Below are 56,627 nucleotides of genomic sequence, written 5' to 3'. Positions count from 1 at the left end.
GCCAACAGCGCCAGCGCATGGCGGTAATGGAAGGCGGCAAGCCTGCCGTCAGCCACTACCGCGTACTGGAGCGTTTCCGTTCGCACACCCACGTACGGGTGAAGCTGGAAACCGGTCGTACCCACCAGATCCGTGTGCACATGTCGCACATCAACTTCCCGTTGGTCGGCGACCCGGCTTATGGCGGTCGTTTCCGCATTCCGCCAGCGGCGAACCCGACGATGGTTGAATCGCTCAAGCATTTCCCGCGTCAGGCCCTGCACGCGCGCTTCCTTGAGCTGGATCATCCGACGACCGGTGAACGCATGAGCTGGGAATCGCCGCTGCCGGAAGATTTCGTCTGGCTGCTGACCCTGCTCAAGCAGGATCGCGAGGCATTCATCGGATGAACTGGCTGACGCCGGACTGGCCTGCGCCGGCCAGCGTCAAAGCCTGCGTCACCACCCGCGAGGGTGGCGTCAGCGAGGCGCCGTTCGACAGCCTCAATCTGGGCGATCATGTCGATGATCGTCCTGAGGCTGTGGCCGAGAACCGTCGGCGCCTGACCGATCACTTCTCTATACAACCTGCCTGGTTGCAGCAAGTGCACCGGATTGCCGTGGCGCATGCTGATCCGGGCATTGTCGCGACCGCCGATGCCAGCTGGACGGCAACGCCGGGCATTGCCTGCGCGGCGATGACGGCGGACTGCTTGCCGGCATTATTCTGCGATCGCGCCGGTACCCGCGTTGCTGCCGCTCACGCCGGTTGGCGTGGTCTGGCGGCGGGCGTGCTTGAGGCAACTCTCGACAGCCTCGATGTTTCGGCTGGAGACGTTTTGGTCTGGCTCGGCCCGGCGATTGGCCCGAAAGCCTTTGAAGTCGGCCCGGAAGTGCGCGAAGTCTTCATCAATCAATTGCCCCAAGCGGCAGAAGCCTTCGTACCGAGCGCCAATGCCGGCAAGTTCATGGCTGACATCTATCTGTTGGCACGTCTGCGTCTGGCTGAACGGGGTGTCACTGCTGTTTATGGTGGCGGTTTCTGCACCGTGACTGATCCGCGCTTCTTCTCTTATCGCCGTGCGCCTCGCACCGGTCGCTTCGCCTCCTTAGTCTGGCTCACCCGCTAAACTGTCTGATCTGCATCAACTGCCTGACGCTTGAATCTTGCAGAATCGACCGCATCTATAGCGGTATCTGGCAGGTTTCTTTATTCAGGATGGTTTTTAGGTCCGGCCTGCTCAAAAGGAAGGTGACTTATGCGAATAGACCGTTTAACCAGCAAATTACAGTTGGCCTTGTCCGATGCCCAGTCGTTGGCAGTCGGCCACGATCATCCGGCGATCGAGCCGGCGCACTTGATGCAAGCCATGCTTGAACAGCAGGGTGGTTCGATCAAACCTCTGCTGATGCAGGTGGGCTTCGACGTCAACAGCTTGCGTAAAGAGCTGACCAAAGAGCTCGACCAATTACCGAAAATCCAGAACCCCACCGGCGACGTCAACATGTCGCAGGATCTGGCGCGCCTGCTCAACCAGGCTGACCGTCTCGCTCAGCAGAAGGGCGACCAGTTCATCTCCAGCGAACTGGTGCTGCTCGCCGCGATGGACGAGAACAGCAAGCTCGGCAAGTTGCTGCTCGGCCAGGGCGTGAGCAAGAAAGCCCTGGAAAACGCGATCAACAACCTGCGTGGCGGCGAAGCGGTGAATGACGCCAACCACGAAGAGTCGCGGCAGGCGCTGGATAAATACACCGTCGACCTGACCAAGCGCGCCGAAGACGGCAAGCTCGATCCGGTGATCGGCCGTGACGACGAAATCCGTCGCACCATTCAGGTTCTGCAACGCCGCACCAAGAACAACCCGGTGCTGATCGGTGAGCCTGGTGTGGGTAAAACCGCCATCGCCGAAGGTCTGGCCCAGCGCATCATCAACGGCGAAGTGCCGGACGGCCTCAAGGGCAAACGTCTGCTCTCGCTGGACATGGGCGCGCTGATCGCCGGTGCCAAGTATCGCGGTGAGTTCGAAGAGCGCCTGAAATCGCTGCTCAACGAGCTGTCGAAACAGGAAGGACAGATCATTCTGTTCATCGACGAGCTGCACACCATGGTCGGCGCCGGTAAGGGCGAAGGCTCGATGGATGCCGGTAACATGCTCAAGCCAGCACTGGCGCGCGGTGAGTTGCACTGCGTTGGCGCGACCACGCTCAACGAGTACCGCCAATATATAGAGAAGGACGCGGCGCTCGAACGACGCTTCCAGAAAGTATTGGTGGATGAGCCGAGTGAAGAAGACACCATCGCCATCCTGCGTGGCCTTAAAGAACGTTACGAGGTTCACCACAAGGTGGCGATCACCGACGGCGCGATCATCGCGGCGGCGAAGCTGAGCCATCGCTACATCACTGACCGGCAGTTGCCGGACAAGGCCATCGACCTGATCGACGAGGCCGCCAGCCGCATCCGCATGGAAATCGATTCCAAGCCGGAAGTGCTCGATCGTCTGGAGCGTCGCCTGATTCAGTTGAAGGTGGAATCCCAGGCGCTGAAGAAAGAAAGCGATGAAGCGGCGATGAAACGTCTGGAGAAACTCCAGGAAGAAATTGTCCGTCTCGAACGTGAGTACTCCGATCTGGAAGAAATCTGGAACTCGGAAAAAGCCGAAGTGCAGGGTTCTGCGCAGATTCAGCAGAAGATCGAGCAGTCGCGTCAGGAACTGGAAGCGGCACGCCGCAAAGGCGACCTGAACCGCATGGCCGAGTTGCAGTACGGGGTGATCCCGGATCTGGAACGCAGCCTGCAAATGGTCGATCAGCACGGAAAGAGCGAAAACCAGTTGCTGCGCAGCAAGGTGACTGAGGAAGAGATCGCTGAGGTCGTGTCGAAGTGGACCGGCATCCCCGTGTCGAAAATGCTCGAAGGCGAGCGCGACAAACTGATGAAGATGGAAAGCCTGTTGCACAAACGGGTCATCGGTCAGGAAGAAGCGGTGGTCGCCGTCGCTAACGCAGTGCGGCGTTCGCGTGCAGGGTTATCCGACCCGAATCGTCCTAGCGGCTCGTTCATGTTCCTCGGCCCGACCGGTGTTGGTAAAACCGAGCTGTGCAAGGCGCTGGCCGAATTCCTCTTTGATACTGAAGAGGCGATGGTGCGGATCGACATGTCCGAGTTCATGGAGAAACACTCCGTGGCGCGTCTTATCGGTGCGCCACCTGGATACGTCGGCTACGAAGAGGGCGGTTACCTGACCGAGGCAGTGCGTCGCAAGCCGTATTCGGTGATCCTGCTGGACGAGGTCGAGAAGGCGCACCCGGATGTGTTCAACATCTTGCTGCAAGTGCTTGAGGATGGTCGCCTGACTGACAGCCATGGCCGTACGGTGGACTTCCGCAATACCGTGATCGTTATGACCTCGAACCTCGGCTCTGTGCAGATTCAGGAGCTGGTTGGTGATCGTGAGGCACAGCGCGCAGCGGTGATGGATGCGCTGACGTCGCACTTCCGTCCGGAGTTCATCAACCGGGTCGACGAAGTAGTGATCTTCGAGCCTTTGGCACGGGATCAGATCGCGGGCATTACCGAGATCCAGTTGGGGCGTCTGCGTACTCGTCTGGCTGAGCGCGAGCTGAAGCTGGAACTCAGCCCCGAAGCGATGGACAAGTTGATCGCCGTTGGTTACGACCCGGTGTATGGCGCACGTCCTTTGAAACGGGCGATTCAGCGCTGGATCGAAAACCCGCTGGCGCAGTTGATCCTTTCGGGGCACTTCATGCCTGGCGACACGGCGACCGGGGTTGTCGAGAACGACGAAATCGTTTTCAACTGAGTCCAGGCGCCAATGAAAATTGGGAGGCCCTACATCGTAGGGCCTTTTTTTTCGTTAGGCTGTTGAACTCAAAGGAAAAGGCTTGTAAAGTGCGCCCCGCAGTCAGTCGCCAAGACGGTCTCAGCTCACTGAGTTGAAATCTGAAATAAGTTGCAAATCATTAACTTGAAAGCAATTTAGGGGGTTGACAGAGGTGTTCTAGGTTGTAGAATAGCGCGCCTCAGACACACGAACGCAGCGATGCGAACGAGTGACTGGAAGCAACAAGTTTCACCGTTGTAAATTGAAATATGTAGTTCCGTGATAGCTCAGTCGGTAGAGCAAATGACTGTTAATCATTGGGTCCCAGGTTCGAGTCCTGGTCACGGAGCCAATTTCAAGCCGGGGTATAGCGCAGTCCGGTAGCGCGCCTGCTTTGGGAGCAGGATGTCAGGAGTTCGAATCCCCTTACCCCGACCATTTTTGGGTCGTTAGCTCAGTTGGTAGAGCAGTTGGCTTTTAACCAATTGGTCGTAGGTTCGAATCCCACACGACCCACCATTTTTGAAACCAGTTAACGCTGGGATCGAATCTTAAGATCAGAGGCCAAAAGCGCTGATCGAAGAAGGCGATCTTTGAAAGGTCGCCTTTTTTTTACCGGGGTATAGCGCAGTCCGGTAGCGCGCCTGCTTTGGGAGCAGGATGTCAGGAGTTCGAATCCCCTTACCCCGACCATATTAAAAATCCTCGTATCGAAAGATACGGGGATTTTTTTTGTCCTTCGAAAAGACAATACCCTTCAAGTCATCGTACAACTGGCCGATAGCCCGCTAACACGAGGGGACTGCCATGGCTTCGCCCCTTGAATCTGGCCAATACAAGAATAAGGGCGTTCGTCATGTTACTTCGTCAGTTGAATATTGCTCCCCGGGCGGCCCTGGGGTTCGCCCTGATCGCGGTGTTGGTGGCCTTGCTCGGTGTGTTTGCGCTCGGGCAGATGTCGAGTATTCGCGACAGTGAAGTCGCGGTGGAAAACCAGTGGCTGCCGAGCATTCGTGGCGGCGACGAGATTCGCGAGATCATGCTGCGCATCCGCACCATCTCGCTGCGCATGGCGCTGGATCAGGATCCGGCCAACATTGCGACTTACCGCAGCCAGATGGACACCCGCGACAAAGAGCTGAGCGAGAAAATCGCCGCTTACGACAAACTGGTCAACACTCCAGAAGGCCAGCAGCTATACGACCAGTTCAAGAAAACCTTCGCTGCCTATCGCAGTGGCATCGCTCAATCCTTCGCCCTTGCTGAGCAAGGCAAGCGTGATGAGCTGACCAGGTTGTTGTTGGTCGATATGAAAACCGTGGTCGATGGTTCCGGCAAGCAACTCAATGATCTGGCGGACCTGTTCGCCAAACAGGTCGCCGCCGAAAGCCAGAAGTCCGCTGCGCACTACGAAAATTCGCGCACGATTGTCAGCTTGTTCATTGCCTTGGCTGCGCTGGCCACGGTGGCACTGGCGATGATGCTCACGCGCAGTATCGTTCGTCCGCTGAGCAGCGCTGTCAGCGCAGCAGAAAGTGTGGCGCAGGGTGATCTGACCCGGCCGATCGAAACCCATGGCAACGATGAAGTCAGTCGCTTGCTCAAAGCCTTGGCAACCATGCAACAGAACCTGCGTGAGACGCTGCAAGGCATCAGCGGCTCGGCCACGCAACTAGCGACGGCTGCCGATGAACTCAATGCGGTGACGCTCGACAGCACACAGGGGCTGCAACAACAGAACAACGAAATCGAACAAGCCGCGACGGCCGTCAACCAGATGACCGCAGCGGTGGAAGAGGTCGCACGCAATGCCGTGTCGACGTCTGACGCGACTCGCCAGTCCAGCGAGTCGGCGCATCTGGGCCAGATGCGCGTCAGTGAGACCGCCACGGCCATCAATGCCTTGGCCAGCGATGTGCAACAGACCGGTGAGTTGGTGCAATCACTGGCCAACCAGTCGCAGGACATTGGCAAAGTGCTGGACGTGATCCGGGCGATTGCCGAGCAGACCAATCTGCTGGCGCTCAACGCGGCGATCGAAGCAGCGCGGGCCGGTGAGAGCGGGCGAGGGTTTGCCGTGGTCGCTGATGAAGTACGGGCGCTGGCCTATCGCACGCAGCAATCGACGCAGGAGATCGAGCAGATGGTTCAGGGCATGCGCAGCGGTTCGAGCCTGGCGCTGGATTCGATGCAGGCCAGTACGGCGCGGGCGACGACCACGCTGGCGCTGGCCGAGCGCGCCGGCGAAGCGCTGGAAACCATTACCGCCTCGGTCCATCAGATCCATGAGCGCAATCTGGTGATCGCCAGTGCCGCCGAAGAGCAGGCGCAAGTAGCCCGCGAAGTGGACCGCAACCTGGTGAACATTCGTGATTTGTCGGTACGCTCGGCCGCCGGCGCCGACCAGACCAGTGCCTCCAGCCATGAGTTGTCGCAACTGGCCAACGCCCTGCAGGGCATGGTCCGGCGCTTCCAGTTATAAACGGACAGACGTGAAAAAGCCGCGTTTCTGCGAAGAGAAGCGCGGCTTGGTTTTTTCTGCTGATCAGGCGCCGTCTTGATCTTTCAGGTGTTCGAACAGGCCTTTTGGCATCTTCTTGCCGTTGGCTTCAAAGTTGGCCTTCACGTTGTTGTAGGCCTCTTGCTCGTCAATGAAACCGTCATGGTTGGTGTCGATCTTGTCGAAATCGGACTTCGGCGCGACTTTGAGGAATTCGGCGCGGGAGACCTTGCCGTCACCATCGCTGTCAGTCTTGGCCATCGAAGCATCGCCACATTTGCCTTCACCGCATTTGCCTTCCGGTGCTTTCACCGAGGTTTCCGCCGAAGCGACCATGTAGCCCTGCGCCAGTGGTTGAGCGGCAAACACCGAACCTGACAACATCAGGCCGCCCGCCAGCGCGGCGCCGATCAGGCCAATGGATTTTTTACCGAGGGTCGAAGTACCGGACATTTACATTCTCCTGGGCTGCGCTGTGCAACCACATGTTAAGGACGATTGCCTGAGCAGGTGTTGCTCGGGTGTGGCCATTAAGCGGTGACGGTGTATCGCGACTGTGTCGCGCAGCGGGGGAGTTTGTAAGCGAAGGGCGATAAGGAGGGCGCAGATACACTACGAGACAGAATCACAGATCAAATGTAGGAGTGAGCCTGCTCGCGATAGCGGTGTGTCATTCAACAATGATGTCGACTGACACACCGCTATCGCGAGCAGGCTCACTCCTACAGGTTTTTACATCAATGCAGCTTCAGGCGCGGCTCGGTGCCACGGCCAATCTTGCTGCCCAGCATCAACATCGCCGTGCGGAACGGCCCGTACAGCGCCATCTGGTGCATGCGGTACAGCGACACGTAAAACATCCGCGCCAGCCAGCCTTCGAGCATCACGCTGCCGGTCAGGTTGCCCATCAAGTTACCCACAGCCGAAAAGCGCGACAGCGAAATCAGCGAGCCATAGTCGGTGTACTTGTACTCCGGCAGAGTCTTGCCTTCGATGCGCAGCTTCAGCGACTTGGCCAGCAACGAAGCCTGCTGGTGCGCGGCTTGCGCCCGTGGCGGCACGTTGCGATCGGTGCCCGGTTGTGGGCAGGCCGCGCAATCGCCGAAGGCGAAAATGTTTTCATCGCGCGTGGTTTGCAGGGTCGGCAACACTTGCAGTTGATTGATGCGGTTGGTTTCCAGGCCGTCGATGTCCTTGAGGAAACCCGGTGCGCGAATGCCCGCTGCCCAGACTTTCAGGCTGGCCTTGATCTCGTTGCCGTCGGCAGTGATCAGGCTGTCGGCGGTCACTTCGCTGACCGAAGCGTTGGTCATCACATTGACCCCGAGTTTTTCCAGCGTCTTGTGTACCGGCCCGCTGATGCGTTCCGGCAGGGCTGGCAATACTCGAGGCCCGGCTTCGATAAGGGTGATGTGCATGTTTTCCGGTTTGATCCGGTCCAGGCCATAAGCCGCCAACTCATGGGCAGCGTTGTGCAGTTCAGCCGCCAGTTCAACGCCCGTCGCACCGGCACCGACGATCGCCACGCTGATCTGCTCGACCACATCGGTTTGCCCGGCGTGAGCACGTAGATAGTGGTTGAGCAGTTGCTGGTGGAAGCGCTCGGCCTGTTTGCGGGTGTCGAGGAACAGGCAGTGTTGCGCCGCGCCCTGAGTACCGAAATCATTGGTGGTGCTGCCGACGCTGATGACCAGCGAGTCGTATTGCACTTCCCGTGCTGGTACCAGCTCGACGCCGTTTTCGTCGTAAGTCGCGGCCAGCTGGATTTTCTTCTGCGCGCGATCAAGCCCGCTCATGCGCCCCAGCTGGAACTCGAAGTGGTTCCATTTCGCTTGGGCAACATAATTGAGTTCGTCTTCGGAGGAGTTCAGCGATCCGGCGGCCACTTCGTGCAGCAGTGGTTTCCAGATGTGCGTCAGATTGGCGTCGACCAGCATCACACTGGCCGTGCCACGCTTGCCCAGAGTCTTACCCAGACGGGTAGCCAACTCCAGACCGCCGGCGCCGCCGCCGACAATAACAATACGATGGGACATGGGGATAACTCGCAAGGTTTTTAAAGGAAATCTTTGTCGTCATTACCCAAGCGAGCGCCAGGCTGCTCATAGCGTCAGGTAACTGATAAATCGGCTCAACAAGCCCAGACCAATGGTCACTGCCAGCACCAGCACGAGGAGCATCCACGGCCGGAATGGCCGGCGCTCGACTCGGTGTTGGGACAGTTGCAGGTACTCTTCGACATGTTTCTGGTCTTCGGGGTTCAGGCGGCTGGTCATATTTGCCTCGTCAGGTAGACGTTGCTGAATGGGCAGAAGCTACAGCGGTTTTTATCCGGGGTTGAACGCAGCATAGCCGCTGTCCGGAACCGGTTCGACGCTCACGCTATCTTCGAGGCGGATGATCCCGCTTTGTAACACCCGCGCGGTAATTCCGCCATGCCCGCGCACGGCTTGAAACGTGCCAGGGCCGAGGTTGTTCTGCAGGCGTGCGCAGGGTTGGCACCAGCCCGTGGTTTCGAATATTGCCTGACCGATGCGAAAGCGCCGACCCTTGAGGCTAAACAAATTGATACCGCTGATAACGAGATTGCGCCTCAGGTCTTCAGGCCTGATGGGTTGATCGTCGGGGCGGCCCATCAATGCGCTGATCACCGCCAGATGCTCCCATTGAATCAGCGTTACCTGCCGCGCGTTGCGTACACCGGGGCGGGCGTGGTCGCCGGTCAGGCCTGCTTCCAGGCGCGCTTCCACCGCATCGAGTTCGATCATCGGCCCGCGGGATTCGGGGCGCACGCCGATCCAGCGTACACGGCCGGTTTGCGGTACATCGGCGATCAATTGCTGCAGTGGCGTCACAGGCTGATCCCGACATCGAAGACGATGCTGCGGCCGAGGTTGCTGCGCAGAAAATCCGGCGCATCCGGGTGGGCGAACAGCACACGGGCGAAAGTCGGGCCGACCAGCGACAGCGAGCGCCAGCCTTGGCGCAGGTATTCAGTAGGCGGAGGGAAATGGCTGTTCAGGTCCAACACCTCACGTTTAAGACTGGCGAAGGCAATGATGTCCAGTTCGCCGAGATCCATGCCGCGTTCCTTGTAGTTGTGCGCTTTTTTGCGCAGGGTCGGTGCCAGTCGCATCAGGAATTCGTTGGCCGGGATTCGTTTGGGCTTGGCCTCGCGGCGGACCAGTTGGCTGAGGGAAAAGGCACTGCGCCGCCGCTGCAACTCATCGCGCCATTCGTCGTTGAGCCGGCGGCCCTCGTCGAGCACGAAGAACACCTCGAAATTGGCATCACGAAACAAAACGTCCGGCGGTTCGCCAGCGGGCGCGAATTCGTCGGCGCGGTAGGGAATGTTCAGGCCTTGCAGCAGGCGCTGACAGACCCAACGCTCACGCTCCCATTTGCGGGCATTGGACAGAAAGGCGTTGGCCTGCTCGGCCGCGATGGTCAGCAGGCGTAAATAATCTGAGTCATCCATAGGCCCAAGCTTAGCGTTCAAATGCGACAAACAGATAGCTTTGCATCAGCTGATGCGTTGCGGGCGGCGGTGTAGACTGCCGCAAAGGACGTAAAGCCATGGATAAAGTGAGGGAATGATGATCGGTGCCGAACTGTTGTCCTCGACGAGCCTGACGCTCGGCTGGCTGATTTATGTGCCGGTGCTGCTCTGGGCGATTGCGCGCGCGCCGTGGGTCGAGTTGTTCAGCGACAGCCGACGTCAGCATCTGTTGTTCGGCACGGTGTTCGCGTTGTTTCTGTTGTGGCTGGTGCGCAGGGATTTCGACACGGGTGTGTCTTATCACTTCATCGGCATGACGGCGGTAACGTTGCTGCTGGACTGGCCGCTGGCAATTGTCGGAGGCCTGGTCGCACAGATCGGCCTTGTGCTCTTGGGTCGTCAGGATCTGTTGGCGGTCGGGGTCAATGGCTCGCTGCTGATCCTGTTACCGGTGTTGATCACTGAATGCGTGGCGATCCTCGTCGAGCGCGCACAGCCACGTAATCCGTTCGTGTACATCTTCTGCTCCGGATTCTTCGCTGCGGCGTTGTCCGCGCTGTTATGTCTGATCCTGAGCCTGACGCTGCTGTGGTACGACGGTCTCTTCGCCATGCCGGAGTGGCTGGAAGACTTCATCGGTTATCTGTGGCTGCTGCTGTTTCCCGAGGCGTTCATCAACGGCATGGTCGTCAGTGCGCTGGTGGTGTTCTGCCCGGAATGGCTGGAGACGTTCAACCGCACGCGCTACCTTGCGGCGCCGTGGAAGGACGACGATCCCAAATCTTGATCCATATCAAATCCGCCATGCGCGGGAAATTTCATGCTCGCGCAAATCCCTTCAGGAGCGGCGACATGAGTGTGTACGAGTGGGCAAGGCAGGAGACCCGGCAGAGTCTGGACATGGCGCAGGAAGTGGGCTTCGACCCGGGCTTGAGTTTGCGCGCCTTGCTCAGTGCAGTGGTGCAGCAGAGCAAGGCTGTGCGCAACGCCGAAGACCTGGCCGACGAGTTGCGTTTTCTCGCGGAAAATCTCGACGACGAACAGGACTACGGCTTTATGCGGCCCTGATCAGGATCAGTGGCGCGGATCGAAATCACCGGAAAACAGTTCGTCCTCGGCATCCGGTGCGACCGGAATTTTGTGTTCTTCCGACGCCCAGGCGCCGAGGTCGATCAGTTTGCAGCGATCGGAACAGAACGGACGAAATTTGTTCTCGGGGGTAAATTCCACGGGGGCGCCGCAGGTTGGGCATTCTACGGTTGGGATCTGGCTCATGCTTGGCCTCCGGATAAAGTCAGGTAAAAGTGATGCAGACGCTCGACCTCGCTGTGCAACCAGGCGAGGTCGCGGTCGTTGACCACCACGTCGTCGGCACGGCTCACACGGTCTTCGCGGCTCGACTGCGCCTTGAGGATCGCCTGAACCTGGTGCTCGCTGGTCTGGTCACGCTGCAAGGTACGTTCGATCTGCAATTGTTGCGGGGCGTCGATCACCAGGATGCGCTGGGTCATCGCGTATTGCCCGGATTCGATCAACAGCGGCGAAACCAGTATCGCGTAAGGCGATTTTGCCAGCGCCAGGTGATGAGCGATTTCCTCGGCGATCAACGGATGCAGCAGGGCTTCGAGCCAGCGGCGTTCTTCTGGAATCTCGAAGATCAGTTTGCGCAGGGCTGCACGATCCAGTGTGCCGTCAGCTTGTAACACGCCGGGGCCGAAATGCTCGGCAATCTTTGCCAGCGCCGGCCGGCCCGGCTCGACCACCCAACGCGCCGCGTGATCGGCATCCACGACATGAATGCCGAGGTCGATGAAGTGCTGGGCCGCCGCGCTTTTGCCGCTGCCGATGCCGCCGGTGAGGCCGAGAATCCAGGGTTTTTCCACAGGGGTATTCATTTCAAACCGACAAACTGCCAATAGAAGTCGGTTATTTGACCACCCCAGAGCAAGGCAATCCAGCCGGCAATTGCCAGATAGGGGCCGAAGGGAATGGGAGTCGATGTTTTCTCATTACGCAAGCGGAGCAAAATCACCCCGACTATGGCGCCCACCAGCGATGACAGCAGGATGGTCAGCGGCAAAATCTGCCAGCCACCCCACGCGCCAAGCAGCGCCAACAGTTTGAAATCACCGTGGCCGATGCCGTCCTTGCCGGTCAGCAATTTGAACAGCCAGAACACTGACCACAGCGCCAGGTAACCGGCTACCGCGCCCCACAGCGCATCGTGCAACGATACGAACAGGCCGAAACTGTTGACGATCAACCCCAGCCACAGCAGCGGCAGCACCAGCACATCAGGGAGCAATTGATGTTCGGTGTCGATCAGGCTCATCGCCAGCAACCCCCAGGTGAGGACAATCAGCAGGCACGCCGGCCAGCCAGACCCGAGATGCCAGGCGATGAATGCCGAGAGCAAGCCACAGGCCAGCTCGGTCAGCGGATAACGTTTGCTGATGGGGGCAGCACATGCAGAACAACGCCCGCGCAGGCACAGATAGCTGAGCAGCGGAATGTTTTCCCACGGGCGGATCCGATGGGCGCAATGTGGGCATTCGGAGTGCGGCAACATCAGGTTGTAGGTCGGTTGCGGCGCATCGCCGGGCAAGCCGAGCACATCGTGGGCCTGCTGGCGCCAGTCGCGCTCAAGCATTTTCGGCAGACGCCAGATCAGGACGTTGAGGAAGCTGCCGACCACCAGGCCGAGCAACAGGGCAGTGAAGACAAAGGCCAGCGGGTACAGGGCAAACAGTTCGTCGATAGGCATGTCAGATCGCTGAGCCGAGTTGGAAGATCGGCAGGTACATGGCCACCACCAGCCCGCCGACGATCACCCCCAGCACGACCATGATGAACGGCTCCATGAGGCTGGTGAGATTGTCGACCATGTTATCCACTTCCTCCTCATAAAACCCCGCGACCTTGTCGAGCATTTCGTCCAGCGCGCCGGACTCTTCGCCAATCGCCGTCATCTGCACGGCCATATTGGGAAAGACCCCGGTGCTGCGCATCGAGAAATTCAGCTGCATGCCGGTCGAGACGTCCTGGCGAATCCGCAGCACTGCGCGTTTGAACACCACGTTGCCCGTGGCGCCTGCCACCGAGTCCAGCGCTTCCACCAGCGGCACACCGGCGGCGAAAGTAGTGGAAAGGGTTCGGGCAAATCGCGCCACGGCGGACTTGTACATCAGCGTGCCCACCAATGGCAGTTTCAACAGCCAGGTGTCTTTGCGATCGCGCAATGCCTGAGACGTTTTCAGTGCATGGCGAGTGCCGAAAATCGCCGCGATCAGTGCACCAAGAATCGCCCACCACCATTGCTGCATGAATTCCGAAAGGCTGATCACCATCAGGGTGAAGGCCGGTAACTCGGCGCCGAACCCCGAGAATACCGACTGGAATTGCGGCACTACTTTAACCAGCAGAATCCCGGTCACCACCGCTGCGACCAGCACGACGGCGGTGGGGTAGGTCATGGCTTTTTTGATCTTGGCCTTGAGGCGCTCGCTTTTTTCCTTATAGGTTGCCACGCGTTCGAGCAACGTATCGAGGGCGCCGGACTGCTCGCCGGCATCGACCAGGTTGCAGTACAACTCGTCGAAATACTGCGGCTTCTTGCGCAGGGCCGCGGCGAAACTGTTACCCGCCGCGACCTCCTGTTTGACCTCGTCTACCAGCTTGCGCATGGCCGGGTTTTCAAAGCCTTCGCCGATGATGTCGAACGACTGCAACAAAGGCACGCCGGCCTTCATCATGGTCGCCATTTGCCGGGTGAACAGGGCAATGTCCTGGGCCTTGATGCGTTTGCCCAAGCTCAACAACGATGTGGATTTTTTGCGCACCTTGCCGGGATTGATCCCCTGCTTGCGCAGTTGTGCCTTGATCAGCGCCGGGTTCTGTCCGCTCAGCTCGCCGGTGACTTTGCTGCCTTTCCTGTCCGTACCTTCCCAGGCGTAGATACTGATTTTCGCTGCCTTGACCGCCATGTTCAGTCCTTGGTGACCCGATTGATTTCTTCAAGGCTGGTGATGCCTTGCATGGCCTTGTGCAGCCCTGAGGTGCGCAGGTCGTCGAAGCCATCGCGACGCATCTGCAGGTCGATTTCCAGCGAGTTGCCTTCGGCCATGATCAAACGTTGCAGCTCTGGTGTGTTCTTCACCACTTCATATATCCCCACGCGTCCTTTGTAGCCGCCGTTGCAGTGATCGCAACCGACCGGCTCGTAGATCGTGAAATGGCCGATGCGTTCCTCGGGGAAACCTTCCTTGATCAAGGTTTCGCGGGGGATCTCGATGGGTTTCTTGCAATGGCCGCAGAGCTTGCGCGCCAGACGCTGAGCGATAATCAGGCTGACCGATGTGGCGATGTTGAAACCGGGAATGCCCATGTTGTGCAGGCGGGTCAGGGTTTCCGCCGCGCTGTTGGTGTGCAGGGTCGAGAGCACGAGGTGGCCGGTCTGCGCCGCCTTGATCGCAATCTCGGCGGTTTCCAGGTCGCGGATCTCGCCGACCATGATCACGTCCGGGTCCTGACGCAGAAACGAGCGCAGTGCCTGAGCAAAGTCGAGACCTTGTCTGGGATTGACGTTGACCTGGTTGATGCCTTCCATGTTGATCTCCACCGGGTCTTCGGCGGTGGAGATATTGATGTCGACGGTGTTAAGGATATTCAGGCCGGTGTACAGCGACACGGTTTTCCCCGAGCCCGTGGGCCCGGTGACCAGAATCATGCCCTGTGGCTGCTTGAGAGCGGCCATGTACAGATCCTTTTGCTCGGGCTCATAGCCGAGGGCGTCGATGCCGATCTGTGCGCTGGACGGGTCGAGAATCCGGATCACCACTTTTTCGCCCCACAGGGTCGGCAGCGTGTTGACCCGAAAATCGATCGACTTGCTCTTCGACAGGCGCATTTTGATCCGCCCGTCCTGCGGCTTGCGCCGTTCGGAGATATCGAGGCTGGCCATGACTTTCAGGCGTGCGGCGATGCGCCCGGCCAGTTGAATCGGTGGCTTGGCCACTTCGCGCAGAATGCCGTCGGTGCGCACCCGTACCCGGTAGTTCTTCTCGTAGGGTTCGAAGTGCAAGTCGGAAGAGCCACTCTTGATCGCATCCAGCAACATCTTGTGAACGAAACGCACCACCGGCGCATCGTCGGCGTCGAGTCCGCCGATAGCGTCTTGCTTGTTGTCGTCGATGGACTCGACATCGACCCCGTCGAGATCGACATCGGCCATGTCCTCCAGGCCACTGGTGTGGGTGTCGAAGAACTTCTCGATGGCATCGGTGAGCTTGTCGTCCTCGACCAGGATGGCTTCGGTGCTCAGTCCGGTGCTGAACTGAATGTCGTTGATCGCTTGATGATTGCTCGGATCGGAAATCCCCACGAACAGCTTGTTGCCTCGCCGCCACAAGGGCAGGGCGTGATGCTGGCGGACCAGTTTTTCGCTGACCAGGCCTTTGGGCTGGGTTTCCTTGTCGAGGCAATTGAGATCAAGCAAGGCCATGCCGAAATGCTCGGAGGCGATTTCGGCGACCTGTGAGCTCTTGACCAGTTTGTTCTGCACCAGATAGCTGACCAGCGACAAGCGATTACGCTGGGCCTGTTGCGAGGCTTGCTGGGCGCTTTTTTCCGTGAGCAGTTCGGCCTGCACCAATTGCTTGGCCAGACCGCTCAAAGCGATGTCATTCATGGGGATTCCGCGTGCTTGCAGTTCATGACTTATAGCCTAGTCAAGTGACAGCGCCAAACACGGCCGTTGCAGGTGACAAAAAGTGTCAGATAGTGCGGCTGCGGGTTGTAGGAAATGGCGTTGTAGAGGGCGCGCGCCCAACGGGCGGGGCTTGGAGGCGTTGGCATGGCCTATGCTGCGTCTCTTGCAGATCATGAGATTTCGACTCATGCATGGAGCGTGTCTATGAAAAAACAACAAGGTTTTACTCTGATCGAGCTGTTGATCGTGGTGGCGATCATCGGGATTCTGGCGACCATCGCCCTGCCGCAGTATTCCAAGTATCAGGCTCGGTCGAAGGTGACGGCTGGGCTGGCGGAAATCAGCGCGATGAAGGTGCCGTTCGAGGACACCATCAACCAAGGGACCGCTCCGGATATAACCACTGTAAATGGCGGTACAACCACCACCTCCAACTGTACGGTGGCGGTTACAGGCACAGCGGCGACGGGTGCGGGCAGCATCAGTTGCACGTTGCTCAACGCTCCGGGACCGGTACTGGGCAAAACCATCACGCTCACTCGTTCGGGCGCTGCTACCGGCAATACCTCTGGCTTGTGGACCTGTGGCACTACTGTTAACGCGGATTATTCGCCAAAAGGCTGTACCGCCAGCGGTACGTGATTGCTAGCGTGTGACAACCGAATGCCCTGCCACGCAGGGCATTTTTCGTTACTCGGTGAAAATAAAAGTATCAATAATTTCAGCAGCTTATGAACTTTTCAAAAAGCCGCAACTTGCATGTGAAAATTGCACAAGTCATGCATTTTGCATGAAACCGAAAATCGGCGATTTAAATAAGTCATTGTTTTTTAAGGAAATTAATAAGTCTGAAAAGTTGGCACAGCGTTCGCAACTACCTTGGTAACCCTGCTGACAAGACAACCAGCAGACTTTCCAGAAAAACAGGAGTTACTCGTATGAAGAAGTTCGCTATCACTGCCGCTGCTGCTACCGCGCTGACCCTGACCATGACCGGCGCTTTTGCACAAACCACCCAGGCTACCCAGGCTCCAATGACTCTGGCTGCCGGTGAAGTCACCAAGGCGAAAGAAGCTACTTCCGACACCTGGATCACCACTAAAGTAAAAAGTGATCTGGTCACCGAAAAAGGCATTCCAGGTACCGACATCAAAGTAGAAACCAACAAAGGTGTGGTTTCCCTGTCCTCCACTGTTGCGGTGACAGACGCTCAGAAAGCGACTGCTGTCGCAATCACCAAGAAAATCAAAGGCGTCAAAGCGGTCTCCGCTGACGGCCTGAAAGCCGAGTAAGGCATGACTTCTCGCCTGGACCGGGAGAAGGCGCGACAGACGGGCCGAGCAATACGTCTGCCGCAACTTTAGAGTTCATGCGAACGGTCACACGGATGTGACCATTGCAGGCCCCGCCACTTGTGTCGGGGCCTGTTCTATTTCAGGAGCACTACAAAACAATTGTGGGAGCGAGCCTGCTCGCGAATGCGGTCTGTCAGCCGACGAAGATTTTGACTGACACGACGCATTCGCGAGCAGGCTCGCTCCCACAGGGCTTTGGTGTTGGTTTAGTTACCGCGCTTGCTGGTGATCTGGCGCAGGCGATTGCCTTCGAAGCGCAGGTATTGGTACATGCCGTTACTCGGGCCGTAGGTCCATTCCTCGACCTGAAACTCTTCGCGACGATTGGCGCTGCGCTTGTAGCCGAGCACATCACGGCTGACCGGTTCCCCGCATTTTTGCAGGACTTCGCTGGAGCGGTCGCCAAGGCTGATCAGCTGGCTGCCGCAGCGCAGGGTATCGGACGCCGAGGCGTGACTGGCCGCGAACGTCATTGCGAGCAAGGCCAGCCACTGCAGTTTCATTACTCGGCATCCAGATGCATTTGCGTGACCACACGGCCATCGCTCTCGGCTTCACCGAGATTGGCGTCGATGAAGTACACGCGGTCGTCCGCCAGTTGGCCTTTATCGACCAGATAATCCTTGATGCTGCTGGCACGGTCCTGACCCAACTGACGCAGCAACACATCGCTGCCACTCCAGAACTGGATTACGCCCTCGCGCATCTTCGTCGTACGTTCTTCCTTGCCCAGATCTTTCCATTCTGCAGGTGGCTGGGTTTTCAAACGGGTACGGTAGATGCCTTCGAGCAGTGGACCTTTTTCGCTGTCCGGCACTTGAATCAGGGACGCCTGAGCCGGCACCTTGTCGCCGCGTCGCTGCAGCATCTTGTAGTAGTTGTACTGGTATTCACGTTCCAGACGTTGCTCGGCGAGTAACGGACCGTCACTGCTTTTGGCGGCGGTGCCTTCGATTTCCAGGCGCAGTGCCGGACGTTCTTTCAATGCCTGAGACAGTTTGACCAGCGCGGCCTCGGCATCCTTGCTCAACTCGCTGGAACCCGGTGCAAACGACACGGTGCCGAGGTCTTCCGAGCCGCCGCCACTGATCAGCCCGCCAATCATTTTGAACGGCGCGGCAGCGGCTTTGACGATCAGGTTGCGCAGGGTCTGCCAGACAATCGGCATCACGCTGAATTGCGGGTTGTTCAAATCGCCGGTCACCGGCAATTCGATGGAGATCTTGCCGTCGACATCCTTGAGCAGGGCTATCGCCAGTTTCAGCGGCAGGCTCACGGCATCCGGGCTGTCGACCTTTTCACCGAGCTGCAATTGCTCAACGACCACTTTGTTCTCGGCTTTGAGCTGGCCCTTGGTGATCAGGTAATGCAGGTCGAGATTGAGCCGGCCCTTGCGGATACGGTAACCGGCGAATTTTCCGGAGTACGGCGTCAGTGTGGTCAGCTCGACGCGTTTGAAACTGGTGGCGATGTCGAGGCTGGCCATCGGGTCGAACGGATTGACCGCGCCCTTGATGGTCACTGGCGCATAGCGGTCGACCTTGCCTTTGATGTCGACGCTGGCCGGTTTTGCCTGCCGGCTGTCGATGGTGCCGATCTGGCCGTTGAGTTGCTGCACGGCAGTGGCGAAGTTCGGCGTCAGGCTGAAGTCGGCGAAGTTGGCCGAGCCGTCATTGATGGCAATGCCGCCGATGTGAATGCCCAATGGTTTCTCGTTGCTCGCCGGTTTCGCAGCAGTGCTTTTCGCGCCACTGTCGGCGGGCTGCGGAATCAGCAAATCATCGATGTTGGTGGTGCGGTCATCGTTGATCATGAACCGCGCGTACGGCTGGAACAGGTTGATCTTGTCGATCGACAGGCTGTCGCCGTGCTGATAGTTCAGGCCCTCGACCACCACTTGCTGCCACTTGAGGAAGTCGCGGGTCTTCAGGGTGTCGAGGGTGTGCAGTTGATCGATCTGCGCGCGGCCGGTCACGCTGAGTGCCAGCGGTTCGGTGCTCTTGAGGTTGACCTTCAGGTCACTGCCGAGCATGCCGCTACGCAGTTCCAGGCGAATGAAAGGATTGATGTAGGACTGCGCGACACGCAGGTCGATGTCCTGGGTTTTCACGTTGAGCTGCGCGTTGACCGGGGCGAGATTGACCGTGCCGTCTGCCATGATCTTGCCTTGCTTGCCCACGCCGCTGTCGAGCTTGAGCTTGAAGGGCGAGCCGTTGAGGCTGTCGAAATCCTGCAGATCGATGTTCAGCGGGGTGACATCCAGTGCCACTGCCGGTTTGGCTGAGCGGTCGGCGAGATGCACGGTGTAGTCGCGCAATTGCACGTCTTTGAGCAGCACTTGCCATGGCTTGCTCGGTGTGGCTGGTTCAGGCTTCGGCGAATCGGCAGCGGCCGGCGTGCTCGCGGGTTCAGCCGCGGCTTTGGCGGCGGGTTTCGACGGTTGGCTGGCGAACAGTTTCTGCCAGTCCAGTTGGCCGTCGGCCTCGAGGGCGGCCCAGGTTTCCAGTTTCTGGCTGCGGATCTTGCCGACCACCACTTGTTGTTTGGCCAGATCCACCGAAGTCTCGCTGACGTCGAGGCGCTCGAGTTTCGCCAGTGGCCGCCCATCCGGAGCCTTGATGGCGAACGGCGCGATGCTCACCGCGACGTTGTTCAACTGCAGCTCGGTTTCTTTCGACAGGTTGAGTTTGTAATCGCTGCTGAGGCTGATCACGCCGTCTTCGAGCACCAAGGGCACCGAGTCACGCACGTAAGGCCAGAAGGCTTTCATCTTGCCGTCGGTGACTTTCAGGGTGCCTTCGGAGCTGAACGGGATCAGGCTGAAATTACCACTCCAGTCGATCCGGCCACCGGCCGGGCCGATGGCGACCAGGGTCATGTCGGCGCTGTCTTCGGGCAGGGTGCTGAGGTTTTTCAGTTCGAAGCTGAGGTCGTCGTAGAGGAACTCGATCGGCTCGCTCGGGCGCACGTCTTGAAAGTGCACGACGCCGCCAGCCAGTTTGATGTTGTCGATGCGCAGCGGGAAGGGCTTGGCGTTCGGATCGGCCGGTGTCGGCTCGCTGGCCGGGACATTGAACAGGCCGAGCAGGTTGAGCTCGCCGTCTTTGGCGAAGAGGATTTCGGTTTTCGGCTTGTCCAGCTCGATGTTGGCCAGATGCAGGGCTTTGGTCCACAGACTGTCGATTTGCAGGTCGGCGTAAAGACGGTCAAAACCGATCTGTTCCTTGCCCGGTTCGCCGATGACCAGCCCCCACAGGGTGACTTCAAGGCTGAACGGGTTGAGCTCGATACGCTGGATATGCGCAGGTACTGTCGCGTAATGGGCCAGTTGCTGATTGGCCACGCGCAGGGCAATGCCTGGCAAAATCAGAAACCCCAGCAAGCTGTAGAGGGCCAGAGCAGTCAACAAGGCGCCAATCGCGCGAATCAATCCTTTGGGCATGTGCGGCTTCATCTGTCTGAATCGGAGTGCCTTGGAGTATGGCACGCGATTCTGGTTCCGAAGTAATAGCCGTGCTGCAGGATTGTTCAGATTTCTCTGTATTCACAAAACACTGTGGGAGCGAGCTTGCTCGCGAAAGCGGTCATTCAGTTGATAAATATGCCGACTGACACACCGCCTTCGCGAGCAAGCTCGCTCCCACAGGGGGATAGTTGTCAGCCGCGCGGTCGGATCAGAGCTGCAGGATCAGGGTTTTCAGCGGCGGTTGCTGGTCCATGGACGGGAAGTCGGCACCCGGGGTCATCACGCTCCACTCGCGCACCGGGCGGCCGGCCTTCTCGGCGCAGCGCAGCACTTGCTCGCGCCAGTCGTCCATGCTGACTTTCGCCAGGTTGTTGCAGCAGATCAGCACGCCGTTGTCGGCGGTGGTCAGCAGGGCGGGTTTGAGCAGGCTTTGATAATCGCGCAGCAGGTCTACGGTGCCGAAGGCGCTCTTGGCCCAGGCCGGTGGATCAAGCAGGACCAGATCGTATTGGCGCTGATCGAGGCGCTGGTAGCTCGGCAGTTTCTGCCCACGGCGCTGGCTGATTGGCAGGCCGGTCAACTGGCGGATCGCCGGGAAGTAGTCGGACTGGATGAATTGCATCTCGGGCAACTGCGGATTGAGCAGTCCGTTTTCGCGACCGACCGCCAGATTGCCTTCGGCGAAATCCAGGTTGCACACTTCGCTGGCGCCACCGGCTGCGGCACTGAGGCCGACGCCGCAGGTGTAGGCGAACAGGTTGAGCACGGATTTGCCCTTGGCGTGATCCTTGACCCAACCGCGGGTGTTGCGCAGATCGAGGAACAGCAGCGGGTCTTGTCCGGCATGACGCCCGCGCACACGGTAGTTCAGACCCCATTCGTGACCGACCAGATCGGCCAGCGCCGCCTCGTCAGCCTTATAGACGCTGTCTTCACGGTCAATACGCGAATTGCCGCGCGAGCGATCGTTGTAGACCAGCAGGGTTTCCAGGCCCAACGTTTGATTGACCATGGCATGCAGTTGCAGCAGGTCGTCACGTTCCAGCGTCTGGTGAAAACTCTGCACCAGCAGTTGCGGGCCGTAGCGGTCGATGGTCAGACCGCCAGCGCCTTCCTGGCTGCCGTGGAACAGCCGATAGCAATCGGTGCCCTGGCGGTGCAGCTCGGCCAGCAAATCCTGGCGTTGATCGAGGGCGGCGCGCAGCGCCTGATTCAAGGAAGACATGCGGGCGCCTTGCTGGAGAGAATTGGGGCGCGGGAGTTTAGCAGCTTGGCGGCAATCGAGTTGCGCCCTTCGCGAGCAGGCTCGCTCCCACATGGGAATGCATTCCAAATGTGGGAGCGAGCCTGCTCGCGAAGCTTTTAGGTCAGCAAACCCATCCGGCGTTTGGCCCGTTGCACCGAGCCGTTGCGCATTGCCCAGCGCAGCATCGGTGCGCTGCGCCTCACGCTGGCGCGAATCAACTGGCGTTGCAGCGAACTCTGGCGGACATCGAGCATATCGCTGGCCCAGTCCGGCAGCAGGTCGATGCCGGCCTTCATCATCAGATCGCCGAACGGCCGCGCCAGAACACTCGGCGCCGGCGCGTCGAGCAGCAGACGCAAGACTTCGCGGCTGCGTTCATCGCACAGCAACTGCGGGCGCATGCGTTGCAGATAATCCGCCACTGCCTGGCGCGATTTCGGCACCTCGCGAGCACCGAGTCGCTCGGCAATCACAGCGATCTCGGCGTAATAACGATCCTGATCCGCCCCCGACAACTGCGGATTGCGATAACGCAAATGCGCGGCGAGAAAGTTACTGACTTCCGCCACATGCACCCACGTCAGCAAATCCGGGTCGCTCGCCGCGTAGGGCCGACCATCCGGTGCAGTCCCAACCACCTGCAAGTGAATGGTGCGCACTTTCTCGATCAACCACTCGGCGTCCCGTCGCGAACCGAACGTCGTGCCGGAGACAAACTGGCTGGTGCGCCGCAAGCGCCCGAGCATGTCCTGACGAAAGTTCGAATGATCCCAAACTCCGGCCAGCGCCAGCGGATGCAAGGCTTGCAGCAACAGCGCACTGATGCCGCCGATCAGCATGCTGCTGAAGTCGCCGTGCACTTGCCAACTGACCGAATCCGGGCCGAACAGGCCGGGATCGCCCTTGGGGTTTTCCAGATCGAGTTGGCCGAGCGACAGCCCGGTCAGGCTCATGAGTTGGTTTTCAATGCGACTGCGGATGAATTCCATGACCACTCAATGACGAAGGGCAGGCGCGGCCCGTTGACCGCGCCCGTAGTGTTACTGATTGAGGCGCTTGTCGATCAGACCTTGCACCACGCTCGGATCGGCCAGGGTCGAGGTGTCGCCGAGGCTGTCGAGTTCGTTGCAGGCTATCTTGCGCAGGATGCGCCGCATGATCTTGCCTGAACGGGTTTTCGGCAAGGCCGGTGCCCACTGGATCAGGTCCGGCTTAGCGAAACTGCCGATTTCCTTGCTGACGTGCGCCAGCAGTTCTTTCTTCAACTCGTCGTTGGGTTGGGCACCGTTCATGGGCGTGACGAAGGCGTAAATGCCCTGACCTTTGACGTCATGTGGATAACCGACCACGGCGGCCTCGGCGATGCTGTCGTGCAGCACCAAAGCACTTTCCACTTCGGCGGTGCCGATGCGATGGCCGGAGACGTTGATCACATCGTCGATGCGCCCGGTGATCCAGTAATCGCCGTCCTCGTCGCGGCGTGCGCCGTCACCGGTGAAGTAATAGCCGGGGTAGGGTTTGAAATAGGTGTCGACCATGCGCTGCGGGTCGCCATAGACGCTGCGGATCTGCGCTGGCCAGCTGGATTTGATCGCCAGCACGCCGCTGCCGGCGCCTCTGATTTCCTTGCCGTGTTCATCGAGCAGCACCGGTTGCACACCGAACATTGGCTGGGTGGCGCAGCCCGGTTTGATCCGCTGCGCGCTGACCAACGGGCTGAGCATGATGCCGCCGGTCTCGGTCTGCCACCAAGTGTCGACGATAGGGCAGCGCTGTTCTCCTACGACATTGAAATACCATTCCCACGCTTCCGGGTTGATTGGTTCACCGACACTGCCGAGTAATCTGAGGCTGGCGCGCGACGTTTCCTTCAACGGTTCGGCGCCTTCACGCATCAACGCGCGCAGAGCCGTCGGAGCGGTATAGAAAATGTTGACCTTGTGTTTATCGATCACCTGCCAGAATCGTGAGCTGCTCGGGTAGCTCGGCACGCCTTCGAACATCAACGTGGTCGCGCCGTTTGCCAGCGGGCCATAGACGATGTAGCTGTGGCCGGTGACCCAACCGACGTCGGCGGTGCACCAGAACACTTCGCCGTCGCGGTAATCGAGCACGTACTTGAAGGTCATCGCCGCTTGCAGCAGGTAACCGCCGGTGGTGTGCAGCACGCCTTTGGGTTTGCCAGTGCTGCCGGAGGTGTAGAGGATGAACAACGGGTCTTCAGCGTCCATTGGTTCCGGCGGGCAATCGTCGCTGACATCGCGTACAGCCTGGTGATACCAGAGGTCGCGGCCCTCGACCCAATCGACTTTGTTTTGGGTGCGCTCGACCACCACGACGGTGCTGACGTCCGGGCAACTTTGCAGGGCTTTGTCGACATTCTGTTTCAGCGGCACGAACTTGCCACCGCGTACACCTTCGTCGGCGGTGATCACTGTGCGGCAATCGGCATCGAGAATACGGTCGCGCAGGGAGTCGGGGGAGAATCCGCCGAACACCACCGAATGAATTGCGCCGATCCGCGAACACGCGAGCATGGCGTAAGCGGCTTCGGGGATCATTGGCATGTAGATGCACACCCGGTCGCCTTTCTTCACGCCACGGCTTTTCAGCACGTTGGCCAGGCGGCAGACATGGTGATGGAGTTTTTTGTAGGTGATTTGCGCCGATTCGGCGGGGTCGTCGCCTTCCCAGAGCAGGGCGGTCTGCTCGCCGCGTTGTTCGAGGTGGCGGTCGATGCAGTTGTAGCTGACGTTCAGTTTGCCCCCAGTGAACCAGGCGGCTTCACCCGTTTTCAGGTCATAGCGCTGAACGGTCTGCCACGGTGTGCTCCAGTCGAGGAACTGCGTGGCCTGTTCAGCCCAGAAGGTGCTGGGGTGTTCAATGGATTCGCGGTACAGGCGCCGATAGTCTTCCTGACTCAATTGCGCAGCCCGGCGGACGGCATCGGCTTTGGGGAACGTGCTGATATCGAACATGACGGTTCCTTATTCTTGTGGTGCGACAGGAATAAAGATGCGCCGATAGGCGCAAGGGTTCAAGGCCGCCCCTCACCCTAACCCTCTCCCAAAGGGAGAGGGGACTGACCGAGGTGTTTGGGCTTGATACATCGACTTGAAATTCCTGAGTCGAACTCAAGTAATGAAAAGCGCGAAAATCGGCTCCCTTTCCCCCTCGCCCCTTGGGGAGAGGGCTGGGGTGAGGGGGAAACGATTTGGCTGTCACCGCGAAATTCACGCCAAACGCCAGACGAAAAAAAGCCCCTGAACTCCAGGGGCTCTCTATCAAGCGAGTGATCAACCGCGGTGACGACCGCGGAAGTAGTTGATCAGGCCCTGGGTAGACGGATCATCAGCAGTGCTTTCATCGCTGCCGACCAGACGGTTGTAAACGCCTTTGCCCAATTCCTTGCCCAATTCCACGCCCCACTGGTCGAAGGCGTTGATGCCCCAGACCACGCTCTGTACGAACACTTTGTGCTCATACATCGCCACCAGTGCGCCGAGACGACGCGGGCTGATGCGTTCGACCACGATAGTGTTGCTCGGACGGTTACCCGGGATCACCTTGTGCGGCGCGAGTTTGTGCACTTCTGCTTCGCTCATGCCTTTGTCGCGCAACTCTTGCTCGGCTTCCGGCAGGGTCTTGCCGAGCATCAGCGCCTGGCTCTGCGACAGGCAGTTGGCGTACAGCCACTGATGGTGGTCGGAAACCGGGTTGAAGCTGACGATCGGCACAATGAAGTCGGCCGGGATCAGCTGCGAACCTTGATGCAGCAACTGGTGGTAGGCGTGCTGACCGTTGCAGCCGACGCCGCCCCAGATCACCGGACCGGTATCGGTTGACACCGGCGTGCCGTCCTGACGCACGCTCTTGCCGTTGGATTCCATGTCCAGTTGTTGCAAGTGCTTGGTGATGTTGCGCAGGTAGTGGTCGTACGGCAGGATCGCGTGACTTTGCGCGCCCCAGAAGTTGCCGTACCACACGCCGAGCAGGGCCAGCAGCACCGGCATGTTCTGTTCGAACGGCGCGGTCTGGAAATGCTGGTCCATGGTGTAGGCACCGGACAGCAATTCCTTGAAGTTGGACATGCCAATGGCCAGGGCAATCGGCAAACCGATGGCCGACCACAGCGAATAACGTCCGCCGACCCAGTCCCACATCGGGAAGATGTTTTCTTCGCGGATACCAAACGCCACGGCCGCTGCATTGTTGCTCGATACGGCGATGAAGTGACGATACAGCTCGGCTTCCGAACCGCCCTGCGCCAGGTACCAGGCACGTGCGGCCTGAGCGTTCTTCAGGGTTTCGAGGGTGTTGAACGACTTCGACGAAACAATGAACAGTGTGGTCTCGGCGCGCAGTTTCTGCGTCAGCTCGTGGAATTCGCTGCCATCGATGTTCGCCAGGTAGTGGCAACGCACGCCTTTCTGCGCGTACGACAGCAGTGCTTCGGAGACCAGCTCAGGGCCGAGGAACGAGCCACCGATACCAATGTTGACCACGTCGGTGATCGGCTTCTCGGTATAACCACGCCACAGACCGTCGTGAATGCGGCCAACCAGATCGGTGATCTGGTTCAAAACCTTGTGGACTTCCGGCATCACGTTGACGCCATTGACCGACAGCTTGTCGCCCACCGGGCGACGCAGGGCGGTGTGCAGCGCCGGGCGGCCTTCGGAAGTGTTGACGATTTCGCCTTCAAACAGCGCTTTGATGGCGCCTTTGAGATCGACTTCATTGGCCAGACCGACCAGCAGGTTGCGGGTCTGGGCGTTGATCAAATTCTTCGAATAATCGAGAAACAGTCCACAGCTGCTGAGGGTGAACTGATTGAAGCGCTGCGGATCGGCGTTGAAGGCTTCGCGCATGCTGAAATCCTGCATGGCTTGGCGGTGTTCTTTCAACGCTTGCCAGGCGGGCAGAGCGGTAACGTCTTGAGGAGTGAGGTAATACGCCATCGCTGCGGTTTTCCTTTTTACTTGAACGGCCTTTTGAACACTGAACAGACCCGGCACGCCATGTTTGGGCATGGGATCAACTGCGTCGACACGATTTCCGGACACAGGGCGAATACAGTAAACCTCGCGCTGCGTTCTGTCTTGACTTTGTCTGACCAGATCCCTGTACTTTTTTAACATCGAGACCGGGAACTGGCCGACAAACGGAGGAGGCGGGGCGAAATCGGGATCAGGCGAGCTGAACCGGGATGGCGTTGCTGGTGTGGCTCAGTTCATTGCCCGGCGCCATGTAGAGCATGCGCGGCTTGAAATTGACCAGCTCCGCTTCGCTGTAATGGGCGTAGGCACAAATGATTACGCGGTCGCCGACCTTGGCCTTGTGCGCAGCGGCGCCATTGACCGAGATCATCCGCGAGCCTTCTTCGCCACGGATCGCGTAGGTGGTGAAACGCTCGCCGTTGTCGACGTTATAAATCTGGATCTGCTCGTATTCACGAATACCGGACAAGTCCAGCCACTCGCCATCGATGGCGCACGAACCTTCGTAATCGAGCACCGCATGGGTGACTTCGGCGCGGTGCATTTTGGCCTTGAGCATGATCGCGTGCATGAGGGTTTTCCCGGGTTGGAATCGAACGGCGGGCAGTGTGCCCGAAGGCTTTGGGGGCGGCAATACAGCTGGAATGCAATCTTCATGACGCTGAAAAACACTGTAGGAGTGAGCCTGCTCGCGATAGCGGTGTGTCATTCAACACTAATGCTGACTGACACACCGCTATCGCGAGCAGGCTCACTCCTACAGGGGGTATTGCGGTGTCTTTAAACCGGGGTATCGAGATTCAGGTGCAGGTTATCGATCAACCGCGTGGTGCCGAGGAACGCGGCCACCAGAATCACCAGATCACGGTCTTCAGCCGTTGCCGGACGCAAGGTCAAGGCGTGGCGGATTTCCAGGTAGTCCGGGCGCAGGCCTGCCGCTTCCAGTTGCTGCACCTGGGCACTGATCAGCGCCGGGAAATCCCGTTCGCCTTGCTTGATCGACTCGGCAATATTGCTGAGGCTGCGATAAACCACCGGTGCCACCGCACGTTGTTCTTCGCTGAGGAAACCATTGCGCGATGACAGCGCCAGGCCGTCGGCGGCGCGAACAGTCGGCTCGCCGATGATCTGGATCGGCATGTTCAGGTCGTGCACCAGCGCGCGGATCACCGCCAGTTGCTGGTAATCCTTCTGGCCGAAAATCGCCAGGTCCGGCTGGACCATGTTGAACAGCTTGCTGACCACGGTGGCGACACCTTCGAAGTGCCCCGGACGGCTGGCGCCACACAGGCCTTCAGACAGTTGCGGCACGCTGACCCGGGTCTGCCCGGCCATGCCATCGGGGTACATTTCCTCGACAGTCGGCGCGAAGAGCAGGGAGCAGCCGGCTTCAAGGAGTTTCTCCTGATCCGCCGCCAAGGTGCGCGGGTACTTGTCGAGGTCTTCGCCGGCGCCGAACTGCAGCGGATTGACGAAAATACTCGCGACCACGAAATCCACGCGTTGGGTGGCTTTGGTGATCAGTGCAACGTGACCGCTGTGCAGGTTGCCCATGGTCGGCACAAAGCCGATGCGCTTGCCTTCACTGCGGGCGCGGGCGATAGCGGCGCGCAGTTCGCGTACGGTTTTAACGGTGTTCATGCAGAGAATCCGTGTTCGATGCCAGGGAACGTGGTGGCTTTGACTTCGTTGACGTAAGCCTTCAGCGCGGACTGAATGCTGTCCTGACCGTGCATGAAGTTCTTGACGAATTTCGGCACGCGGCCAGTGATCGACAGGCCGAGCATATCGTGCAGTACCAGAACCTGGCCGTCGGTTGCGTTACCGGCGCCGATGCCAATGACCGGGATCTTCACTGCCTGACTGATTTCGGCGGCCAGCTCGCTCGGCACACATTCGAGCAGCAGCATTGCCGCACCGGCCTGTTCCAGCGAGATCGCATCGGCGCGCATCTGCCGCGCCTGGTTCTCGTTACGGCCCTGCACTTTATAGCCACCGAGAATGTTCACCGCTTGCGGGGTCAGGCCCATGTGCGCGCAAACCGGTACGCCGCGCTCGGCGAGCAGACGGATCGACTCGGCAAGCCACAACTGACCTTCGACTTTGATCATGTGCGCGCCGGCCTGCATCAGCATCGCGCTGTTGCTCATGGTTTGTTCGAGGGTGGCGTTGGCCATGAATGGCAGGTCGGCGAGGATCAGGGCATCCGTATTGCCGCGTTTGACGCAAGCAGTGTGGTAGGCCATTTCTGCGGTGGTCACCGGCAAGGTGCTGTCGTGACCTTGCAGGACCATGCCGAGGGAGTCGCCCACCAGCAGCACTTCGACACCGGCCTCGTTGCAGGCGTGGGCGAAGGTCGCGTCATAGCAGGTCAGCATGGTGATCTTTTCACCTTTCTGCTTGAGGCTCTGGAGCGTGGTCAGGGTGATGGCTGGCATGTAAAAAATCCTCGTTCAGGCGCTCTGGAAACTACTGCGAGTAACGCGCGTGATTCGTCATCTACTCAGGCGCACGCTCTTTTGTCGTGCTTATAAGGCCTGGATTGCGCCCGTATGTGCCGGGTTGGCGGCAGCGGGACGCCTATAGTCGTGATGAGCCAACAGGAAGTCAATTGCGTGTGTTACCGCATTGTTACGAGGGGAGTGTTACCGGCGTTACTGATGCGATTCAGCGGCGCGGTGGGGCTGATTCGGCGGTTTTTTGTCCGACAATAAATCTGGATATGGAAAGCTATTCCTGTAGGAGCTGCGGAACGCTGCGATCTTTTGATCTTGATTTTGAAGATCAAAAGATCGCAGCGTTCCGCAGCTCCTACAAGGGATTTATGTCAGGCGTGGGGGAGGCGTTCCAGGCCGACGAACGGGCAGGCTGCCAGCAGATCGGAGAGGTTGCGGCCATCGGCCAGACACAGGTCTTGCGGGGCCAGTTCGGCAAGGGGATAGAGCACGAACGCACGTTCCTGAATCTGGTAATGCGGGACTTTCAGGCGTGGCTCGTCGATCAGTCGATCGCCGACCAGCAGAATATCCAGATCCAGCGTACGAGGCCCCCAACGCTCAAGGCGCTCGCGGCCCTGATCATTCTCGATCGCCTGCAACGCATCAAGCAATTCAAGCGGTGCGAGCGAGCTGTCGAGCGCAGCCACCGCATTGGTGTAGCGCGGCTGGCCAGGCAACAGAGAATCGCTCTGGTAGAAGGCCGAAACGCCAACCAGCGTGGTCTGCGGCAATTGCCCCAGCGCCTCGACGGCGCTGCGCAATTGTTCGGCGGGGTCTGCGAGGTTGCTGCCCATGCCGATGTAGATGCGTTCCATGCCTTTACTCGCCTGTCGAAGCGCTCGGTGCGCCGGCGCGTTTGCGCTTGGAACCGCTGCTGCGGCGACGTTTGCGCGGAGCACCGCTGGCGTCATCACCTTTACCGCTGAGGTCGCGAATCATGTCGCGGCGTTCGCTGTCGTTGGCATCCTGATAGTCCGTCCACCATTCGCCGAGGCCATCGGTCTCTTCGCCAGCGCTTTCACGCAGCAACAGGAAGTCGTAGCCAGCGCGGAAACGCGGGTTGTCCAGCAACAGGTCGGCGCGTTTGCCGCTGCGGCGTGGCAGGCGTTCCTGCATGTCCCAGATCTCGCGGATCGGCATGGTGAAACGTTTTGGAATCGCAATGCGCTGGCACTGTTCGGCGATCAGCTCGTGGGCGCCTTCCTGCATCGCCGGGATCGGCGGCATGCCGCGCTCTTGCAGGCGCAATACGCGGGCCGGCAGAGCAGGCCACAGCAGCGCGGCAAACAGGAACGCCGGGGTCACCGGTTTGTTCTGCTTGATGCGCAGGTCAGTGTTGGTCAGCGCTTCGCTGATCAGCGTGTGGGTGTATTCCGGGTTGTGTTCCAGCGCATCGGCACTGGCCGGGAACAGCGGGGCGAACAGTTGCAGGTCGACCAGCATTTCGAAAGTGATCGCGCCGTGGCCCGAGAGGAATAGCTTGAGCACTTCTTCGAACAGTCGTGCCGACGGGATTTCGCGCAGCATCGGCGCCAGTTCGCGGATCGGTTGCACGGTGTGCTTTTCGATGCCGAAGTTGAGCTTGGCGGCGAAACGCACGGCGCGCAGCATGCGCACAGGGTCTTCCTGGTAGCGCTGCTTCGGGTCGCCGATCAGACGGATCAGGTGGTTGCGGATGTCGTGTACGCCGTTGGCGTAATCGAGAATGCGCTCGCTGACCGGATCGTAATACAGGGCGTTGATGGTGAAGTCGCGGCGTTGCGCGTCTTCTTCCAGCGTGCCGTAAACGTTGTCGCGCAGAATCCGCCCGCTTTCGTTACGCGAAGACTGGTTGCTGTCCTCGTCGTCTTCGTTTTGCGGGTGGTTGGCGCGGAAGGTCGCGACTTCAATGATTTCGCGACCGAAATGGATGTGCACCAGTTTGAAGCGACGGCCGATGATCCGCGCATTGCGGAATTCGGCACGGACTTGCTCGGGGGTGGCGCTGGTGGCGACGTCGAAATCCTTGGGCGTGATGCCCAGCAGCATGTCACGCACGCAACCGCCGACCAGATAAGCCTGGTAACCGGCCCCTTGCAGGCGTTCGACGATATTCACCGCATAGCGGCTGAATTGCGTTTTCTGCAGCGAATGTTGGCCGCTGTTGAGCACTTCAGGGGTGCTGCGGATGTGTTGCGTACGACGCACGGGAGCTCGGAATGACTGGAACAACTTCTTCAGCATGGGATGCACTGTTTGAAGGAATGTTCGGCCATACCAAAGAATGACCGCATGATGGGCGCAGATTCTAGCATTTAGTCGGGGGATGGTGTAGGAGACAGCAGTTTCGAGCTGAAAGCCGCAAGCTACAAGGGTGAAGCGGGGTAAAGCAGGGAGTTTTTTACAGAAGGGAGAAACTACAAGGGGAGCCGAAGCTCCCCAAGAAGTAGTTGCGTGCTCTTTTTATTATTGATTCGGGCTTCTTGTTTTTGTTGAGTGCCCTCGCCACGAAGTGTTTCCTTCGTGACCCTCCCAATCGGGAGCCAAGAGCAAACGGATTGCTTTGGTCGCTGAATTGCAGTGATCTTACGATCCAACCAGTACAGGCTCTGTCTTAGGACAGTTTTTGTTGTTCTCGGCCTGGTCGTGGGGCAAGCCCCAAATACAACGCCTCTCCAAAAGAATCAGTTAGCTGCGCCTCTCGCCGTCTTGTTTTTATTGTGCGTGAGTCGATTCGTCTTATTTTTATTGTCTTGTGCATTGCTTGTTATTGTTCTTGTACCAAACATATAGCAGGGGACGTGCCAACTTTTGCGAAACCCAGTAAAACAAAGGGTTAGGTCGATATAACCGTTTTCTCGGGACGAAAAAAAGCCGGGGTTTCGTTACCGATAACCCCGGCTTCTGTTACGTGAAAGGACTGAGGTAACAGTTTTTTCACATCTTCAAGCGTTACCCGCGCACTCGACAGGTAACGTTCAGCTCTCGCTGGCGACCCCGGTCTTGCGTCGCGGGATGCCCAGACGCTGACGGCGCTCCCACAGGCATTTACGGCTGACGCCCAGTTTGCGCGCCAGTTCGGTCTCGGTCATGTGGTCCTGATGCTCGAGGACGAAGTGCTGGAAGTAGTCTTCCAGCGACAGGTCTTCGGTCGGCTCATGGCTGCTGTTGCTGGCGTTACCCGCCGTTTGTGGCGGCAGGCCGATGAACTCGTCGTCTTCCAGATCGCTCAGCTCAATGTCGATGCCCAGCAGGTCGGCCGAGATTTCCGGGCTTTCGCTTAGAATCACCGCGCGCTCGACTGCGTTCTCCAGTTCACGCACGTTACCCGGCCAGGAATAATGCCGGATCGCCTGTTCGGCATCCGCGGCAAACTTCAGGTCGGTACGGTTGATGCGCGCACTCTGGCGAGCAAGGAAGGCGTTGGCGATTTCGTTGACGTCGGCGCCGCGCTCACGCAGGGCCGGCAATTTCAGCGCGATCACGTGCAGACGGTAATAAAGGTCTTCGCGGAACTGGCCGATTTTCGCCAGACTCTTGAGATCCCGGTGAGTGGCCGCGATCAGGCGTACATCGACCTTCTGCGACTGCACCGAGCCAACACGGCGAATTTCACCTTCCTGCAACACACGCAGCAGGCGAGCCTGAGCTTCCAGCGGCAGTTCGCCGATTTCGTCGAGGAACAACGTGCCGCCGTCCGCCGCTTCGACCAGACCGGCACGCCCGGCGCTGGCGCCGGTGAATGCACCTTTCTCGTGGCCGAACAGCTCGGACTCGATCAGGCTTTCCGGAATGGCCGCGCAGTTCACCGAAATCATCGGTGCCTTGGCACGTTTCGACAGGTTGTGCAGGGCGCGGGCCACCAGTTCTTTACCGGTGCCGGATTCGCCCTGGATCAACACATTGGAATCGGTCGGCGCGACCTTGCGGATCTTGCTGTACAGATCCTGCATCGGCGGGCAGGAGCCGATGATGCCGATCTCGCCATTACTGTTGTCGACGGCGGATTTGCCGCTGCCATTGGCCGGTTTGCTGGCAACCGCTTCGCCGGCAGTCGGGGCCGATTGGCGATCACGCAGGATCCGCGCGACAGCCTGAAGCATTTCATCGTGGTCGAAAGGCTTGGCGATGTAGTCCACCGCGCCCATCTTCATCGAGTCGACCGCCGAACGCAGGCTGGCGTAACTGGTCATGATCAGCACCGGTGTGCCCTGGCCGAGCTTGATCAGCTCGGTGCCCGGAGCGCCCGGCAAACGCAGATCGCTGACGATCAGATCGAACGTAGGAATGGTGAAGCGTTCTTGTGCTTCCTGCACTGAACCGGCTTCGCTGACCTGGTACTGATTGCGTTCCAGCAGGCGGCGCAAGGCGGAGCGGATAATTGTTTCGTCTTCGACGATCAAAATGTGCGGCATTGATTCGATACTCTCGACGGTCTCAGTTCACAGCGGACGTCGCTTCGACATGACGCGGTAAGGTCACCCGGATACGGGTGCCGCGTTGGCTTTGTACATCAGCCGGGCTGTCGATGGTGATTTGTCCATAATGCTCTTCAACGATGGAATAGACCAGTGCAAGGCCCAGACCGGTGCCTTCGCCAGGATCCTTGGTGGTGAAGAAGGGTTCGAACAATCGGTCCATGATGTTCTTCGGAATACCGCTGCCTTCGTCCTCGACGATCAGATCGACCGTGTGTTCGCCGGCTTCGCTCTTGACCCGTACCGCACTGTGCGGCGGCGAGGCGTCGCGGGCGTTGGAGAGCAGATTGATCAAGACCTGAGCGAGCCGCTGCGGGTCGCCTTCGACCCAGTGATCCGGATCGCACAGGTTGTAGAACTGCACTTCGAAATTGCGCCGGTTCAGCGCCAGCAGGCCAATCGCATCCTGCGCCACTTCCGCCAGGCAAACGGGCTCGTCACTGTGCTGATGGCTGCCGGCGTGGGCGAAACTCATCAGCGACTGGACGATGCGCGATATGCGTTTGGTCTGTTCGAGAATCTGCCCGCTGATTTCCGTCAGTTCGTCGTCTTCTTCGCGCTCCTCGCGCAGGTTTTGCGCCAGACAGGCGATGCCGGTGACCGGGTTGCCGATTTCGTGGGCAACTCCCGCCGCGAGACGACCAATGCTCGCCAGCCGTTCGGAGTGCACCAGTTTGTCTTCGAGCATCTGCGTTTCGGTCAAATCCTCTACCAGTAACACCAGACCGCTGTTACCCGGAGCGAGCGGTTCATCAATCGCCGCTTTGTGCAGGTTCAGCCAGCGGGTCTGGCCGTCGAGGGCCAGATGCTGTTTGTGCAAATGCTCGTCGGGCAGATTGATGAAACCTTGCAACAATTCTTTCCACGGCTCGCCGATGGTGCTCAGGCGCGAACCGACCACACGCTGCGCGGCGATCCCGGTGAGTTCTTCCATGGCCTTGTTCCACATCAGGATCTCTTGATCCTTGGCCAGCGAGCAAACGCCCATCGGCAGTTCCTGCAGGGTCTGGCGGTGGTAACGGCGCAAGGCATCGAGTTCGGCGGCTAAACCTGTAAGGCGCGAGTGGTAATCCTCGAGGCGGCTTTCGATGAAATGGATGTCTTCGGTAACATAGTTTTCGCCGCCCGCCTTATAAGGCAGGAAGGTTTCGACCATGTCCTGGGCCACGCTCGGGCCCATCAGGCCAGAGAGGTTGGCTTCGATTCGGTCACGCAAACGGCGCAGAGCATAAGGGCGGCGCTCGTCGAATGGCAGATAGAGATCACGCAACGCTTGTTCGACTTCTTTCTGCGCAGCCTTGGCGCCCAACGGTTTCGCCAGTTGTGTGGCGAACTCCTGTGGCGAGGCCGCGTGCAGCTCACGCCGCTGCGGGCGACGAACGTTATCCACAGCGCAGGCTTCGGCGGCGCTGGCTTCTTCGGGGCTGGCGTTGGTGAACAGCGAGATCAGAGTGAACATCAAGACGTTTGCAGCCAGCGAGGCGATTGCAGCCATGTGCCAACTGGTGTCGTCGAGCACGTAAATCATGTTCAGCAGCGGGATGTAGAAACCCTGCAGATTGCCGACCAGCGGCAGCAGCATGGTCACTACCCAGACCATAATGCCCGCCAGCAGACCGGCGATAAAGCCGCGACGGTTGGCGGTCGGCCAGTACAGTACCGACAACACACCGGGCAGGAATTGCAGGGTCGCGACAAACGCGACGATGCCGAGGTTGGCCAGATCCTGCTCGGCGCCGAGCATCAGGTAGAAGCCGAAACCGGCCATGATGATCGCGACGATCAGCGCCCGGCGGGTCCATTTCAGCCAGCGGTAGATATTGCCTTCGGCCGGCGGCTGATAGAGCGGTAACACCAAGTGGTTCAGCGCCATGCCCGACAGCGCGAGCGTGGTCACAATGATCAATCCGCTGGCCGCCGATAAGCCACCGACGTAAGCCAGCAACGCCAGCGGTTTGCTGTTGGCGGCGATGCCGATGCCGAGGGTGAAATATTCCGGGTTGGTCGTGGCGCCGAGTTTCAGGCCAGCCCACAAGATCAGCGGTACTGCCAGACTCATCAGCAGCAGGAACAGCGGCAAACCCCAACTGGCGCTGACCAGTGAGCGCGGGTTGAGGTTTTCGGTAAAGGTCATGTGGTACATGTGCGGCATCACGATCGCCGAGGCGAAAAACACCAACAGCAGTGTGCGCCAAGGGCCTTCCTGCAACGGCGTGTGCAAAGCGGCGAGGGCGGTCTGGTTCTGCAGCAGCCACAATTCAAGCTGTTGCGGGCCGTCGAATACGCCGTACAACGCGTACAGACCGACGCCGCCAAGGGCGACCAGTTTGATCACCGATTCAAAGGCAATCGCGAAGACCAGCCCTTCGTGTTTTTCACGCGTAGCGATATGCCGAGAGCCAAAGAAGATCGTGAACAGAATGATCAGCGCACAGAACGCCAAAGCCACGCGGCTCTGGATGGGTTCTCCCGTGAGGATGCCGATGGAGTCGGCCACTGCCTGAATCTGCAACGCCAACAGCGGCAGTACGCCGATCAGCATGAAAATCGTAGTCAGTGCGCCGGCCCAGGTGCTGCGAAAGCGGAACGCGAACAGATCGGCCAATGACGACAGTTGATAGGTGCGGGTGATTTTCAGGATCGGATAAAGCAGCACCGGCGCCAGCAGAAACGCGCCGGACACACCGAGATAACTGGAAAGAAAGCCGTAGCCGTACTGATAGGCAAGCCCCACCGTGCCGTAGAACGCCCACGCACTGGCGTAAACCCCCAGCGACAAGGTGTAGGTCAACGGGTGGCGAATGATCGCGCGCGGGATCATGCCCCGTTCGCTGATCCAGGCAACGCCGAACAGCACCGCCAGGTACGCGGCGCTGACCAGGATCATCTGGGTCAGGCTAAAGCTCATCGGCATCTTTTTGGCTCTGCAGGATGAAGGTTACGACAATCAGGATCAGCCAGAGCAGATAGGGGCGATACCAGGCGCCCGTAGCGTCGATCCACCAATCCATGATGGCAGGGGAAAACAGGTAGATCCCCACGACTAAAAGCAGGACCAAGCGATAGATGTACATCCCGGCCTCTCTTTTTTATGCGCGTGCCCGAAAACGTGCGGCGATGGTAACGGATGGGCGCACGACTGCAAGTGTCGTCATAGCAGTTGCGCCTCGGGCAGGGTCAGTGTGCGCGGGATCTTGCTGGCATCCCAGTGCGCGCAGCCCCAGGCCAGCACTTCTTGTGGCGAGGCATAGGCCAGTTCGGCGCCGGGATTTTGCCCCAAGGCGCGCAGGGCTCGCAGTAACAATGGCGTGGCTTGATCCGCTTCAAGCGGCGGCGAGCGGTAGGACTTGCCGAGCTTGTTGCCGTCCGGTTGGGTAATCAGCGGCAGGTGCAAGTAACGCGGCTGGCGCATTCCCAGCAATTCCTGCAGATAGAGCTGGCGCGGTGTCGAGTCGAGCAGGTCGGCACCGCGGACGATGTCGGTGATGCCTTGCCAGGCATCGTCGAGCACCACGGCCAATTGGTAGGCGTAGAGGCCGTCGCGGCGACGGATCACGAAATCGCCGACGTCGCGCCCCAGATGCTGGCGGTACTCGCCCTGGACGCGGTCGATGAAGTGATATTCCAGTTCAGGCACACGCAGGCGGATGGCCGCATTCTGCTGGTCGTGGCCGGCATTGCGGCACAGGCCCGGATAGATGCCGTTGTAAGGTTCGAGCTGTTTACGCGAACAGGTGCAGGCGTACGCCAGACCGTGATTGAACAGGCTATTGAGCACTTCGGCGTAGGCATCGTGCCGATCGCTCTGGCGCACCATCTCGCCGTCCCATTCAAAGCCGTAACTTTCCAGCGCCTTGAGGATCGCCGTCTGCGCACCGGGTTCTTCGCGGGGCGGATCGAGATCTTCCATGCGCACCAGCCAGCGACCGCCGACCGAACGCGCGTCGAGGTAAGAGGCGAGGGCGGCGACCAGCGAACCGAAGTGCAAATGGCCACTGGGGGTTGGGGCGAAGCGGCCGATGTAGGCGGGGGAGGTCTTGGCAGTCATGGAAACGAAACTACTTTTCAGGCTATATGCAGGTCAACCTGTAGGAGTGAGCCTGCTCGCGATAGCGGTGTGACATTCAACACCGATATTGACTGACCCACCGCTATCGCGAGCAGGCTCACTCCTACAAAAGCATAGGCAAACGTCAGAAACAAAAACGGAGCGTTCGCACGCTCCGTTTTTCGTTCAGGTCGAGATTACTTGCCGACCTGCTTTTCCTTGATTTCCGCCAGGGTCTTGCAATCGATGCACAGATCCGCAGTCGGACGGGCTTCGAGGCGCTTGACGCCGATCTCGATGCCGCAGGACTCGCACCAGCCGTATTCTTCGTCCTGAATCAGCTCCAGCGTCTTGTCGATCTTCTTGATCAACTTGCGCTCGCGGTCGCGGGCGCGCAACTCGAGGGCGAATTCTTCTTCCTGGCTGGCACGGTCGGCCGGGTCAGGGAAGTTGGCCGCTTCGTCTTTCATGTGATCAACAGTACGGTCGACTTCCTGCATCAAGTCCTGTTTCCACTTGTTCAGGATCTTGGTGAAGTGCGCACGCATCGGGGCGCCCATGTACTCTTCACCGGCCTTCGGAACGTAAGGTTCGAAACCGCTGATCGTCGTTTGCTGCTGTTGCTTTGCTTGGGTGGGCATGAAATGGACCGCCTCTACTCTTGTAATCCATTGCGCAGGATTGCTCCATCACCGACACCTGCCGGCCCTGCGGCTGCAAGCGGGCGAACTTACCAGATCAATTCGGCCTGCGCTACTCCCGGATGTCGAGGCCCCGGCGGGTGGCGCTTGCAAATGTTTGGCAAGCCGTGTCTGGCGGTGTTGAAGACCTGTTCAATCACTGATTTTAGTCAATCCTGGAGCGTACGCTCATATCGTTACAGTCCAGCGTTCTTGAGGCTGTGACCGCTACGGGTTCTCGCTCGTTCCGGCAGATGGGTAGAATCGTCTCTTTTTCCCTGCCGAAGGAAAACCAATGGCTCAGTCCTACAGTGCGCGCAGTCGTGCGATCGAACCGTTCCATGTGATGGCGCTGCTGGCGCGGGCCAATGAATTGCAGGCTGAAGGCCACGACGTGATCCATCTGGAAATCGGCGAGCCGGACTTCACCACCGCCGAGCCGATCATTCGTGCAGGGCAAGCGGCGCTGACGGCAGGCAAGACCCGTTACACCGCCGCGCGCGGCATTCCCGAGCTGCGCGAAGCGATTTCCGGGTTTTATCAATCGCGTTATGGCTTGAACATCGATCCGCGACGGATTCTGATCACCCCGGGTGGCTCCGGTGCGCTGTTGCTGGCCAGTGCGTTGCTGGTCGATCCGGGTAAACACTGGTTGCTGGCGGATCCGGGTTACCCGTGCAACCGGCACTTCCTGCGGTTGGTCGAAGGCGCAGCGCAGTTGGTGCCAGTTGGCCCGGACGTGCGCTATCAACTGACCCCGGATCTGGTCGAGCGTCATTGGGATCACGACAGCGTCGGCGCACTGGTCGCCTCGCCGGCCAACCCGACCGGCACGATTCTGACTCGCGATGAACTGGCCGGTTTATCCTCAGCCATCAAAGCCAGACACGGCCATCTGGTGGTGGACGAGATCTATCACGGCCTGACGTACGGCACCGATGCCGCCAGCGTGCTGGAAGTCGATGACAGTGCGTTCGTGTTGAACAGCTTTTCCAAGTATTTCGGCATGACCGGTTGGCGCCTGGGCTGGCTGGTGGCACCGGAGGCAGCGGTCAGCGAGCTGGAGAAGCTGGCGCAGAATCTCTACATCAGCGCGCCGAGCATGGCCCAATACGCGGCGTTGGCGTGTTTCGAGCCGGACACTATCGCGATTCTGGAAGAGCGCCGTGCGGAGTTCGGCCGTCGTCGCGACTTTCTGCTGCCAGCGTTGCGCGAGTTGGGTTTCAACATCGCCGTGGAGCCTGAGGGTGCGTTCTATTTGTACGCCGATATCAGCCAGTTCGGCGGCGATGCCTTCGCGTTCTGCCGTCATTTCCTCGAAACAGAACATGTCGCGTTCACGCCCGGACTGGACTTCGGTCGCTATCAGGCCAGTCACCATGTGCGTTTTGCCTACACGCAAAACCTCCCGCGCTTACAGGAAGCGGTGGAGCGTATCGCGCGTGGCTTGAAGAGTTGGCAAGGCTGATGCGCTTTTATCCTCCTCTGGAAGAGGCGCGCCTGATCCGGCGTTACAAGCGTTTTCTCGCCGATATCGAAACCGTTAGCGGCGAGTTGCTGACCATCCACTGTCCGAACACCGGCTCGATGCTCAATTGTCAGGTCGAGGGCGGGCAGGTCTGGTTCAGTCGCTCCAATGACCCGAAACGCAAATTGCCGGGAACCTGGGAAATTGGCGAAACCCCGCAGGGCCGCTTGTTTTGCGTGAATACCGCACGGGCCAACGGTCTGGTTGAAGAAGCGTTGCAGGCTGGCGTTATCACTGAGTTGAACGGCTTTACCGCGTTGAAGCGCGAAGTGGCATACGGGCAGGAAAAAAGCCGTATCGATTTTCGCCTCGAATACCCAAGCGGCCCGGCGTACGTGGAAGTGAAAAGCGTCACTCTTGGCTTCGACGGAACGGCAGTAGCGGCGTTTCCCGATGCCGTGACCCAGCGTGGTGCCAAGCATCTGCGGGAATTGGCGCATCTGGCGCGGGACGGGATTCGCGCGGTGCAGTTGTATTGCGTCAATCTGACCGGGATTGAAGCGGTGCGGCCGGCCGAAGAAATCGATTCAGCCTACGCCGAGGCGTTAAGGGAGGCTGTGGCTTGTGGTGTTGAGGTTCTGGCTTACGGCGTCCGGCTGGACCATGAAGAGATGGTCATCGACCGGCGCCTCGACGTGCTGCTCAACGGTTAAACATCTATCCACAGGCCCCGAGCGTCTTCGCGGCAATTGATAGCGGTGAGTGATTGCCCCGCGCACGGCCCGGCCACGCATTCACCGTCCTCGATCAGAAACAGTGCGCCGTGGGTGGCGCACTGGATCAGGCTGTTGCTCGGGTCGAGAAACTGGTCGGGTTGCCATTCCAGCCCCACGCCCCGGTGCGGGCAGCGATTGAGGTAGACATAGGCCTGGCCGCTGCGGCGCACGGCGAACAGCTTGTTGCCGTCGATCTCGAACCCACGGCTTTTCGCTTCGCCCAGATCGGCGCCAGCGCAGAGAAACTTCATGGCTATCCTCTAGTGTCTGCTCGTGTCCGGATATGTCCGAGCTTGACGTTTAAATGCAAACAATTATCAAATGGCGGCCTTCGTCCGCAGGGCGGCTGGCAGATGTCGAGGATACTTGGCCCGTCCTGCCGATGCCCGGGAAAACTTCTTTCAAGGAAGCTGTGTATGCGCCTGAGTACCCGCGTTGTTGTGCTGTGTGCCGGACTGTTCGTCAGCCATCAGGCTGCAGCGGCCGATTTGCCGCAACGTTGGGTCAGCGCCGGCGGTGCACTGTCGGAATGGGTCAGTGCGTTGGGCGGTGAGTCGAAGCTGGTCGGCGTTGATACCACCAGTCAGCATCCGGAGTCGTTGAAGGCGCTGCCGAGCATCGGCTATCAGCGCAGCCTTTCCGCCGAGGGCATTCTTAGTCTGCGCCCGGATATCCTCATCGGCACCGAAGAAATGGGCCCGCCACCGGTACTGTTGCAAGTAAAAGCGGCCAAGGTGCAGGTGGAATTGTTCTCGGCTCAGCCGGATCTGCCGACGGTTGAGAGAAACGTTACCCGTCTCGGTCAATTGCTCGGCGCCGACGCCCAGGCCAGGCAACTGCTGGAAAGTTATCAACAGCAACTCGACGCGCAGAAAGTGCGGGCTGCTGACGCGCAGTCCAGGCAGAAAGCGCCGGGCGTGCTGCTATTGCTCGGCCATGCCGGTGGCAAACCGTTGATCGCCGGTAAAGACACTGCCGCCGACTGGCTGCTGCAACAGGCGGGCGGGCATAACCTGGCGACGCATACCGGTTACAAACCGTTTTCCGTGGAATCCCTCGCCAGCCTCGACCCTGAGGTGCTGGTATTCGCCGACCGTGCGTTGACCGGTGACGCGGCGAAAGCGGCGCTGTTCAAGGAGAACCCGATTCTCAATTCAAGCCGCGCGGCCAAAACCGGTCGCGTACTGGAACTGGATCCGACGCTGCTGGTCGGTGGGCTCGGACCGCGTCTGCCGGCAGCGCTGAAAAGCCTCTCTGACGCTTTCTACCCGGCCAAGAGCGGCCAATGACCACATTGGTCAAACCCCGTGGCTTGTTCATTGGCCTGACGCTTCTCTGTCTGCTGGCGATCTGGCTGTCGTTGGCGCTGGGGCCGGTGAGCCTGCCGCTGTTCGATACGTTGCGCGCAGCGTTGCGCATGCTTGGCGTGCCGCTGGCGCCGGAGGGGCTGGAGCAGGCTGAGCTGATTCTCGGGCAGATTCGTCTGCCGCGAACCTTGCTCGGGCTGGCGGTCGGCGGCGTGTTGGCCTTGTCTGGCGTGGCGATGCAGGGTTTGTTTCGTAATCCACTGGCGGACCCGGGGCTGGTCGGGGTTTCCAGTGGCGCAGCGCTGGGTGCGGCGATTGCGATTGTCGGTGGTTCGTTTTTGGGTGGTTTGCCGGAATGGTTCGGACCGTATCTGTTGTCGGTCTGCGCGTTTCTCGGCGGACTCGGGGTCACGGCGCTGGTCTATCGACTGGGTCGACGCAATGGCCAGACCAACGTCGCAACCATGTTGCTGGCGGGTATTGCCCTGACCGCGCTGGCGGGTTCGGCAGTCGGCCTGTTCACTTATCTGGCGGATGACGCGACCCTGCGCACGCTGACCTTCTGGAACCTCGGCAGCCTCAATGGCGCCAGTTACGCGCGGTTGTGGCCACTGCTGATCATCAGCGCCGGCGTGGCGTTGTGGTTGCCACGTCGCGCCAAAGCATTGAATGCCTTGCTGCTCGGGGAATCCGAGGCAGGGCATTTGGGCATCGATGTCGAGCGGCTCAAGCGTGAACTGGTGTTCTGCACGGCGCTGGGAGTTGGTGCGGCGGTGGCAGCGGCGGGGATGATCGGTTTTGTCGGGCTGGTGGTGCCGCATCTGATGCGCTTGCTGGCGGGCCCGGATCACAAAGTCTTGCTACCGGCGTCGGTGCTGGCGGGGGCAAGCCTGTTGCTGCTGGCTGATCTGGTCGCGCGGTTGGCACTGGCACCGGCGGAGCTGCCGATCGGTATCGTCACGGCATTTATCGGTGCGCCATTCTTCCTTTATCTGTTGCTGCGAGGACGTGCCTGATGTTGCGTGCGCAAAATCTGCACATCCAGCGTGGTCGCAAGGTAGTGCTCAGCGATGTCACGCTGCAACTGGAACCAGGTGAAGTGCTCGGAGTGCTTGGGCCGAACGGCGCTGGTAAAAGTACCTTGCTGGGCGCCTTGTGCGGTGAGTTGGCGGCGAGTGCGGGCGATGTTTCGCTCGACGGGCAGGCATTGAATCAATGGACTGGCCCACAGCGTGCGCAACGATTGGCGGTGTTACCGCAAGTGTCGACGCTGGATTTTGCCTTTCGCGTCGAGGAAGTGGTCGGTATGGGCCGCTTGCCCTATCAAAGCGGTCGGGTGCGTGATGACGAAATCATCGTGGCGGCTTTGGCGGCGGCGGATGCCGGACACTTGAGCGGGCGCAGTTATCTGGCGCTGTCCGGTGGCGAACGGCAGCGTGTGCATCTGGCGCGAGTACTGGCGCAATTGTGGCCGGGCCAGGCCGGGCAGACGTTGCTGCTGGATGAGCCAACGTCGATGCTTGATCCACTGCATCAACACACGACGCTGCAAGCGGTGCGCGAGTTCGCTGATCGTGGTGCAGCGGTCTTGGTCATCCTGCATGATCTGAATCTGGCGGCGCGTTATTGTGATCGCATTCTGCTGCTTGAAGGCGGGCGTCCGGTGGCTCTGGATACGCCGGAGCAGGTGCTACGACCGGATTCGCTGAAAGCCGTGTTCGGTCTCGAAGTCCTGGTGCAGCCGCATCCGGAGCGTGGGCATCCGCTGATCATCGCCCGCTGATCGAATCATCGAGGTGATTGCATGCGTGGCTTGTGGCTGTTGGCGGTGGTGTGGCTTGCGGGGTGTCAGCATGTGGTTGCGCCACCGCCGATCAATGGCGAGATTCGCGATTTGCGCAGCGGTGAGGTGCTGACGGCGCAGCAACTGTTGGTGCGTCTTGCTGCGCCGCAGCGGCTGATCATTGGCGAGCAGCATGACAATGCCGATCATCATGTCGCGCAGTTATGGTTGTTGCGCGCACTCGGCGAACAACGCCCGCAAGGCAGTCTCTTGCTGGAGATGTTGACGCCCGACCAGCAGCCAAAAGTTGATGCAGTTCGCCAGGCGGCATCGCCGCAGTCCGGTCTTCCTGAAACGCTGGCCTGGCAGGATGGCTGGGACTGGAATCTTTATGGTCCGATCATTCGTTTCGCCCTCACGCAAACTTATCCGCTGCTGGCGGCCAATCTTGAAAACAGCGAAATCCGCGCCTTTTACCGCAATCCTCCGGTTCTGAACGGTGCGCACAGTAACGCGCCGTCGGTGAAGGAAACGTTGCTGGAACAGATCGCTGAATCTCACTGCGGTTTACTGCCCGAATCACAGATGTCGGCGATGCTCGCCGTTCAGCAACAGCGTGATCGACGGATGGCCGAACGCTTGTTGGCTGCACCGAAACCGGCTCTGTTGTTGGCCGGCGCGTGGCATGCGCGCAAGGACATCGGCGTGCCGCTGCATGTTGTGGATTTGGGCGCCATTGAGTCACCGACAGTGCTGATGCTGGCAGAGCAGGGCGGCGAAGTGAACGCCGCGACGGCCAATTACGTTTGGTATACGCCTGCTAAGCCAAAGCAGGATTACTGCGAGCAGATGCGCAAACAGTTCGGCAAATGACTTTTCCACAGGCAAAAAAAGACCCGGTAAAAACCGGGTCAAATAACCGTGATTAGCCTGATGAGGAGATAATCTGAGAGTCCGAACCAAGGGCTTTTCAGAATATCGACTGATCTCGCGACCAGTTGTGATAATCATAGCGATTCTCATTAGCGCGTCAACAACTGTTTTCTCATTTCTTTGATTTAGTCTTGGAAATGGCCGTAATGGCCCGGAAACAACGGACGTGGCGTCAGCCTTTGGTTGCGCTCAATTGGGTGACCTGCTTGTTCAGTTGGCCGATCCGTCGCGCCATGCTCTCGATCAGGCTGTGTGCGATCTTCGGATTAGTGCGGGTCATGCTCAAGAATTGCTCACCGGGAATCAGCATCACAGTGCTTGGCTCCCGGGCAATGACCGTGGCATTGCGCGGCTCGCCGGTAAACACGGCCATGGCCCCGAAAATCTCGTCCTTGGCCACGTCTCCAACCTTGTGCCCATCCACAAAAGCTTCAGCATGGCCGTCGATGATCACGAACACGTGATCAGCCGCGTCACCTTGATTGATCAGGATTTCACCCACCTCGACCCGTTTGAAGCCATTGGTGCTGCGAAACTCGCGCGGTTTCAGTTCCGCGACAGCGTGGGCGAGGATCGCCACTTGCCCCAGCAGGTACTCGAGAAACTGCTCTGCCCGACGAGAGTCGGCAAACAAATGCTGCAAGAGCTCCGGGCGTCGATAGGGCGTCAGGCGCAACGTGCCCTCACTGCATAAGCGGCAATCCGCCCAGTCGTCACCCTGCTGAAGGCCGATCACATCGCCCTCCTGCCAATAAAACAGTGGGCGGCTTCCGATGTAGCCGTTGATCACGCCGTCATTGAGCAGAAACAACTGATCAGCGGGTAACTGCGTTATCAGATCGTCCGTCGCTTCAAGTTGTAGAACCGGTCCGCAAGGCAGCAGATCGCGTAGCCACAGCGCGGGCAAACTCTGCAAACGGTTGATCATGGCATCGGCGTACGCCGATTGTTCCCCCAATAAATACATGACGGTCAATGCCCGTTCAGTTTTTGTGGCGTGAGGAAATGGCTTCTAGTTGCTTGTTCAGGGCGTCCTTGCGCTCGGCGGGGATGTCGTTCCAGTGCACGTCCATCAGCGCGCCTTCGATCGCATACAACAACACCTTCGATGCGCGAAACCCGCGGGTACGCACAGCCCGGTAGGCGTCCACCGCGCCCAGGCGACGCAAGTCGGAGGCGCTATGGATGCCCACGGCATGCAGCCATTGCGCCGACGTCTTGCCAAGATTCTTCAGGTGTTGCAGTTCATCATTCATCAAGCCTCCTTGCGACGGCCGAATGGTGCGTGGGCGAGCTTCTCAGGAGTGTAGCCATCAGTAGGAAAAGCGTGGTTGTTTGGTCGGATTCGACGCAAATGCTTCTAAGAAAGGGGCTTGAACGGCCTGCGGATGCAGATATGGAGGGGGAGCAAAAATCAATGCAGGAGTGAGCCTGCTCGCGATAGCGGACTGGCAGGCACACATGTGTTGAAAGTTAAACCGATATCGCGAGCAGGCTCACTCCTACAGGGAAGGCGTTGTGCCAGGGAATAATGAGGCGATCAGCGAGTGCGATAACGCAACCGCGTACCGAAATTCATCGACATCAGAATCTCGTCAGCGCTCAGCTCCGGCGGGAAGTACGCCCCGGAAATCTGCGCGTGGGCCAGGCTTGCGCCTTCAAGTGAGGCGTTGCGGAAATCGATACCGCGAAGATCGGCGGATCGGAAGTACGCGTCCCGGAAATCCACGCCATCGGCATTCAGTTCACGCAGATCGAGGCCACGGAAGTCGCCGCCGACCATATCGATCGTGCCGTCCTGTGGACGCTCCTTGTTGAAGCCAGTGATGTCGTCTTTGTGCAGCAAGGCATATAGCGGGGTGTCGAGAAGTTTCGGCTGGCTCATGTCATATCACCGTTGGTTTTATGACGCCAGTATAGTGCCACTATTTGACGGCCGTGAAGCAAGCGAGGGCTTCACGGCCGAAATAGTTTCTTACAGGCCGGGCAGGCGCTGACGGATCTGCGCGACCACGGTGTCCAGCGTGCCGGATTCATTGGTCTGCACGCGTTTGCTGCGCAGAATTTCTTCCGGCGTCAGCGGTTCACGATTGGCCTGCTGCGCTTCGATCACGGCTAAAGTGGCGTCGGACGGATCCTGTTTGTCCGCCTGACGAATCGCCAGCCAGCTCTCAATCACCGCTTGCGGCGCGTTGCAGTCGAGGATCAGGAATGGCGTACCGGTGGCCTCGGCGATCTTCGCCGCATTGTCGCGCTGCTCACGCTTGAGGTAAGTGGCATCGATCACCACCGGGAAACCAGCGTGCAGGATCACTTCAGCGATTTCATGCAGACGCGCGTAAGTCGCGGTGCTGGCGTCGGCACTGTAAATGCCGGCCTGCACGTCGTTGGCGACGGTTTGCTCTCCGAACAGACGCTTGCGTTCTACGTCCGAACGCAGACGAATCGCGCCCAGCGCTTCGACCAGACGCATGGCCACGTGGCTTTTGCCGACAGCGGAAACGCCGTGGGTGATCGCCATGAAGCGCGAAGGAATGGTGCTGTAGCTTTCCGCCAGGTTGGCATAGTTGCGGTACTGGCGCAGGGTAGTGGCGCGCTGTACCGGGGTCGCGTCCGCCGGCATGCTGAACAGTGCAACCTTGGCGCGAACCAGTGCGCGGTAGGCTTTATAGAAGTTCAGCACTTCCAGGCCTTGATAGTCGCCGGTCAGCTCCAGGTACTGGCTGATGAAACGGCGCGCCAGGGATTTCAGGCCACGGTCTTCCAAGTCCATCGCGAGGAAGCCGGTGTCAGCCCACACGTCAGTGAAGCGGAACGGTTCGTTGAACTCGATGCAATCGAAAATCACCACTTTGCCGTCGATGATCGTGGCGTTACCGAGGTGGATATCGCCGTGGCACTCACGGGTAAAGCCTTCGACCTTGCGTTGGGCGAACAATGGCTTGAGACGCTCGAAGCTGCTTTCGGCCCAGGCTTTCAGTGCGTCGAGTTGCAGCAGGTCGTTTTTGTCGCTGAGGAACGGCAGGATCTGCTCGAAGTTTTGCGACACCGGCGCCATCACGCTGTCCGGAGTGCCAGCGTCGTGTTCAGCCGGGACTTTTGGCGCGGTGAGGTGGAAACGGGCAATCTGCTCGGCCATCTCATCGATGTGCTGGGTAGTCAGCTCGCCATTGGCTTGCAAGGTGCTGAGCAAACCGGTCTGCGGGAACTGGCGCATTTTCAGCACATATTCGATTGCCGGGCCGTCGCCGCCCAGTTGCGGTGCTTCAACGCTGCCGGTGACTGGCAACACTTCCAGATACAAATCAGCAGTCAGGCGCTGGTTCAGACGCAGCTCTTCAGCGCAGAAATGCGCGCGTGATTCGAGGCCGGTGAAGTCGAGGAAGCCGAAGTTAACAGGCTTCTTCACTTTATAAGCGAACGGGCCAGTGAGGATCACCCACGAGATATGCGTTTCGATGACCTGAAACCCTTCGACAGGGTGCGGGTAGAGGGCCGGGTTTTGCAGGGCAGCGATCAGTGACTGGCTCACGGGCGATCCTTCAGAGACTGGGGAAAATTCGAGGTCGCCATTATGGCCGCTCGCCAGCCTGACGCAAACCTCGGAGCGCTCCTGTTGAGGATGAATAAAGTGCGTATAATCCGCCGCCATGACTCGAACTCGATCTCCCCGTACCAAGAAAAAACCACCCTCCAAGGGCCTGAGCCCGTGGTTGAGCTGGGCCATTAAACTCAGTCTGGTCGGCCTTGTGGTGCTGGCCGGCTTCGCCGTTTACCTCGATGCCGTGGTGCAGGAGAAGTTCTCCGGCAAGCGCTGGACCATCCCGGCCAAGGTTTACGCGCGCCCGCTTGAGCTGTTCGTCGGACAAAAGCTCAGCAAGGAAGATTTCCTCACCGAACTCGATGCCCTCGGCTATCGCCGCGAAGCCGTGAGCAATGGCCCCGGTGCTGCAGCCGTCAGCGGCAATACAGTCGATCTGAATACCCGTGGCTTCCAGTTTTACGAAGGTCTGGAGAAACCGCAGCCAGTACGCGTGCGTTTCTCTGGCGATTACGTCGCTGAGCTGTCGGCGACCAACGGTTCGAAACTCTCCGTGGTGCGCCTCGAACCGCTGATGATCGGCGGCATTTATCCGAAAAACCTCGAAGACCGCATTCTGATCAAACTCGATCAGGTGCCGCCGTATCTGCTCGAAACCCTGATCGCTGTCGAAGACCGCGACTTTTATAGCCACTGGGGCGTGTCGCCGAAGTCGATTGCCCGCGCAGTCTGGGTCAATACCTCTGGCGGCAAGATGACCCAGGGCGGCAGTACGCTGACCCAGCAGTTGGTGAAAAACTTCTACCTGACCAACGAACGCAGCCTGACCCGCAAGCTCACCGAAGCGATGATGGCGATGCTGCTGGAGCTGCATTACGACAAAAAGGAAATTCTTGAGGCCTACCTCAACGAAGTCTTCGTCGGCCAGGACGGTCAGCGTGCGGTGCACGGCTTCGGTCTGGCCAGCCAGTTCTTCTTTGGCCAGCCATTGTCCGAGCTGAAGCTGCATCAGGTGGCGATGCTGGTCGGCATGGTCAAAGGTCCGTCCTACTACAACCCGCGTCGCAATCCGGAGCGTGCGCTGGAGCGTCGCAACCTGGTGCTCGACGTGCTTGAGCAGCAAGGCGTGGCGACGGCTGAACAGGTCGAAGCGGCGAAGAAAATGCCGCTGGGGGTGACCACGCGCGGCAAGCTTGCCGACAGCTCGTTCCCGGGCTTTATCGATCTGGTCAAACGCCAGTTGCGTGAAGACTACCGCGACGAAGACTTGACCGAAGAAGGCCTGCGTATCTTCACCAGTTTCGACCCGATTCTGCAGATGAAAGCCGAGGCGTCGGTCAACGACACCTTCAAACGTCTGGCTGGGCGCAAAGGCTCCGATGACGTTGAAGCAGCGATGGTCGTGACCAACCCGGAAACTGGTGAAGTCCAGGCGATGATCGGCAGCCGTCAAGCCAGTTACGCCGGTTTCAACCGCGCACTGGATGCCGTGCGGCCGATCGGTTCGTTGATCAAGCCGGCGGTTTATCTGACAGCGCTGGAGAAACCGAGTCAGTACACCCTGACCAGTTGGCTGTCGGACGACCCATTGTCGGTCAAAGGCGCGAACGGTCAGGTGTGGAAACCGCAGAACTATGACCGCCGCTCCCACGGCACCGTGTTCCTCTATCAGGGCCTGGCGCATTCCTACAACCTGTCGACCTCGCGTCTGGGTCTGGAAGTCGGTGTGCCGAATGTGCTGAAAACACTCGGTCGTCTGGGCGTAACGCGTGAGTTCCCGGCGTTCCCTTCGATGTTGCTGGGTGCTGGCGGCATGACCCCGATCGAAGTCGCGACCATGTACCAGACGCTGGCCAACGGTGGATTCAACACGCCAATGCGCGGGATTCGCAGCGTGCTGACCGCCGAGGGCGAGCCGCTCAAGCGTTATCCGTTCCAGATCGAGCAGCGTTTCGATCCGGCGTCCATTTATCTGATCCAGAACGCCATGCAGCGTGTGATGCGCGAAGGTACCGGCAGCTCGGTTTATAACGTGCTGCCCAAGACTCTGACGCTGGCCGGCAAGACCGGTACCAGTAACGATTCCCGCGACAGCTGGTTCGCCGGTTTCAGTCAGGATCTGCTGGCGGTGGTCTGGCTGGGGCGCGACGATAACGGCAAGACACCGTTCACCGGTGCCACCGGTGCGCTGCAGGTGTGGACCAGTTTCATGCGCAAGGCCGATCCGCTGCCGCTGGACATGCCGCAGCCGGACAACGTCGTGCAGGCGTGGGTCGATTCGCGGACCGGACAGGGCTCCGATGCCAACTGCCCAGGGGCGGTGCAGATGCCGTATATTCGCGGCAGCGAACCGCCACCCGGCGCCGCGTGCGCGGGCGAAACGCCTGCTTCCGGCGAGTCGGTGATGGATTGGGTCAAGGGCTGGATGAATTAAGCAAAGAGGGTTTCAAGTGAACAAGTGGTTGATTCCAGCGGTGACCGCCGTGGCTTTGCTCAGCGGCTGCTCTACCGTACAGCGTGGTTCGATTCCGGTGGTTGACTCCGGTACCGCGGTGTCCAACAGCGAACGCATCTCGGCCAATGGCGGTTTCCGTCAAACAACGGTCAAGCGTCCTGCGCAGGGCCAGACTCAGGCGATTCCGCAAGGTGACACTGGCGTGGTGGTGATGGTACCGGGTGGTGGCGCAACAACCTCTGCACCGATCAGCTCTTCGCCGATCGTGCCGGGTCCTGCGTCCGGAGGTATCACACCGGGCCCGTACAACCCTTCAGCGGTTGAGTCGGCGCCGATCAACACTGGCAGCTACAGCATGCCGTCGACCCCGAGCGGTATTCCTTCGGCCAGTAGTGGCGGTGGCTTGTCGGCAGACGAGCAACTGGACGGTCCGGTGCTTGCCTTGCTGACGACAGCTCAACAACAACAGGCCGGTGGCGACCTCAATGGCGCTTCGTCCAGCCTGGAACGCGCCCAGCGCGTCGCTCCACGTGAGCCGCAAGTGCTTTATCGTTTGGCGCAGGTGCGCATGGCTCAAGGTGATGCACCACAGGCCGAGCAGTTCGCCCGTCGTGCGCTGACCATGGCCAACGGTCGCCCGGACCTGCAAGCCAATCTGTGGGAAATCATTGCTCAGTCCCGTGAGAAACAAGGTGATTCCGCCGGCGCCGCTCAGGCCCGTCAGAAGGCCAAGGTTTCGCTGTGATGGATGCCCGTTTCCCGAAAATCGCCGATCAGCTGTTGCTAATCGAGCGTGAGCTGCGCACGCAGGGCTGGTGGGATGAGGTTACGCCGTCGGCCGAAGCGCTGAGCAGTGTCGAGCCATTCTCGGTCGATACACTGGACTTCGAGCAGTGGCTGCAATGGATCTTCCTGCCACGGATGAAGATGATCCTCGAACAGGATCTGCCATTGCCGAATGCCTCGGGTATTCAGGAAATGGCTGAAATGGTCTTCGCCCAGCGCAACCTGCAGGGCAAGGACCGTCAGCTTCAGGTGCTGCTCAAAGAGTTTGACCTGCTGATCACTGCCTCGCGCTGAATTGAAAACTGCCAGTCGCTACTGGCAGTTTTCACTTATCTGTTTCTGCGCCTCGACGATGCGCTCCTGCCGCTGTGCATCGTTCAGCCGGCGCAACTGCCCCTCCACTTCTTCCCTCAAACGCGGATTGTTCTGCAATTGGGCCAGGTTCGTCCGAGCCTGCTCGCAAAACTGTTTGAGCTGCGCTTGCTGATCCGCGACCTGTTTCTTCACCTTGTCATCAATAGCTTTCTGATCGCCCAGTACACCGCTTCCCGGCATTGCCGCCGGTTTCGGCGGCGTCGAGGAGGGCGTCTGCAAAGTCGTCGACGGCTGACCCGGTGGCGGCTGCGCATCGAAATGGGTGACCCCTTGAGCATCGACCCATTTGTAGATTTGAGCGGCCATGCACCATGGGCTGAGGCCGATCAGCAGAGTGAGGAGGAGCGTTCGCATGCTGATTCCTTGGCAAAATTGCGCAATTGACACTAACAGAGTAGCGGTTTTCAGGTTTTTTCTTGCGTTCTCATGTGCTTACCCACAATTAACCACACAGACGACTTGACTTGGAGAGGGCGAAACAGAAGAATCCAAAGTCCGCTGTAGAGGGACTGCCAGAAGCAGACCCACTCGGTAGATCATGAGGCGCACATCCGCGCCGACCTGTTACACCCGCAACGCGTTACCTCGCGCTGGGTGGGAAAGGCCCGCAACACTTGGGACGATCCCAATACTTGCTCAGTCAGTGCTGACGTAGTCGGCGACCACCGTCGCTCATGCTCTGCCGAGAAGTAAACCTATTAAGACCCGCCCCTTTTTTGTGGACGGTATTCTGGCGTTTTAGAGGTGAACAACGTGGAGCTTTTATCTGGCGGTGAGATGCTCGTCCGCTTTTTGCGTGACGAAGGCGTCAAATATATCTACGGGTACCCGGGTGGTGCTCTCCTGCATGTTTACGATGCCCTGTTCAAAGAACCGGAAGTGACTCACATCCTGGTTCGTCACGAACAAGCGGCAACCCATATGGCTGACGGTTATGCCCGTGCCACCGGTAAAGCCGGCGTGGTATTGGTGACGTCCGGTCCTGGCGCCACAAACGCCATCACCGGTATCGCGACCGCCTATATGGACTCGATTCCAATGGTGATCATTTCCGGTCAGGTGCCAAGCACCATGGTCGGCACCGACGCGTTCCAGGAAACCGACATGATCGGTATTTCCCGGCCGATCGTGAAGCACAGCTTCATGATCAAACACGCTTCGGAAATCCCGGAAGTCATGAAGAAGGCCTTCTACCTGGCGCAATCCGGTCGTCCGGGGCCGGTCGTGGTCGATATCCCGAAAGACATGACCAACCCGGCCGAGAAGTTCGAATACATCTTTCCGAAGAAAGCCAAGCTGCGCTCCTACAGCCCAGCCGTTCGCGGTCACTCCGGGCAAATCCGCAAGGCAGCAGAAATGCTCCTCGCGGCCAAGCGTCCGGTCATGTACTCCGGTGGCGGCGTGATTCTCGGCAACGGTTCCGCACCGCTGACCGAACTGGCGAAACTGCTCAACCTGCCCGTGACCAACACGTTGATGGGCCTGGGTGGTTTCCCGGGGACTGATCGGCAGTTCATCGGCATGCTCGGCATGCACGGCAGCTATACCGCCAACCTGGCGATGCACCATGCTGACGTGATCCTCGCGGTCGGCGCGCGTTTCGACGATCGCGTGATCAACGGCGCGGCGAAGTTCTGCCCGAACGCCAAGATCATCCACATCGACATCGACCCGGCATCGATTTCCAAGACCATCAAGGCTGACGTGCCTATCGTTGGTCCGGTTGAGAGCGTCCTGACCGAAATGGTCGCGATCCTCAAGGAAATCGGCGAGACCCCGAACAAGGAGTCCGTGGCCAGTTGGTGGAAGCAGGTTGATGAGTGGCGTGGTGATCGCGGCTTGTTCCCTTATGAAAAGGGTGACGGCAGCCTGATCAAGCCGCAGACCGTGATCGAAACCCTCTGCGAAGTGACCAAGGGCGACGCCTTTATCACCTCCGACGTGGGCCAGCACCAGATGTTCGCGGCGCAGTACTACACGTTCAACAAGCCAAATCGCTGGATCAACTCCGGCGGTCTGGGCACCATGGGCTTCGGTTTTCCGGCGGCCATGGGCATCAAGTTGAGTTTCCCGGATGACGATGTTGCCTGCGTCACCGGTGAAGGCAGTATCCAGATGAACATCCAGGAACTGTCGACCTGCCTGCAATATGGCTTGCCAGTAAAAATCGTCATCCTGAACAACGGTGTTCTGGGGATGGTTCGTCAGTGGCAGGACATGAGCTACGGCAGCCGTCACTCGCACTCCTACATGGAATCGCTGCCTGACTTCGTCAAGCTGGCTGAAGCCTACGGCCACGTCGGCGTACGCATCACCGAATCGAAAGATTTGAAGTCGAAGATGGCAGAAGCGTTCGCCATGAAGGATCGCCTGGTGGTGATCGATATTTCGGTCGACACCAGCGAGCACGTCTATCCGATGCAGATCAAAGACGGCTCGATGCGCGATATGTGGCTGAGCAAGACGGAGCGTACTTAATCATGCGGCACATTATTTCCTTGCTTCTGGAAAACGAACCCGGCGCTTTGTCTCGCGTAGTCGGCCTGTTCTCGCAGCGCAACTACAACATCGAAAGCCTGACCGTGGCCCCGACCGAAGACCCGACCCTGTCGCGTCTGACGCTGACCACCGTTGGCCACGATGAAGTCATTGAGCAGATCACCAAAAACCTGAACAAGCTGATCGAAGTGGTCAAGCTGGTGGACCTGTCGGAAAGCGCTCACATCGAGCGCGAGCTGATGCTGGTCAAGGTCAAGGCCACTGGCGCCCAGCGCGCCGAGATCAAACGCACCACCGATATTTACCGTGGACAGATCGTCGATGTCAGTGCCAGCGTGTATACCGTTCAATTGACCGGTACCAGCGACAAGCTCGACAGCTTCATTCAGTCCATCGGCACCGCATCGATTCTGGAAACCGTCCGTAGCGGCGTGACCGGCATTGCCCGCGGCGACAAAGTACTCAGCATCTAAACCAAATTAGCGAATGGCCTGAACGGCCTGGATATATAGGGGAAATTCATGAAAGTTTTCTACGATAAAGACTGCGACCTGTCGATCATCCAGGGCAAGAAAGTTGCCATCATCGGTTACGGTTCCCAGGGCCATGCCCAAGCTTGCAACCTGAAAGATTCCGGTGTCGACGTTACCGTTGGTCTGCGTAAAGGTTCGGCTACTGTTGCCAAAGCTGAAGCTCACGGCCTGAAAGTGACTGACGTTGCTTCCGCTGTTGCGGCTGCCGACCTGGTCATGATCCTGACCCCGGACGAGTTCCAGTCGTCGCTGTACAAGAACGAAATCGAGCCGAACATCAAGAAAGGCGCCACTCTGGCCTTCTCCCACGGCTTCGCGATCCACTACAACCAGGTTGTTCCGCGTGCCGACCTCGACGTGATCATGATCGCGCCGAAAGCTCCGGGTCACACTGTGCGTTCCGAGTTCGTGAAAGGCGGTGGTATCCCTGACCTGATCGCGATCTACCAGGATGCTTCGGGCAACGCCAAAAACGTTGCACTGTCCTACGCTGCCGGCGTTGGTGGCGGTCGTACCGGCATCATCGAAACCACTTTCAAGGACGAGACCGAAACCGACCTGTTCGGCGAACAAGCCGTACTGTGCGGCGGTACCGTTGAGCTGGTTAAAGCCGGTTTCGAAACCCTGGTCGAAGCTGGCTACGCGCCAGAAATGGCCTACTTCGAGTGCCTGCACGAACTGAAACTGATCGTTGACCTCATGTACGAAGGCGGTATCGCCAACATGAACTACTCGATCTCCAACAACGCCGAATACGGCGAGTACGTGACTGGCCCGGAAGTGATCAACGCTGAGTCCCGTCAGGCCATGCGCAACGCCCTGAAACGTATTCAGGACGGCGAATACGCCAAAATGTTCATCAGCGAAGGCGCAACCGGCTACCCTTCGATGACCGCCAAGCGTCGTAACAACGCCGCTCACGGTATCGAAATCATCGGCGAGCAACTGCGCTCCATGATGCCGTGGATCGGTGCCAACAAGATCGTCGACAAAGCCAAAAACTAAGTCGCCGTCCCTTGTATGAAAAAACGCGGCCTCGGCCGCGTTTTTTCGTTTGAGCCGTTGGTTCTGGTATAAAGCTGCAGCGTTTGTGGCCGAACTGTCGTCCTCAAACACCTGTCGAAATTTCTCCAAACCGTTGCAAGGTAATGTCCATGAGCGAACGTCCCGAAGAGCCGAACAAGGCTTCTGACGCCGAAAGCCTGCTGCCCATCGATGAACACATCGAAGAAGGGCACGACGCAGAAGGTCGTAAAGTCCGGCATCGTGGTATCTATCTGCTGCCGAATCTGTTTACCACTGCGAACCTGTTTGCAGGCTTTTACTCCATCATCAACTCGATGAGCGCTCAGGCTGCGTTGAGTGCCGGTGATTCGGCGAATGCGAGCAAGTATTTCGCTTTCGCCGCGATCGCGATTTTCGTCGCCATGGTGCTCGACGGCCTCGACGGTCGTGTCGCGCGCATGACCAATACGCAAAGTGCCTTTGGCGCCGAGTACGACTCGCTGTCGGACATGGTCGCGTTCGGTGTCGCACCGGCGTTGCTGGCCTTCGGCTGGGCGTTGGGTGACATGGGCAAGGTCGGCTGGATGGTCGCCTTCATCTATGTAGCGGGCGCGGCGTTGCGTCTGGCGCGTTTCAACACGCAGGTTGGCACGGCCGATAAACGTTATTTCATTGGTCTGGCCAGCCCGGCAGCGGCCGGTGTCGTGGCGGGGATTGTCTGGGCGTTCAGCGATTACGGGATTCAGGGTTCGAAGATGTCGTTCCTGGTCGCGTTGATGGTCGCGGCTGCCGGCATGCTGATGGTCAGCAACATCAAGTACAACAGCTTTAAAGAGCTGGACTTGAAAGGACGCGTGCCGTTTGTGGCGATCCTTGCAGTAGTGCTG

The 56,627-nt window shown here is 59.2% G+C and carries 53 protein-coding genes, 4 tRNA genes and 1 pseudogene (2 of these 58 cut by a window edge); 26 read left to right on the top strand and 32 right to left on the bottom strand.

Annotation, left to right across the window (positions count from 1 at the left end; all coding sequences use genetic code 11):
* The 9 genes and pseudogenes from rluD to U6037_RS29580 form a co-directional block, all read left to right on the top strand.
* Positions 1-389: the 3' portion of a 23S rRNA pseudouridine(1911/1915/1917) synthase RluD gene (gene rluD / locus U6037_RS24790; protein WP_034153865.1), read on the top strand. Its footprint begins 574 nt before the window's first position; only the last 389 of its 963 coding nucleotides appear in the window; its start codon lies beyond the left edge, outside the window; it ends in the stop codon at positions 387-389.
* The gene (gene pgeF / locus U6037_RS24785) at positions 386-1,108 is read left to right on the top strand and encodes a peptidoglycan editing factor PgeF (protein WP_322844849.1); all 723 of its coding nucleotides are present in this window, start codon (positions 386-388) and stop codon (positions 1,106-1,108) included. The genes rluD and pgeF overlap by 4 nt, the downstream gene beginning before the upstream one ends.
* A gap of 129 nt (positions 1,109-1,237) precedes the next feature.
* Positions 1,238-3,802: an ATP-dependent chaperone ClpB gene (gene clpB, locus U6037_RS24780; RefSeq protein ID WP_007909871.1), complete on the top strand. Its 2,565-nt coding sequence runs from the start codon at positions 1,238-1,240 to the stop codon at positions 3,800-3,802.
* Between the two features lie 297 nt (positions 3,803-4,099).
* A tRNA-Asn gene (locus U6037_RS24775) sits at positions 4,100-4,175 on the top strand.
* Positions 4,176-4,184: 9 nt separating this feature from the next.
* Positions 4,185-4,261 (top strand) — tRNA-Pro (locus U6037_RS24770).
* A gap of 5 nt (positions 4,262-4,266) precedes the next feature.
* Positions 4,267-4,342, top strand: a tRNA-Lys gene (locus tag U6037_RS24765).
* A gap of 97 nt (positions 4,343-4,439) precedes the next feature.
* Positions 4,440-4,516, top strand: a tRNA-Pro gene (locus tag U6037_RS24760).
* Between the two features lie 163 nt (positions 4,517-4,679).
* Positions 4,680-5,402, top strand: a pseudogene (locus U6037_RS29585) (MCP four helix bundle domain-containing protein); the annotation flags it as partial.
* A gap of 39 nt (positions 5,403-5,441) precedes the next feature.
* Complete coding sequence (locus U6037_RS29580; protein WP_416221732.1) at positions 5,442-6,305, top strand: methyl-accepting chemotaxis protein; 864 nt, start codon at positions 5,442-5,444, stop codon at positions 6,303-6,305.
* 63 nt (positions 6,306-6,368) lie between these two features.
* On the opposite strand, the gene U6037_RS24750 is transcribed toward U6037_RS29580, so the two are convergent.
* The 5 genes from U6037_RS24750 to U6037_RS24730 form a co-directional block, all read right to left on the bottom strand.
* Positions 6,369-6,776 carry an EF-hand domain-containing protein gene (locus tag U6037_RS24750; RefSeq protein ID WP_277759339.1) on the bottom strand — a complete coding sequence of 136 codons (408 nt, stop codon included), beginning with the start codon at positions 6,774-6,776 and terminating at the stop codon, positions 6,369-6,371.
* 284 nt (positions 6,777-7,060) lie between these two features.
* Complete coding sequence (locus tag U6037_RS24745) at positions 7,061-8,359, bottom strand: NAD(P)/FAD-dependent oxidoreductase (protein WP_016986237.1); 1,299 nt, start codon at positions 8,357-8,359, stop codon at positions 7,061-7,063.
* A gap of 66 nt (positions 8,360-8,425) precedes the next feature.
* On the bottom strand, positions 8,426-8,599 hold the full coding sequence (locus U6037_RS24740) for a DUF3094 domain-containing protein (protein ID WP_007909875.1): 174 nt from the start codon (positions 8,597-8,599) through the stop codon (positions 8,426-8,428).
* Positions 8,600-8,650: 51 nt separating this feature from the next.
* Positions 8,651-9,178, bottom strand: a complete 528-nt coding sequence (locus tag U6037_RS24735; RefSeq protein ID WP_322844847.1) for an MOSC domain-containing protein — start codon at positions 9,176-9,178, stop codon at positions 8,651-8,653.
* Positions 9,175-9,801, bottom strand: coding sequence for a DUF1780 domain-containing protein (locus U6037_RS24730; RefSeq protein ID WP_008078503.1), 627 nt, complete (start codon positions 9,799-9,801; stop codon positions 9,175-9,177). The genes U6037_RS24735 and U6037_RS24730 overlap by 4 nt, the downstream gene beginning before the upstream one ends.
* Before the next feature lie 118 nt (positions 9,802-9,919).
* Between U6037_RS24730 and U6037_RS24725 the strand changes: the two genes are divergently transcribed.
* Both U6037_RS24725 and U6037_RS24720 read left to right on the top strand, forming a co-directional pair.
* Entirely contained in the window at positions 9,920-10,609 is a 690-nt protein-coding gene (locus U6037_RS24725) for an energy-coupling factor ABC transporter permease (RefSeq protein ID WP_322844846.1), read from the top strand.
* A gap of 65 nt (positions 10,610-10,674) precedes the next feature.
* Positions 10,675-10,890, top strand: coding sequence for a hypothetical protein (locus tag U6037_RS24720; protein WP_008078491.1), 216 nt, complete (start codon positions 10,675-10,677; stop codon positions 10,888-10,890).
* A gap of 6 nt (positions 10,891-10,896) precedes the next feature.
* Here the strand turns inward: U6037_RS24720 and yacG are convergent, their stop codons facing one another.
* The 5 genes from yacG to pilB are packed head-to-tail and all read right to left on the bottom strand — an operon-like array spanning position 10,897 to position 15,508.
* Positions 10,897-11,097 (bottom strand): DNA gyrase inhibitor YacG, encoded by a 201-nt coding sequence (gene yacG / locus U6037_RS24715; protein WP_007959585.1) that lies wholly within the window; start codon positions 11,095-11,097, stop codon positions 10,897-10,899.
* Complete coding sequence (coaE, locus tag U6037_RS24710) at positions 11,094-11,717, bottom strand: dephospho-CoA kinase (protein ID WP_322844845.1); 624 nt, start codon at positions 11,715-11,717, stop codon at positions 11,094-11,096. Before coaE ends, yacG begins: the two co-directional genes overlap by 4 nt.
* A complete protein-coding gene (locus U6037_RS24705) occupies positions 11,714-12,586 on the bottom strand; it encodes an A24 family peptidase (protein ID WP_322844844.1) in 873 nt (290 codons plus the stop codon). Before U6037_RS24705 ends, coaE begins: the two co-directional genes overlap by 4 nt.
* A gap of 1 nt (position 12,587) precedes the next feature.
* Complete coding sequence (locus U6037_RS24700) at positions 12,588-13,805, bottom strand: type II secretion system F family protein (RefSeq protein WP_322844843.1); 1,218 nt, start codon at positions 13,803-13,805, stop codon at positions 12,588-12,590.
* A gap of 2 nt (positions 13,806-13,807) precedes the next feature.
* Complete coding sequence (pilB, locus tag U6037_RS24695; protein WP_322844842.1) at positions 13,808-15,508, bottom strand: type IV-A pilus assembly ATPase PilB; 1,701 nt, start codon at positions 15,506-15,508, stop codon at positions 13,808-13,810.
* Positions 15,509-15,733: 225 nt separating this feature from the next.
* Here pilB and U6037_RS24690 point away from each other — a divergent pair, with 225 nt between their 5' ends.
* Together U6037_RS24690 and U6037_RS24685 are read left to right on the top strand one after the other, a co-directional pair.
* The gene (locus tag U6037_RS24690) at positions 15,734-16,171 is read left to right on the top strand and encodes a pilin (protein ID WP_322844841.1); all 438 of its coding nucleotides are present in this window, start codon (positions 15,734-15,736) and stop codon (positions 16,169-16,171) included.
* 296 nt (positions 16,172-16,467) lie between these two features.
* Positions 16,468-16,821 (top strand): BON domain-containing protein, encoded by a 354-nt coding sequence (locus tag U6037_RS24685; RefSeq protein WP_150650535.1) that lies wholly within the window; start codon positions 16,468-16,470, stop codon positions 16,819-16,821.
* A gap of 269 nt (positions 16,822-17,090) precedes the next feature.
* Here the strand turns inward: U6037_RS24685 and U6037_RS24675 are convergent, their stop codons facing one another.
* From U6037_RS24675 to dksA, 16 genes are all read right to left on the bottom strand, one after another.
* Positions 17,091-17,387 carry a DUF2845 domain-containing protein gene (locus tag U6037_RS24675; RefSeq protein WP_322844840.1) on the bottom strand — a complete coding sequence of 99 codons (297 nt, stop codon included), beginning with the start codon at positions 17,385-17,387 and terminating at the stop codon, positions 17,091-17,093.
* A complete protein-coding gene (locus tag U6037_RS24670; protein ID WP_322844839.1) occupies positions 17,387-20,338 on the bottom strand; it encodes a DUF748 domain-containing protein in 2,952 nt (983 codons plus the stop codon). The genes U6037_RS24675 and U6037_RS24670 overlap by 1 nt, the downstream gene beginning before the upstream one ends.
* A 220-nt stretch (positions 20,339-20,558) precedes the next feature.
* A complete protein-coding gene (locus tag U6037_RS24665) occupies positions 20,559-21,575 on the bottom strand; it encodes a class I SAM-dependent rRNA methyltransferase (protein WP_322844838.1) in 1,017 nt (338 codons plus the stop codon).
* 137 nt (positions 21,576-21,712) lie between these two features.
* The gene (locus U6037_RS24660) at positions 21,713-22,585 is read right to left on the bottom strand and encodes an oxygenase MpaB family protein (protein WP_322844837.1); all 873 of its coding nucleotides are present in this window, start codon (positions 22,583-22,585) and stop codon (positions 21,713-21,715) included.
* 51 nt (positions 22,586-22,636) lie between these two features.
* Complete coding sequence (gene acs, locus U6037_RS24655; RefSeq protein ID WP_322844836.1) at positions 22,637-24,574, bottom strand: acetate--CoA ligase; 1,938 nt, start codon at positions 24,572-24,574, stop codon at positions 22,637-22,639.
* A gap of 318 nt (positions 24,575-24,892) precedes the next feature.
* Positions 24,893-26,557: a glucose-6-phosphate isomerase gene (pgi, locus tag U6037_RS24650; protein ID WP_322847361.1), complete on the bottom strand. Its 1,665-nt coding sequence runs from the start codon at positions 26,555-26,557 to the stop codon at positions 24,893-24,895.
* A gap of 229 nt (positions 26,558-26,786) precedes the next feature.
* Positions 26,787-27,167, bottom strand: coding sequence for an aspartate 1-decarboxylase (panD, locus tag U6037_RS24645; RefSeq protein ID WP_322844835.1), 381 nt, complete (start codon positions 27,165-27,167; stop codon positions 26,787-26,789).
* Between the two features lie 209 nt (positions 27,168-27,376).
* Positions 27,377-28,237 (bottom strand): pantoate--beta-alanine ligase, encoded by an 861-nt coding sequence (gene panC / locus U6037_RS24640; protein ID WP_322844834.1) that lies wholly within the window; start codon positions 28,235-28,237, stop codon positions 27,377-27,379.
* Positions 28,234-29,034, bottom strand: a complete 801-nt coding sequence (gene panB / locus U6037_RS24635; protein WP_016983495.1) for a 3-methyl-2-oxobutanoate hydroxymethyltransferase — start codon at positions 29,032-29,034, stop codon at positions 28,234-28,236. The genes panC and panB overlap by 4 nt, the downstream gene beginning before the upstream one ends.
* Before the next feature lie 389 nt (positions 29,035-29,423).
* Entirely contained in the window at positions 29,424-29,909 is a 486-nt protein-coding gene (gene folK / locus U6037_RS24630; RefSeq protein ID WP_322844833.1) for a 2-amino-4-hydroxy-6-hydroxymethyldihydropteridine diphosphokinase, read from the bottom strand.
* 4 nt (positions 29,910-29,913) lie between these two features.
* Positions 29,914-31,317: a polynucleotide adenylyltransferase PcnB gene (locus tag U6037_RS24625; protein ID WP_322844832.1), complete on the bottom strand. Its 1,404-nt coding sequence runs from the start codon at positions 31,315-31,317 to the stop codon at positions 29,914-29,916.
* Between the two features lie 734 nt (positions 31,318-32,051).
* Positions 32,052-33,488: a sigma-54 dependent transcriptional regulator gene (locus U6037_RS24620; protein ID WP_322844831.1), complete on the bottom strand. Its 1,437-nt coding sequence runs from the start codon at positions 33,486-33,488 to the stop codon at positions 32,052-32,054.
* A 22-nt stretch (positions 33,489-33,510) separates the two neighbouring features.
* On the bottom strand, positions 33,511-36,465 hold the full coding sequence (locus U6037_RS24615; protein WP_322844830.1) for a sensor histidine kinase: 2,955 nt from the start codon (positions 36,463-36,465) through the stop codon (positions 33,511-33,513).
* Entirely contained in the window at positions 36,449-36,625 is a 177-nt protein-coding gene (locus U6037_RS24610) for a hypothetical protein (RefSeq protein ID WP_003176118.1), read from the bottom strand. The genes U6037_RS24615 and U6037_RS24610 overlap by 17 nt, the downstream gene beginning before the upstream one ends.
* Before the next feature lie 77 nt (positions 36,626-36,702).
* Positions 36,703-37,599 carry a tRNA glutamyl-Q(34) synthetase GluQRS gene (gene gluQRS, locus U6037_RS24605; RefSeq protein WP_322844829.1) on the bottom strand — a complete coding sequence of 299 codons (897 nt, stop codon included), beginning with the start codon at positions 37,597-37,599 and terminating at the stop codon, positions 36,703-36,705.
* A 197-nt stretch (positions 37,600-37,796) separates the two neighbouring features.
* Complete coding sequence (dksA, locus tag U6037_RS24600; RefSeq protein WP_064118688.1) at positions 37,797-38,240, bottom strand: RNA polymerase-binding protein DksA; 444 nt, start codon at positions 38,238-38,240, stop codon at positions 37,797-37,799.
* Between the two features lie 334 nt (positions 38,241-38,574).
* Between dksA and U6037_RS24595 the strand changes: the two genes are divergently transcribed.
* Both U6037_RS24595 and sfsA read left to right on the top strand, forming a co-directional pair.
* Complete coding sequence (locus U6037_RS24595; RefSeq protein WP_322844828.1) at positions 38,575-39,747, top strand: pyridoxal phosphate-dependent aminotransferase; 1,173 nt, start codon at positions 38,575-38,577, stop codon at positions 39,745-39,747.
* Complete coding sequence (sfsA, locus tag U6037_RS24590; protein WP_322844827.1) at positions 39,747-40,460, top strand: DNA/RNA nuclease SfsA; 714 nt, start codon at positions 39,747-39,749, stop codon at positions 40,458-40,460. Before U6037_RS24595 ends, sfsA begins: the two co-directional genes overlap by 1 nt.
* Here the strand turns inward: sfsA and U6037_RS24585 are convergent.
* Entirely contained in the window at positions 40,457-40,774 is a 318-nt protein-coding gene (locus U6037_RS24585; protein ID WP_322844826.1) for a Rieske (2Fe-2S) protein, read from the bottom strand. The two genes, sfsA and U6037_RS24585, sit on opposite strands and share 4 nt — an antisense overlap.
* Before the next feature lie 165 nt (positions 40,775-40,939).
* On the opposite strand from U6037_RS24585, the gene U6037_RS24580 reads away from it, so the two are divergent.
* From U6037_RS24580 to U6037_RS24565, 4 genes are read left to right on the top strand one after another with little or no spacing between them, the layout of a single operon-like run.
* Entirely contained in the window at positions 40,940-41,812 is an 873-nt protein-coding gene (locus tag U6037_RS24580; RefSeq protein WP_322844825.1) for a heme/hemin ABC transporter substrate-binding protein, read from the top strand.
* Positions 41,813-41,862: 50 nt separating this feature from the next.
* Positions 41,863-42,846 carry an iron ABC transporter permease gene (locus tag U6037_RS24575; RefSeq protein ID WP_322847360.1) on the top strand — a complete coding sequence of 328 codons (984 nt, stop codon included), beginning with the start codon at positions 41,863-41,865 and terminating at the stop codon, positions 42,844-42,846.
* A complete protein-coding gene (locus U6037_RS24570) occupies positions 42,846-43,613 on the top strand; it encodes a heme ABC transporter ATP-binding protein (protein WP_322844824.1) in 768 nt (255 codons plus the stop codon). The genes U6037_RS24575 and U6037_RS24570 overlap by 1 nt, the downstream gene beginning before the upstream one ends.
* Before the next feature lie 21 nt (positions 43,614-43,634).
* The gene (locus U6037_RS24565) at positions 43,635-44,486 is read left to right on the top strand and encodes a ChaN family lipoprotein (RefSeq protein WP_322844823.1); all 852 of its coding nucleotides are present in this window, start codon (positions 43,635-43,637) and stop codon (positions 44,484-44,486) included.
* A gap of 232 nt (positions 44,487-44,718) precedes the next feature.
* Here U6037_RS24565 and U6037_RS24560 read toward each other — a convergent pair whose 3' ends face one another.
* From U6037_RS24560 to U6037_RS24545, 4 genes are all read right to left on the bottom strand, one after another.
* Positions 44,719-45,513, bottom strand: coding sequence for a cyclic nucleotide-binding domain-containing protein (locus U6037_RS24560; RefSeq protein ID WP_322847359.1), 795 nt, complete (start codon positions 45,511-45,513; stop codon positions 44,719-44,721).
* Between the two features lie 16 nt (positions 45,514-45,529).
* Positions 45,530-45,802 (bottom strand): TfoX/Sxy family protein, encoded by a 273-nt coding sequence (locus tag U6037_RS24555; RefSeq protein ID WP_003228231.1) that lies wholly within the window; start codon positions 45,800-45,802, stop codon positions 45,530-45,532.
* A 284-nt stretch (positions 45,803-46,086) separates the two neighbouring features.
* Positions 46,087-46,431, bottom strand: coding sequence for a pentapeptide repeat-containing protein (locus U6037_RS24550; RefSeq protein WP_322844822.1), 345 nt, complete (start codon positions 46,429-46,431; stop codon positions 46,087-46,089).
* Positions 46,432-46,521: 90 nt separating this feature from the next.
* Positions 46,522-48,078, bottom strand: coding sequence for an AAA family ATPase (locus U6037_RS24545; RefSeq protein ID WP_322844821.1), 1,557 nt, complete (start codon positions 48,076-48,078; stop codon positions 46,522-46,524).
* A gap of 118 nt (positions 48,079-48,196) precedes the next feature.
* On the opposite strand from U6037_RS24545, the gene mrcB reads away from it, so the two are divergent.
* Genes mrcB through U6037_RS24530 form a run of 3 tightly spaced genes read left to right on the top strand, consistent with a single transcriptional unit; the run spans position 48,197 to position 51,622 of the window.
* On the top strand, positions 48,197-50,521 hold the full coding sequence (mrcB, locus tag U6037_RS24540) for a penicillin-binding protein 1B (RefSeq protein WP_322844820.1): 2,325 nt from the start codon (positions 48,197-48,199) through the stop codon (positions 50,519-50,521).
* 16 nt (positions 50,522-50,537) lie between these two features.
* Entirely contained in the window at positions 50,538-51,287 is a 750-nt protein-coding gene (locus U6037_RS24535; protein ID WP_322844819.1) for a hypothetical protein, read from the top strand.
* On the top strand, positions 51,287-51,622 hold the full coding sequence (locus tag U6037_RS24530; protein WP_322844818.1) for a YqcC family protein: 336 nt from the start codon (positions 51,287-51,289) through the stop codon (positions 51,620-51,622). Before U6037_RS24535 ends, U6037_RS24530 begins: the two co-directional genes overlap by 1 nt.
* 18 nt (positions 51,623-51,640) lie before the next feature.
* On the opposite strand, the gene U6037_RS24525 is transcribed toward U6037_RS24530, so the two are convergent.
* Positions 51,641-52,057: a DUF4124 domain-containing protein gene (locus U6037_RS24525; RefSeq protein ID WP_322844817.1), complete on the bottom strand. Its 417-nt coding sequence runs from the start codon at positions 52,055-52,057 to the stop codon at positions 51,641-51,643.
* Between the two features lie 399 nt (positions 52,058-52,456).
* On the opposite strand from U6037_RS24525, the gene U6037_RS24520 reads away from it, so the two are divergent.
* The 4 genes from U6037_RS24520 to pssA all read left to right on the top strand — a co-directional run.
* Entirely contained in the window at positions 52,457-54,181 is a 1,725-nt protein-coding gene (locus tag U6037_RS24520; RefSeq protein WP_322844816.1) for an acetolactate synthase 3 large subunit, read from the top strand.
* Between the two features lie 2 nt (positions 54,182-54,183).
* Positions 54,184-54,675, top strand: coding sequence for an acetolactate synthase small subunit (ilvN, locus tag U6037_RS24515; protein WP_003176102.1), 492 nt, complete (start codon positions 54,184-54,186; stop codon positions 54,673-54,675).
* Between the two features lie 48 nt (positions 54,676-54,723).
* Positions 54,724-55,740, top strand: a complete 1,017-nt coding sequence (ilvC, locus tag U6037_RS24510) for a ketol-acid reductoisomerase (RefSeq protein WP_003228216.1) — start codon at positions 54,724-54,726, stop codon at positions 55,738-55,740.
* 149 nt (positions 55,741-55,889) lie between these two features.
* Positions 55,890-56,627, top strand: partial view of a CDP-diacylglycerol--serine O-phosphatidyltransferase gene (gene pssA / locus U6037_RS24505; protein WP_016983477.1) — the 5' portion only. Its footprint extends 120 nt past the window's final position; 738 of the gene's 858 nt are visible here — the first part of the coding sequence; the start codon lies at positions 55,890-55,892; the stop codon falls past the right edge of the window.

This window comes from Pseudomonas sp. B33.4, assembly GCF_034555375.1.
Lineage (GTDB): Bacteria > Pseudomonadota > Gammaproteobacteria > Pseudomonadales > Pseudomonadaceae > Aquipseudomonas.
Note: the sequence above shows the minus strand (reverse complement) of the source record. Positions and strands in the feature narration are given on the sequence as shown.

What these genes read in the sequence shown, in the direction of transcription:
- pgi (WP_322847361.1), bottom strand. Translation starts at nt 26,557, where the DNA reads ATGGCGTATTACCTCACTCCTCAAGACGTTACCGCTCTGCCCGCCTGG.
- U6037_RS24745 (WP_016986237.1), bottom strand. Translation starts at nt 8,359, where the DNA reads ATGTCCCATCGTATTGTTATTGTCGGCGGCGGCGCCGGCGGTCTGGAG.
- U6037_RS24610 (WP_003176118.1), bottom strand. Translation starts at nt 36,625, where the DNA reads ATGTACATCTATCGCTTGGTCCTGCTTTTAGTCGTGGGGATCTACCTG.
- U6037_RS24585 (WP_322844826.1), bottom strand. Translation starts at nt 40,774, where the DNA reads ATGAAGTTTCTCTGCGCTGGCGCCGATCTGGGCGAAGCGAAAAGCCGT.
- U6037_RS24685 (WP_150650535.1), top strand. Translation starts at nt 16,468, where the DNA reads ATGAAGAAGTTCGCTATCACTGCCGCTGCTGCTACCGCGCTGACCCTG.
- U6037_RS24595 (WP_322844828.1), top strand. Translation starts at nt 38,575, where the DNA reads ATGGCTCAGTCCTACAGTGCGCGCAGTCGTGCGATCGAACCGTTCCAT.
- U6037_RS24705 (WP_322844844.1), bottom strand. Translation starts at nt 12,586, where the DNA reads ATGCCTATCGACGAACTGTTTGCCCTGTACCCGCTGGCCTTTGTCTTC.
- U6037_RS24570 (WP_322844824.1), top strand. Translation starts at nt 42,846, where the DNA reads ATGTTGCGTGCGCAAAATCTGCACATCCAGCGTGGTCGCAAGGTAGTG.
- clpB (WP_007909871.1), top strand. Translation starts at nt 1,238, where the DNA reads ATGCGAATAGACCGTTTAACCAGCAAATTACAGTTGGCCTTGTCCGAT.
- U6037_RS24700 (WP_322844843.1), bottom strand. Translation starts at nt 13,805, where the DNA reads ATGGCGGTCAAGGCAGCGAAAATCAGTATCTACGCCTGGGAAGGTACG.
- panD (WP_322844835.1), bottom strand. Translation starts at nt 27,167, where the DNA reads ATGCACGCGATCATGCTCAAGGCCAAAATGCACCGCGCCGAAGTCACC.
- acs (WP_322844836.1), bottom strand. Translation starts at nt 24,574, where the DNA reads ATGTTCGATATCAGCACGTTCCCCAAAGCCGATGCCGTCCGCCGGGCT.
- U6037_RS24660 (WP_322844837.1), bottom strand. Translation starts at nt 22,585, where the DNA reads ATGGAATTCATCCGCAGTCGCATTGAAAACCAACTCATGAGCCTGACC.
- gluQRS (WP_322844829.1), bottom strand. Translation starts at nt 37,599, where the DNA reads ATGACTGCCAAGACCTCCCCCGCCTACATCGGCCGCTTCGCCCCAACC.
- U6037_RS24625 (WP_322844832.1), bottom strand. Translation starts at nt 31,317, where the DNA reads ATGCTGAAGAAGTTGTTCCAGTCATTCCGAGCTCCCGTGCGTCGTACG.
- U6037_RS24720 (WP_008078491.1), top strand. Translation starts at nt 10,675, where the DNA reads ATGAGTGTGTACGAGTGGGCAAGGCAGGAGACCCGGCAGAGTCTGGAC.
- U6037_RS24725 (WP_322844846.1), top strand. Translation starts at nt 9,920, where the DNA reads ATGATCGGTGCCGAACTGTTGTCCTCGACGAGCCTGACGCTCGGCTGG.
- pgeF (WP_322844849.1), top strand. Translation starts at nt 386, where the DNA reads ATGAACTGGCTGACGCCGGACTGGCCTGCGCCGGCCAGCGTCAAAGCC.
- U6037_RS24580 (WP_322844825.1), top strand. Translation starts at nt 40,940, where the DNA reads ATGCGCCTGAGTACCCGCGTTGTTGTGCTGTGTGCCGGACTGTTCGTC.
- U6037_RS24675 (WP_322844840.1), bottom strand. Translation starts at nt 17,387, where the DNA reads ATGAAACTGCAGTGGCTGGCCTTGCTCGCAATGACGTTCGCGGCCAGT.
- U6037_RS24730 (WP_008078503.1), bottom strand. Translation starts at nt 9,801, where the DNA reads ATGGATGACTCAGATTATTTACGCCTGCTGACCATCGCGGCCGAGCAG.
- yacG (WP_007959585.1), bottom strand. Translation starts at nt 11,097, where the DNA reads ATGAGCCAGATCCCAACCGTAGAATGCCCAACCTGCGGCGCCCCCGTG.
- sfsA (WP_322844827.1), top strand. Translation starts at nt 39,747, where the DNA reads ATGCGCTTTTATCCTCCTCTGGAAGAGGCGCGCCTGATCCGGCGTTAC.
- mrcB (WP_322844820.1), top strand. Translation starts at nt 48,197, where the DNA reads ATGACTCGAACTCGATCTCCCCGTACCAAGAAAAAACCACCCTCCAAG.
- U6037_RS24530 (WP_322844818.1), top strand. Translation starts at nt 51,287, where the DNA reads ATGGATGCCCGTTTCCCGAAAATCGCCGATCAGCTGTTGCTAATCGAG.
- dksA (WP_064118688.1), bottom strand. Translation starts at nt 38,240, where the DNA reads ATGCCCACCCAAGCAAAGCAACAGCAGCAAACGACGATCAGCGGTTTC.
- U6037_RS24750 (WP_277759339.1), bottom strand. Translation starts at nt 6,776, where the DNA reads ATGTCCGGTACTTCGACCCTCGGTAAAAAATCCATTGGCCTGATCGGC.
- U6037_RS24525 (WP_322844817.1), bottom strand. Translation starts at nt 52,057, where the DNA reads ATGCGAACGCTCCTCCTCACTCTGCTGATCGGCCTCAGCCCATGGTGC.
- U6037_RS24620 (WP_322844831.1), bottom strand. Translation starts at nt 33,488, where the DNA reads ATGCCGCACATTTTGATCGTCGAAGACGAAACAATTATCCGCTCCGCC.
- ilvN (WP_003176102.1), top strand. Translation starts at nt 54,184, where the DNA reads ATGCGGCACATTATTTCCTTGCTTCTGGAAAACGAACCCGGCGCTTTG.
- U6037_RS24690 (WP_322844841.1), top strand. Translation starts at nt 15,734, where the DNA reads ATGAAAAAACAACAAGGTTTTACTCTGATCGAGCTGTTGATCGTGGTG.
- U6037_RS24665 (WP_322844838.1), bottom strand. Translation starts at nt 21,575, where the DNA reads ATGTCTTCCTTGAATCAGGCGCTGCGCGCCGCCCTCGATCAACGCCAG.
- U6037_RS29580 (WP_416221732.1), top strand. Translation starts at nt 5,442, where the DNA reads ATGCAACAGAACCTGCGTGAGACGCTGCAAGGCATCAGCGGCTCGGCC.
- U6037_RS24740 (WP_007909875.1), bottom strand. Translation starts at nt 8,599, where the DNA reads ATGACCAGCCGCCTGAACCCCGAAGACCAGAAACATGTCGAAGAGTAC.
- U6037_RS24560 (WP_322847359.1), bottom strand. Translation starts at nt 45,513, where the DNA reads ATGTATTTATTGGGGGAACAATCGGCGTACGCCGATGCCATGATCAAC.
- U6037_RS24555 (WP_003228231.1), bottom strand. Translation starts at nt 45,802, where the DNA reads ATGAATGATGAACTGCAACACCTGAAGAATCTTGGCAAGACGTCGGCG.
- U6037_RS24565 (WP_322844823.1), top strand. Translation starts at nt 43,635, where the DNA reads ATGCGTGGCTTGTGGCTGTTGGCGGTGGTGTGGCTTGCGGGGTGTCAG.
- pilB (WP_322844842.1), bottom strand. Translation starts at nt 15,508, where the DNA reads ATGAATGACATCGCTTTGAGCGGTCTGGCCAAGCAATTGGTGCAGGCC.
- panC (WP_322844834.1), bottom strand. Translation starts at nt 28,237, where the DNA reads ATGAACACCGTTAAAACCGTACGCGAACTGCGCGCCGCTATCGCCCGC.
- coaE (WP_322844845.1), bottom strand. Translation starts at nt 11,717, where the DNA reads ATGAATACCCCTGTGGAAAAACCCTGGATTCTCGGCCTCACCGGCGGC.
- U6037_RS24550 (WP_322844822.1), bottom strand. Translation starts at nt 46,431, where the DNA reads ATGAGCCAGCCGAAACTTCTCGACACCCCGCTATATGCCTTGCTGCAC.
- U6037_RS24615 (WP_322844830.1), bottom strand. Translation starts at nt 36,465, where the DNA reads ATGCCGATGAGCTTTAGCCTGACCCAGATGATCCTGGTCAGCGCCGCG.
- ilvC (WP_003228216.1), top strand. Translation starts at nt 54,724, where the DNA reads ATGAAAGTTTTCTACGATAAAGACTGCGACCTGTCGATCATCCAGGGC.
- panB (WP_016983495.1), bottom strand. Translation starts at nt 29,034, where the DNA reads ATGCCAGCCATCACCCTGACCACGCTCCAGAGCCTCAAGCAGAAAGGT.
- folK (WP_322844833.1), bottom strand. Translation starts at nt 29,909, where the DNA reads ATGGAACGCATCTACATCGGCATGGGCAGCAACCTCGCAGACCCCGCC.
- U6037_RS24670 (WP_322844839.1), bottom strand. Translation starts at nt 20,338, where the DNA reads ATGAAGCCGCACATGCCCAAAGGATTGATTCGCGCGATTGGCGCCTTG.